51 protein-coding genes (2 of these 51 cut by a window edge) are annotated in these 55,779 nt (G+C 71.3%); 20 read left to right on the forward strand and 31 right to left on the reverse strand.

Going from position 1 to position 55,779, the window contains the following annotated elements; translation table 11 throughout:
* Both ABLE88_RS06810 and ABLE88_RS06815 read left to right on the forward strand, forming a co-directional pair.
* On the forward strand, positions 1-492 hold the 3' portion of the coding sequence (locus ABLE88_RS06810; RefSeq protein ID WP_348830678.1) for a complex I subunit 5 family protein. Its footprint begins 990 nt before the window's first position; the window shows 492 of its 1,482 coding nt (coding positions 991-1,482); its start codon lies off the left edge, out of view; its stop codon occupies positions 490-492.
* On the forward strand, positions 489-2,171 hold the full coding sequence (locus tag ABLE88_RS06815) for a proton-conducting transporter transmembrane domain-containing protein (protein ID WP_348830679.1): 1,683 nt from the start codon (positions 489-491) through the stop codon (positions 2,169-2,171). Before ABLE88_RS06810 ends, ABLE88_RS06815 begins: the two co-directional genes overlap by 4 nt.
* Before the next feature lie 21 nt (positions 2,172-2,192).
* Here ABLE88_RS06815 and ABLE88_RS06820 read toward each other — a convergent pair whose 3' ends face one another.
* The 4 genes from ABLE88_RS06820 to ABLE88_RS06835 all read right to left on the reverse strand — a co-directional run bounded on the left by ABLE88_RS06820 (position 2,193) and on the right by ABLE88_RS06835 (position 5,164).
* Entirely contained in the window at positions 2,193-3,023 is an 831-nt protein-coding gene (locus ABLE88_RS06820; protein ID WP_348830680.1) for an SAM-dependent methyltransferase, read from the reverse strand.
* Positions 3,024-3,138: 115 nt separating this feature from the next.
* Complete coding sequence (locus ABLE88_RS06825) at positions 3,139-3,780, reverse strand: VOC family protein (protein ID WP_348830681.1); 642 nt, start codon at positions 3,778-3,780, stop codon at positions 3,139-3,141.
* A gap of 60 nt (positions 3,781-3,840) precedes the next feature.
* Entirely contained in the window at positions 3,841-4,245 is a 405-nt protein-coding gene (locus ABLE88_RS06830) for a rhodanese-like domain-containing protein (RefSeq protein WP_348830682.1), read from the reverse strand.
* A 157-nt stretch (positions 4,246-4,402) separates the two neighbouring features.
* Entirely contained in the window at positions 4,403-5,164 is a 762-nt protein-coding gene (locus tag ABLE88_RS06835; RefSeq protein WP_348830683.1) for an IclR family transcriptional regulator, read from the reverse strand.
* A 224-nt stretch (positions 5,165-5,388) separates the two neighbouring features.
* Here ABLE88_RS06835 and ABLE88_RS06840 point away from each other — a divergent pair, with 224 nt between their 5' ends.
* Genes ABLE88_RS06840 through ABLE88_RS06850 form a run of 3 tightly spaced genes read left to right on the forward strand, consistent with a single transcriptional unit; the run spans position 5,389 to position 9,969 of the window.
* Positions 5,389-7,515 (forward strand): hydantoinase/oxoprolinase family protein, encoded by a 2,127-nt coding sequence (locus tag ABLE88_RS06840; protein ID WP_348830684.1) that lies wholly within the window; start codon positions 5,389-5,391, stop codon positions 7,513-7,515.
* Between the two features lie 3 nt (positions 7,516-7,518).
* On the forward strand, positions 7,519-9,165 hold the full coding sequence (locus tag ABLE88_RS06845; protein WP_348830685.1) for a hydantoinase B/oxoprolinase family protein: 1,647 nt from the start codon (positions 7,519-7,521) through the stop codon (positions 9,163-9,165).
* Between the two features lie 48 nt (positions 9,166-9,213).
* A complete protein-coding gene (locus tag ABLE88_RS06850) occupies positions 9,214-9,969 on the forward strand; it encodes an SDR family NAD(P)-dependent oxidoreductase (protein ID WP_348830686.1) in 756 nt (251 codons plus the stop codon).
* Positions 9,970-10,127: 158 nt separating this feature from the next.
* Here the strand turns inward: ABLE88_RS06850 and ABLE88_RS06855 are convergent, their stop codons facing one another.
* The 21 genes from ABLE88_RS06855 to ABLE88_RS06955 all read right to left on the reverse strand — a co-directional run bounded on the left by ABLE88_RS06855 (position 10,128) and on the right by ABLE88_RS06955 (position 33,019).
* Positions 10,128-10,415, reverse strand: coding sequence for a hypothetical protein (locus ABLE88_RS06855; protein ID WP_348830687.1), 288 nt, complete (start codon positions 10,413-10,415; stop codon positions 10,128-10,130).
* Between the two features lie 26 nt (positions 10,416-10,441).
* A complete protein-coding gene (locus ABLE88_RS06860; RefSeq protein WP_348830688.1) occupies positions 10,442-11,176 on the reverse strand; it encodes a maleate cis-trans isomerase family protein in 735 nt (244 codons plus the stop codon).
* 23 nt (positions 11,177-11,199) lie between these two features.
* On the reverse strand, positions 11,200-12,315 hold the full coding sequence (locus tag ABLE88_RS06865; RefSeq protein ID WP_348830689.1) for an LVIVD repeat-containing protein: 1,116 nt from the start codon (positions 12,313-12,315) through the stop codon (positions 11,200-11,202).
* Positions 12,316-12,367: 52 nt separating this feature from the next.
* A complete protein-coding gene (locus ABLE88_RS06870; protein ID WP_348830690.1) occupies positions 12,368-13,873 on the reverse strand; it encodes a tripartite tricarboxylate transporter permease in 1,506 nt (501 codons plus the stop codon).
* 37 nt (positions 13,874-13,910) lie between these two features.
* The gene (locus ABLE88_RS06875) at positions 13,911-14,345 is read right to left on the reverse strand and encodes a tripartite tricarboxylate transporter TctB family protein (RefSeq protein ID WP_348830691.1); all 435 of its coding nucleotides are present in this window, start codon (positions 14,343-14,345) and stop codon (positions 13,911-13,913) included.
* Between the two features lies 1 nt (position 14,346).
* A complete protein-coding gene (locus ABLE88_RS06880) occupies positions 14,347-15,303 on the reverse strand; it encodes a tripartite tricarboxylate transporter substrate binding protein (RefSeq protein ID WP_348830692.1) in 957 nt (318 codons plus the stop codon).
* 50 nt (positions 15,304-15,353) lie between these two features.
* On the reverse strand, positions 15,354-16,061 hold the full coding sequence (locus tag ABLE88_RS06885; protein ID WP_348830693.1) for a GntR family transcriptional regulator: 708 nt from the start codon (positions 16,059-16,061) through the stop codon (positions 15,354-15,356).
* Positions 16,062-16,309: 248 nt separating this feature from the next.
* Entirely contained in the window at positions 16,310-18,313 is a 2,004-nt protein-coding gene (locus ABLE88_RS06890) for a CaiB/BaiF CoA-transferase family protein (RefSeq protein ID WP_348830694.1), read from the reverse strand.
* A complete protein-coding gene (locus ABLE88_RS06895; RefSeq protein WP_348830695.1) occupies positions 18,310-19,692 on the reverse strand; it encodes an MmgE/PrpD family protein in 1,383 nt (460 codons plus the stop codon). Before ABLE88_RS06895 ends, ABLE88_RS06890 begins: the two co-directional genes overlap by 4 nt.
* Positions 19,693-19,702: 10 nt before the next feature.
* Positions 19,703-20,845, reverse strand: a complete 1,143-nt coding sequence (locus ABLE88_RS06900) for an NADH:flavin oxidoreductase/NADH oxidase (RefSeq protein WP_348830696.1) — start codon at positions 20,843-20,845, stop codon at positions 19,703-19,705.
* A 40-nt stretch (positions 20,846-20,885) separates the two neighbouring features.
* Positions 20,886-22,277, reverse strand: coding sequence for an MmgE/PrpD family protein (locus ABLE88_RS06905; protein WP_348830697.1), 1,392 nt, complete (start codon positions 22,275-22,277; stop codon positions 20,886-20,888).
* Positions 22,267-24,432 (reverse strand): acetate--CoA ligase family protein, encoded by a 2,166-nt coding sequence (locus tag ABLE88_RS06910; RefSeq protein WP_348830698.1) that lies wholly within the window; start codon positions 24,430-24,432, stop codon positions 22,267-22,269. Before ABLE88_RS06910 ends, ABLE88_RS06905 begins: the two co-directional genes overlap by 11 nt.
* The gene (locus ABLE88_RS06915; RefSeq protein ID WP_348830699.1) at positions 24,429-25,598 is read right to left on the reverse strand and encodes an acyl-CoA dehydrogenase family protein; all 1,170 of its coding nucleotides are present in this window, start codon (positions 25,596-25,598) and stop codon (positions 24,429-24,431) included. Before ABLE88_RS06915 ends, ABLE88_RS06910 begins: the two co-directional genes overlap by 4 nt.
* 9 nt (positions 25,599-25,607) lie before the next feature.
* Positions 25,608-26,771 carry a CaiB/BaiF CoA transferase family protein gene (locus tag ABLE88_RS06920; RefSeq protein WP_348830700.1) on the reverse strand — a complete coding sequence of 388 codons (1,164 nt, stop codon included), beginning with the start codon at positions 26,769-26,771 and terminating at the stop codon, positions 25,608-25,610.
* Between the two features lie 3 nt (positions 26,772-26,774).
* Positions 26,775-27,560, reverse strand: coding sequence for an enoyl-CoA hydratase/isomerase family protein (locus tag ABLE88_RS06925; protein WP_348830701.1), 786 nt, complete (start codon positions 27,558-27,560; stop codon positions 26,775-26,777).
* Complete coding sequence (locus tag ABLE88_RS06930; RefSeq protein WP_348830702.1) at positions 27,557-28,396, reverse strand: alpha/beta fold hydrolase; 840 nt, start codon at positions 28,394-28,396, stop codon at positions 27,557-27,559. Before ABLE88_RS06930 ends, ABLE88_RS06925 begins: the two co-directional genes overlap by 4 nt.
* Complete coding sequence (locus tag ABLE88_RS06935; RefSeq protein WP_348830703.1) at positions 28,393-29,127, reverse strand: ABC transporter ATP-binding protein; 735 nt, start codon at positions 29,125-29,127, stop codon at positions 28,393-28,395. The genes ABLE88_RS06930 and ABLE88_RS06935 overlap by 4 nt, the downstream gene beginning before the upstream one ends.
* A complete protein-coding gene (locus ABLE88_RS06940) occupies positions 29,120-29,872 on the reverse strand; it encodes an ABC transporter ATP-binding protein (protein WP_348831106.1) in 753 nt (250 codons plus the stop codon). Before ABLE88_RS06940 ends, ABLE88_RS06935 begins: the two co-directional genes overlap by 8 nt.
* A 5-nt stretch (positions 29,873-29,877) precedes the next feature.
* On the reverse strand, positions 29,878-30,864 hold the full coding sequence (locus ABLE88_RS06945; RefSeq protein ID WP_348830704.1) for a branched-chain amino acid ABC transporter permease: 987 nt from the start codon (positions 30,862-30,864) through the stop codon (positions 29,878-29,880).
* Positions 30,865-30,867: 3 nt separating this feature from the next.
* Positions 30,868-31,743 carry a branched-chain amino acid ABC transporter permease gene (locus ABLE88_RS06950; protein WP_348830705.1) on the reverse strand — a complete coding sequence of 292 codons (876 nt, stop codon included), beginning with the start codon at positions 31,741-31,743 and terminating at the stop codon, positions 30,868-30,870.
* Between the two features lie 58 nt (positions 31,744-31,801).
* On the reverse strand, positions 31,802-33,019 hold the full coding sequence (locus tag ABLE88_RS06955; RefSeq protein WP_348830706.1) for an ABC transporter substrate-binding protein: 1,218 nt from the start codon (positions 33,017-33,019) through the stop codon (positions 31,802-31,804).
* A gap of 116 nt (positions 33,020-33,135) precedes the next feature.
* Here ABLE88_RS06955 and ABLE88_RS06960 point away from each other — a divergent pair, with 116 nt between their 5' ends.
* From ABLE88_RS06960 to ABLE88_RS06985, 6 genes are all read left to right on the forward strand, one after another.
* Complete coding sequence (locus tag ABLE88_RS06960; RefSeq protein WP_348830707.1) at positions 33,136-33,930, forward strand: enoyl-CoA hydratase-related protein; 795 nt, start codon at positions 33,136-33,138, stop codon at positions 33,928-33,930.
* Positions 33,930-34,706: an SDR family NAD(P)-dependent oxidoreductase gene (locus ABLE88_RS06965; protein WP_348830708.1), complete on the forward strand. Its 777-nt coding sequence runs from the start codon at positions 33,930-33,932 to the stop codon at positions 34,704-34,706. Before ABLE88_RS06960 ends, ABLE88_RS06965 begins: the two co-directional genes overlap by 1 nt.
* 48 nt (positions 34,707-34,754) lie before the next feature.
* Positions 34,755-35,933 (forward strand): acyl-CoA dehydrogenase family protein, encoded by a 1,179-nt coding sequence (locus ABLE88_RS06970; RefSeq protein ID WP_348830709.1) that lies wholly within the window; start codon positions 34,755-34,757, stop codon positions 35,931-35,933.
* A 55-nt stretch (positions 35,934-35,988) separates the two neighbouring features.
* Positions 35,989-36,900 (forward strand): IclR family transcriptional regulator, encoded by a 912-nt coding sequence (locus ABLE88_RS06975; protein WP_348830710.1) that lies wholly within the window; start codon positions 35,989-35,991, stop codon positions 36,898-36,900.
* Positions 36,901-37,150: 250 nt separating this feature from the next.
* Entirely contained in the window at positions 37,151-39,331 is a 2,181-nt protein-coding gene (locus tag ABLE88_RS06980; RefSeq protein WP_348830711.1) for a protein-disulfide reductase DsbD family protein, read from the forward strand.
* 18 nt (positions 39,332-39,349) lie between these two features.
* A complete protein-coding gene (locus ABLE88_RS06985) occupies positions 39,350-40,018 on the forward strand; it encodes a redoxin domain-containing protein (RefSeq protein WP_348830712.1) in 669 nt (222 codons plus the stop codon).
* 73 nt (positions 40,019-40,091) lie between these two features.
* On the opposite strand, the gene ABLE88_RS06990 is transcribed toward ABLE88_RS06985, so the two are convergent.
* Positions 40,092-41,093 (reverse strand): HAD family hydrolase, encoded by a 1,002-nt coding sequence (locus tag ABLE88_RS06990; protein WP_348830713.1) that lies wholly within the window; start codon positions 41,091-41,093, stop codon positions 40,092-40,094.
* Positions 41,094-41,300: 207 nt separating this feature from the next.
* Positions 41,301-42,176, reverse strand: coding sequence for a bifunctional helix-turn-helix transcriptional regulator/GNAT family N-acetyltransferase (locus tag ABLE88_RS06995; protein ID WP_348830714.1), 876 nt, complete (start codon positions 42,174-42,176; stop codon positions 41,301-41,303).
* 366 nt (positions 42,177-42,542) lie between these two features.
* On the opposite strand from ABLE88_RS06995, the gene rpsF reads away from it, so the two are divergent.
* The 5 genes from rpsF (at position 42,543) to ABLE88_RS07020 (ending at position 46,732) form a co-directional block, all read left to right on the forward strand.
* A complete protein-coding gene (gene rpsF / locus ABLE88_RS07000) occupies positions 42,543-43,010 on the forward strand; it encodes a 30S ribosomal protein S6 (protein WP_348830715.1) in 468 nt (155 codons plus the stop codon).
* Positions 43,010-43,270 carry a 30S ribosomal protein S18 gene (gene rpsR, locus ABLE88_RS07005; protein WP_348830716.1) on the forward strand — a complete coding sequence of 87 codons (261 nt, stop codon included), beginning with the start codon at positions 43,010-43,012 and terminating at the stop codon, positions 43,268-43,270. The genes rpsF and rpsR overlap by 1 nt, the downstream gene beginning before the upstream one ends.
* Before the next feature lie 162 nt (positions 43,271-43,432).
* Positions 43,433-44,392, forward strand: coding sequence for a DUF2232 domain-containing protein (locus ABLE88_RS07010; protein ID WP_348830717.1), 960 nt, complete (start codon positions 43,433-43,435; stop codon positions 44,390-44,392).
* A 38-nt stretch (positions 44,393-44,430) separates the two neighbouring features.
* Positions 44,431-45,012, forward strand: coding sequence for a 50S ribosomal protein L9 (gene rplI / locus ABLE88_RS07015; RefSeq protein ID WP_348830718.1), 582 nt, complete (start codon positions 44,431-44,433; stop codon positions 45,010-45,012).
* 454 nt (positions 45,013-45,466) lie between these two features.
* Positions 45,467-46,732 carry a cyclopropane fatty acid synthase gene (locus ABLE88_RS07020; protein WP_348830719.1) on the forward strand — a complete coding sequence of 422 codons (1,266 nt, stop codon included), beginning with the start codon at positions 45,467-45,469 and terminating at the stop codon, positions 46,730-46,732.
* A 59-nt stretch (positions 46,733-46,791) separates the two neighbouring features.
* On the opposite strand, the gene ABLE88_RS07025 is transcribed toward ABLE88_RS07020, so the two are convergent.
* Positions 46,792-48,240, reverse strand: a complete 1,449-nt coding sequence (locus ABLE88_RS07025) for a sodium:proton antiporter (protein WP_348830720.1) — start codon at positions 48,238-48,240, stop codon at positions 46,792-46,794.
* A gap of 231 nt (positions 48,241-48,471) precedes the next feature.
* On the opposite strand from ABLE88_RS07025, the gene leuS reads away from it, so the two are divergent.
* The 4 genes from leuS to ABLE88_RS07045 all read left to right on the forward strand — a co-directional run bounded on the left by leuS (position 48,472) and on the right by ABLE88_RS07045 (position 53,266).
* Entirely contained in the window at positions 48,472-51,114 is a 2,643-nt protein-coding gene (leuS, locus tag ABLE88_RS07030) for a leucine--tRNA ligase (protein WP_348830721.1), read from the forward strand.
* Positions 51,101-51,766, forward strand: coding sequence for an LPS assembly lipoprotein LptE (gene lptE / locus ABLE88_RS07035; RefSeq protein ID WP_348830722.1), 666 nt, complete (start codon positions 51,101-51,103; stop codon positions 51,764-51,766). Before leuS ends, lptE begins: the two co-directional genes overlap by 14 nt.
* A gap of 3 nt (positions 51,767-51,769) precedes the next feature.
* On the forward strand, positions 51,770-52,807 hold the full coding sequence (holA, locus tag ABLE88_RS07040) for a DNA polymerase III subunit delta (protein WP_348830723.1): 1,038 nt from the start codon (positions 51,770-51,772) through the stop codon (positions 52,805-52,807).
* 201 nt (positions 52,808-53,008) lie between these two features.
* Complete coding sequence (locus ABLE88_RS07045; RefSeq protein WP_348830724.1) at positions 53,009-53,266, forward strand: DUF2798 domain-containing protein; 258 nt, start codon at positions 53,009-53,011, stop codon at positions 53,264-53,266.
* A gap of 76 nt (positions 53,267-53,342) precedes the next feature.
* Here ABLE88_RS07045 and ABLE88_RS07050 read toward each other — a convergent pair whose 3' ends face one another.
* The 3 genes from ABLE88_RS07050 to rpoD all read right to left on the reverse strand — a co-directional run.
* The gene (locus ABLE88_RS07050; RefSeq protein WP_348830725.1) at positions 53,343-53,906 is read right to left on the reverse strand and encodes a type 1 glutamine amidotransferase domain-containing protein; all 564 of its coding nucleotides are present in this window, start codon (positions 53,904-53,906) and stop codon (positions 53,343-53,345) included.
* Between the two features lie 133 nt (positions 53,907-54,039).
* Positions 54,040-55,329: a DUF2254 domain-containing protein gene (locus ABLE88_RS07055; protein ID WP_348830726.1), complete on the reverse strand. Its 1,290-nt coding sequence runs from the start codon at positions 55,327-55,329 to the stop codon at positions 54,040-54,042.
* A gap of 183 nt (positions 55,330-55,512) precedes the next feature.
* Positions 55,513-55,779 carry the end of an RNA polymerase sigma factor RpoD gene (rpoD, locus tag ABLE88_RS07060; RefSeq protein ID WP_348830727.1) on the reverse strand. The gene runs 1,734 nt beyond the window's last position, so 267 of the gene's 2,001 nt are visible here — the last part of the coding sequence; its start codon lies beyond the right edge, outside the window; the stop codon is at positions 55,513-55,515.

The following is a 55,779-nucleotide window of genomic DNA, read 5'->3' on the forward strand; positions in this document are numbered from 1 at the left end:
GCCTGGACCGGCGGCACGCTGCACCTGGCCTCGCATGCCTTCTCCAAGGCCGCCATGTTCATGGCCGCCGGCCTCCTCGCCGAGGTGATCGGCCACGACCGGCTGTCCGGGCTGCGGGGCGCCGCCCGCGTCGCGCCGCTCTCCATCGCCGCGTTCGGCATCGGCGGGCTCTCGCTCATGGGCCTGCCGCCGGCGGGCGGGTTCGTCGCCAAGGTGATGCTGCTCACCGCCGCGCTGCATCAGGGGGCGTGGTGGATCGCGCTCGTGGTGCTCGCCGGCGGGCTGCTCGCCGGCGCCTACGTGCTGCGCGTGGTGGTGCTGGCGCTGCAGCGCCCGGACGGCGACCTGCCGCCGCAGCGCGAATGCGGCTGGCGCGCCGGCATCGCCCTCGCCCTCGCCTGCGGCGCCGTGGCGCTCGGCTTCCTGCCGCTGGCGCCGCTCGGCTTCCTGTCCATCGGCCGGCCGATCGCCTGGGAGGGGCTCGCCCCGTGAACGAGGCCCTGCTGCCCCCGCCTGTGCCCCTCGTCACCGCGGTCGCCGGCGCGCCCGAGGCGCTGCTGCTCTTCGCCGTCGCGACGCCGCTGCTCGCCGCGCTCGCGCTGCTGGTGCCGGCGCTGCGCGCGCACGTGCCGCGCCTGCTGGTCTTCGCGCCGCTGCCGGCGCTGGTGGCGGCGGTGGCGGTGCCGCGCGGCCTGTCGGTGCTGGTGGCGCCCTACCCGTTCCGCCTCACCTTGGCGCTCGACGGTCCGGGCGCGCTGCTGCTGGGCGGGGCGGCGCTGCTGTGGATCGCCGCCGGCGCCTATGCCTGCGCCTACCTGCGCAAGGACAAGGCGCGCGGCGCCTTCGCCGCCTGGTGGGCGCTCACCATGGCGGGGTCGTTCGCCGTGTTCCTGGTGGCGGACGTGGCGAGCTTCTACCTCGCTTACGCCTTGGTGAGCTTCGCCGCCTTCGGCCTCGTCACCAACGACGACACCGCCGCGGCGCGCCGCGCCGGCAGCCTCTATCTCGCCTTGACGGTGCTCGGCGAGGCGTTCCTGATCGCCGCCTTCGTCATGCTCGCCTCCGGCGCGAGCGAGGCCAACCCGCTGATCCGCGACGCGGTGGCCGCGCTCCCCGCGTCGCCCTGGAAGACGCCGATCCTGCTGCTGCTGCTCGCCGGCTTCACCTTGAAGATGGGCCTGTTCCCGCTGCATGTGTGGATGCCGCTCGCCCATTCGGTGGCGCCGGTGCCGGGCTCGGCGGCGCTCTCCGGCGTGGTGGTGAAGGCGGGCGTGATCGGCCTCATGCGCTTCCTGCCCGAGGGCATCGCGCTGCCGGGCTGGGGCGAGGCGCTGACCGCCGCCGGGCTCTTCACCGCCTTCTACGGCGTCGCCATCGGCGTGACGCAGACCCACCCCAAGCGCGCGCTGGCCTATTCCACCGTGAGCCAGATGGGGGTGGTGGCGGCGGTGATCGGCGCGGCTCTGGCCGCGGGCGTGCCCGGCGCCTTCCCCATCGCCGCCGTCTACGCGGTCAACCACATGCTGCTGAAGGGCGCCATGTTCCTCGCCGCGGGCCTTGCCATGGCCGCGGCGCCGGCCCAGGCGCGGCGGGTGGCGCTGCTCGCCGGCCTGCTCGGCCTCAGCCTCGCGGGCCTGCCCTTCACCGGCGGCGCGCTCGCCAAATACGCCATCAAGCTCGTCGTGCCGGACGGGCTCGCCGGCATGCTGCTGACGCTCTCGGCCGCCGGCTCGGCGCTGCTCATGGCGCGCTACGCGCTGCTGGTGGCGGCGAGCGGCAAAGATGAGCAATCGCCGCCCGCCGGCCTCCTCCTGCCGACGCTGGCGCTCGCCGCGCTGGCGCTCGCCGGGCCGTTCGTGCTGTTCGGCACGGTGACGGGGCTGCCGCTCGCCGCCGCGGTCTCGGCCGATGCGCTGGCGAAGGGCGCCTGGCCGATCGCGCTCGGCCTCGGCATCGCCGTTCTCCTCGCCTGGCGCCGCTGGCCGCTGCCGGAGGTGCCGGCCGGCGACATCCTCATGGCCGCGCGCCCGCTGCTGGCGGGCGGACAAGCGGTGATGGGCCTCGCGGTGGCGACCGATGCGCAATTGCGCCGCTGGCCGGTGGCCGCCGTGGCGCTGATGGGGGTGGCCGCTGTCCTCGCCGCCGTGGCGGCGGCCGCGACGCTCCCCTGACGCGCCTGGAATGCGCGGCGGTCAGGCGGCGCAGACGAAGGTGACGGTGCGGATGCGCCGCTCGCGCAGGTTCGCCACCTGGTTGCGCGCCATCTGGGCGAAGTCGTCCCCCAGCAGCAGCGCCGGGGTGAGCGCCGGGCCGTCGGCCGCGGCGCGCCCGGAGCCGCGCGCCGCCAGGCGCTCGAACCAGAGCTGGCCCGCCGCGGTGGAATCGTGCGTCTCCAGCAGCGTGAACCCGGCCCCCTCGAGCAGCGCCGCCATCGCGCCTGGCGTCGCCAGATGGCTGATGGCGGCGGTGCGCGCCCAGGGCACGGGATAGAGCACCTCGCCGCCCTCCCCCTGGAGGATGTCGTAGGCCACGAACCGCCCGCCCGGCTTCAGCACCCGCCGCGCCTCGGCATACATGCGGTCCTTGGCGGCGATGTTCATGGCGACATGAATGGTCATGGCGGCGTCGAACGCGGCGTCGGCGAACGGCAGGGCCGTGGCGTCGCCGGCGCTGAAGTCCACACGGTCCGCGAGCCCCACCCAGGCGCTCAGCGCGGTCGCCGCCGCGCAATAGGCCGGCGTCAGGTCGATGCCGGTGACGTGGCAGCCGCAGGCCTCGGCCATGGCGCGCGCCGGGCCGCCGAGGCCGCTGCCGATGTCGAGCAGGCGGGAGCCGGCGTCGAGCCGCAGGAAACCGGCGAGCTCCAAAGTCGCCGCGCGCCCGCGCACGTGGAACTCGTCCACCCCGGCCAGGTCCGCAGCGGTGATCCGGGCAGGATCCTTGCCTGCCGTGCGCAGGGCGTCGGCGATGGCGCGGACGAGGTCCCCGCCGGTCTGGTAATGGCGCGCCACCGCGTCGGTCATGCCCGGTTCCTTCCGCTGGCCCTGCGGCCGACTTCGCGTTCCCGCCCGGTCGCCGTCAAGGGCCGCGCACGCGCCGCCGGCGCCCTGGGGCGCGGATCACCGCCGGCGCGCCGGCTCAGGCCAGCACGCGGCGGGTGCCGTCGGGCCTGCGCAGCACGAAGGCGAGGCCGGGGCTGGCCGCCGCCTCCACCGCCGCCAGCGCGGCGATGCCCGTCGCGGCGAGGAAGTCCGCCACCGCGGCGGGGTCGGGATGGCGCACGATCACCGCCTCCAGCACCAGGCCCGAGGGCGCCATGCCGGCCGAGGGATGGGGCGGGCCGTCCCACTGGATGAAGCCCGGCACGATGCCGCCCAGCGCGCCCACCCCGTCGTCGGGGACCGTGAGGCGCCAGGAGCGGGTGCCGCGCGCCATGGATTTCACCGGCCCGAGATCGACCGGGCTCAAAGCGACCACGCCGTCGAGGTCGTCGGTGCGCACCACCCAGCCCACCGGCGCCGGCCCCTGCGCGAGCCGCGCCCGGCGCGAAGGCACGTCGAGGCCGAACCAGCGCGGGCGGCCCGGCGCGGGCGCCTCGGGGTCGATGGCGAGCAGCTCCAGGAACTCGCCGTCCGTGGTGCGCATCAGCCGGTTGTGGGTGCCCATGTCGGCATGCTTGCCGCCGGCCGGCATGTCGATGCCGAGCAGGCGGCGCATGTCGGCGGCGCCGCTCTCGAGGTCGGCGGCGCCGACGGTGACGTGATCGATCTCGTTCCGCATAGTGTGTCCGTGCTTCGGTATCCGGCCGCTGTGTAGGGCAACGGTCGCCGAAGGGAAAGGTCAGCGCGGCGGGTCGATGGCGACCGGGCCGCCGGCCTCCTTCCAGGCCTTGAAGCCACCCTTGATGTGGGCGGTGTTCTCCACCCCCATGCGCTGGAGCGTGTGCACGGTGAGCGCCGAGCGCCAGTCGAGGGCGCAATGGAACAGCAGCTTCTTGCCGTCGCCGAACTCCTTCTTGAAATAGGGGCTCTCGGGGTCGATCCAGAATTCCACCATGCCGCGCGGCGCGTGGAAGGAGCCGGGGATGTAGCCCTCGCGCTGGCGCTCGCGCACGTCGCGGATGTCCACCACCAGCCACTGCGGATCGGCGGCGAGCGCGATCGCCTCTTGCGGCTCGATCTCGGTGATGGTCGCGCGCGCCTCCTCGAGCAGCTCCTTCACGCCCATCTTCAGCTTGCCGGTCATGGTGCGATCCTCCTTGCCGCGCGGCGACGCGCGATTGTGTTCCAATATGTGAAACCACTATTCGTCATGGTGGCACGCCCGCGCCGCACGCTCAAGCGCCCGCGCCCGCCGGCGGACTGATCATCCCCCGGCCCCGCTCGCCCGCCTCCCACCCCGTTCACAGGGGGCGCCCGGCGTCCACCGCCTCGGAGATGCGCTGACCGGCCTCCCTGACCGCCGGGCCGATCTTGCGGATCTGCTGTCGGGTGAAGCGCGCGAGCGGGCCGGAGACGCCCACCGCCGCGATCACGCGCCCCGCCGGATCGCGCACCGGAGCGGCGACGCCGGTGACGTCGTCGCGATACTCGGCGAGGTTGGTGGCGAGGCCGCGCACGCGCACCGTCTCCATCTCCTTGTCGAGCGCCTTCAGGGTGGTGATGGTGCGGGCGGTCTGGCGCGAGAGATTGCCCGACAGGCGCGGGCGCAGCAGTTCGTAATTGAACGCCAGCAGCACCTTGCCGGTGGCGACGCAGTGAAGCGGCGCCGAGCCGCCGCGCTCGGAATAGGCGCGCACCGAGCGCGCGCTGTCCACCTTCTCCACATAGAGCGCGTTGATGCCGTCGATGACGGAAAGGTGCACGGTCTCGCCCGAGAGCTGCGCCAATGCGTGCATGGCGGGAGCCGCGAGCGCGGGCAGGTTCATGTGGCCCATGACCGCGTTGCCGAGCTTCCACACCTTCAGCGTGCAGCGATAGGTGCGGTCCGGCTCCTGCTCCAGATATTCCAGCGCCTTCAGCGTGCGCACCAGCCGGTGGACGTTGGACTTGTTGAGCGCGAGCCGGGCGGCGAGGTCGGAGATGCCGAGCGGGTGCGGCGAGGAGGAGAGCGCCTCCAGAACCAGCATGCCCTTGGAGAGGGTCGCGTCCAGTCGTTCCGGCATCGGCGGCTCCTTGAGGCCCTCCGGGCGCGTCGTCATGCGATCCGTCGATTCCATATATCGGAATTCGTGCACATGACGCAACCGCGTGGGGCGCCGCCCGAAAGGTTCCCGACGCTTGCACCGCGGCGGGATCGATGCCAGAATTCAAAACACCTGTTCCAGATTTCGGAATTGAGAGTCCGAGATCGGGCGCACCGCAACCGTCCGTCACGCGAGGGGAAGAGATGACCAAGTCGGCTGCCGGGCGGATCGGGGTGGACATTGGCGGCACCTTCACCGACACCGCGTTCGAGCTTGGCGGAAGGCTCTATTCCAGCAAGGTCCTCACCACCTATGCCGCGCCCGAGCAGGCGATCCTCGACGGCATCCGCCTCGTGCTCGCCGCGGCCGGCGCCGGCCCACAGGCGGTGGGCGGCGTCATCCACGGCACCACCCTCGTCACCAACGCGCTGATCGCCCGGCGCGGCGCGCGCACCGCCCTCGTCACCACCGCGGGCTTCCGCGATGTGATCGAGATGCGCCGCGAGAACCGCTTCGAGCAGTACGACCTCAACCTGGTCCTGCCGGCCCCGCTCATCCCCCGCGCCGACCGCTTCACGCTTGCCGAGCGCATGGGCGCCCACGGCGAGGTGCTGAAGCCGCTCGACGACGCCGAGGTGGAGGCGCTCGCCGCCCGCCTCGGGGACGGCGGCTATGAGAGCGTCGCGGTCGGCTTCCTGCATTCCTACGCCAACGGCGCCCACGAGCGGCGCGCCGGCGAGATCCTGCGCGCCGCGCTGCCCGGCGCCGCGGTCTCGCTGTCGAGCGAGGTGTCGCCCCGCATGCGCGAGTTCGAGCGATTCAACACCGTGTGCGCCAACGCTTATGTGCAGCCCATGGTGGAGGGGTACCTCAAGCGCCTCGCCGGGCGCCTCGCCGGGATCGGGCTTTCCTGCCCGGTGTTCATGATGCACTCGGGCGGCGGCCTCATGTCGGTGGAGGACGCGGCGCGCTTCCCGGTGCGACTGCTGGAATCGGGGCCTGCGGGCGGCGCCATCTTCGCGGCCCGCTACGGCACGGCGCACGGACTCGACCGGGTCTTGTCCTTCGACATGGGCGGCACCACGGCGAAGATCTGCCTGATCGAGGACCAGCGCCCCAAGGCCGCCGACACCTTCGAGGTGGCGCGCACCTACCGCTTCAAGAAGGGCAGCGGCATGCCCATCTCCATCCCCGTGATCGAGATGGTGGAGATCGGCGCCGGCGGCGGCTCCATCGCCCATGTGGACGTGATGCGCCAGATCCGCGTCGGCCCCGAAAGCGCCGGCTCCGAGCCCGGCCCCGCCGCCTACGGGCGCGGCGGCACGAAGCCCACCGTCACCGACGCCAACCTCCTGCTCGGCCGGCTCGATCCCGAGGCGTTCGCCGGCGGCTCCATCGCTTTGTCCGTGCCGCGCGCCACGGAGGCCATGCGCGAACACGTCGCCGCGCCGCTCGCGCTGCCGCAGGACCAGGCGGCGGTGGGCATCTCCGAGGTGGTGGACGAGAACATGGCCAACGCCGCCCGCGCCCATGCGGTGGAGAACGGGCGCGACCTGTCCTCCTACACCATGATCGCCTTCGGCGGGGGCGCGCCCATCCACGCCTGCCGGGTGGCCGAGAAGCTGGGGGTCGACACGGTGCTGATCCCGCCCGGCGCGGGCGTCGGCTCGGCCATCGGCTTCCTGGCGACGCCGTTCGGCTACGAGACCGTGCGCTCCAGCCACCTGCCCCTGCAGAAGGCGGAGGCCGTGGCGCTCCAGGCGGTGGTGGCGGAGATGAAGCGCGAGGCCGCGGCCTTCGTCGCCCGCGGCGCGGGGGAGGAGGCACCGCAATTCTCCCTGCGCGCCTTCATGCGCTATGTGGGCCAGGGCTGGGAGATCCCCGTCGACCTTCCCGACGCGCCCTTCGGCGCCGATTGCGCGGGCCTCCTGCGCGCCCGCTTCGAGGAGGAATACGAGCGCCTGTTCGGCCGCGTCATCGCGGGCCAGGCGGTGGAGATCGTCTCCTGGTCGGTGCGCGCGGCGACGCCCGAGCCCGAAGTGCCGCGCGCGGCCGCCCCGCCGGCCGCCACGCCGGCCCCCGCCGAAGGCATGCGGCGCATCTTCGATGCCGGCGCGCGCGGCTTCGTCGAGGCGCAGGTGGTGGCCCGCGCCGCCATGGCGCCCGGCGCGGTCGCGGAAGGCCCGGTGGTGATCGTCGAGGCGGAGACCTCCACCGTCGTCACGTCCGCCTTCCGGGCGGTGATGCAGACCGACGGCACGCTCCGGCTCGACCGCCGCCCCAGAGCGGGCGACACTCCATTCCACCCCATTGCCCGGGAGGCGGTCTGAACCATGCACGCGCTGAGCGAGGTCGACTTCCAGATCCTGTGGAACCGCCTGATCGCGGTGGTGGAGGAGCAGGCGCAGACACTGGTGCGCACCGCCTTCTCCACCAGCGTGCGCGAGGCCGGGGACCTGTCCGCCGGCATCTTCGAGGCCGGCGGGCGCATGCTCGCCCAGGCGGTCACCGGCACGCCGGGCCATGTGAACGCCATGGCCGAGGCGGTGGGCCACTTCATCGCCGACATCGGCCGCGACAACATCTTCGAAGGCGACGTCTACATCACCAACGACCCCTGGAAGGGCACCGGCCACCTGCACGACATCACGGTGGTCACCCCCTCCTTCCGCGCCGGACGGCTCGTCGGCTTCTTCGCCTGTACCGCCCATGTGGTGGACATCGGCGGGCGCGGCTTCGGGCCGGACGGGCGCGAGGTGTTCGAGGAAGGCCTGCGCATCCCCATCATGAAGCTCGCCGCGCGCGGCACGGTGGACGAGGGGTTGATCCGCATCGTGCGCGCCAACGTGCGCACGCCGCAGCAGACGGTCGGCGACATCTTCTCGCTCGCCGCCTGCAACGAGGTGGGCCACCGCCGCCTCATGGACACCATGGACGAGTTCCGCCTCGACGATTTGGAGGCGCTCGCCGGCTTCATCTTTGCCCGCAGCCGCGCGGCCACCAGCGCCTGCCTGAAGAGCCTGCCGCGCGGACGGTTCGAGAACGAGATGCGCATCGACGGCTACGACGCGCCGGTGACGCTGAAGGTGGCGCTCGAAATGGGCGACGGGGCGATCCGCGCCGACTTCTCCGGCACCTCGGCGGAAAGCCCGTTCGGCGTGAACGTGCCGCTGGTCTATACCCGCGCTTATGCCTGCTACGGGCTGAAATGCGCGCTCGCTCCCATGGTGCCCAACAACGCCGCCTCGCTGGAGGCGTTCGAGGTCACCGCCCCGCCAGGCTCGATCCTGAACGCCCAGGACCCGGCGCCGGTGGCGATCCGCCACGTGATCGGCCACATGGTGCCGGATTTGGTGCTCGGCGCGCTCCACAAGTGCCTGCCGCAGCGCATCCCGGCGGAGGGCGCGGGCGCGCTCTGGAACATCCACATCAGCGCCCGGCGCCTCGCGGGGGCCAACGTGGAGGGGCCGGCGGGCGCCGAGATCCTCATGTTCAACAGCGGCGGCACCGGCGCGCGCGCCAGCCTCGACGGCATGAGCGCCACCGCCTTCCCGAGCGGGGTGCACACCATGTCGGTGGAGGCGACCGAGCAGGTCGGCCCGATCGTCGTCTGGCGCAAGGAGCTGCGCCCCGATTCCGGCGGCGCGGGAACCCGGCGCGGCGGGCTCGGCCAGACCATCGAGATCGCCGCGACGGAGGGCTACGACTTCCACTTCAACGCCATGTTCGACCGCGTGGACAACCCCGCCCGCGGCCGCGACGGCGGCGCCAATGGCGCGCCCGGCCGGGTGACGCTCGACGACGGCACGAAGCTGAAGGGCAAGGGCCGCCAGCACGTGCCCGCCGGCCGGCGCCTCAGGCTCGATCTGCCCGGCGGCGGCGGCTTCGGCCCGCCCGCCGGGCGCGACGGGGCGGCACTCGCCGGCGACGTGGAGGCGGGCTATGTCTCCCCCGACGCGGCCGAGCACGACTATCGCTGAAGCACCCATCGCCGCCGCCGCGCGGCGGCCCAGCACCGGAGCCGACCCATGACGCTTGAAGGACAATCCGCCCTCGTCACCGGCGGCGCGCAGGGCATCGGGCTTGCCTGCGTCGCCGCGCTGATCGCCGAGGGCGCGTGCGTCACCATCGCCGATGTGAAGCTGGAGGCGGCGACGGCCGCCGCCGCGCCCTTCGGTGGCAAGGCGCGGGCGGTGGCCTGCGACGTCTCAAAGCCGGAGGACGTGAAGGCGGCCGTTGACGCCGCCGAGGCCGCCTTCGGCACCGTGACGGTGCTGGTGAACAATGCCGGCATCACCCTTTCCGGCGACATCCTCACGCTGGAGCTGGAGGCGTTCCGCAAGGTGCTGGACGTGAACCTCGTCGGCACCTTCCTGATGAGCCAGGAGGTGGCGCGGCGCATGGTGGCGGCCAAGGAGCAGGGATCGATCGTGAACCTGTCGTCGATCAATTCGATCATGGCGATCCCGGCCATCACCGCCTATTGCGCCTCCAAGGGCGGCGTCGCGCAGGTGACGCGGGCGAGCGCGCTGGCGCTCGCGCCCCACGGCATCCGCGTGAACGCGGTGGCGCCGGGCTCGATCATGACCGACATGATGCGCGGGGTGGCCTCAGACGAGGCCGCCATGAAGCGCGTGCTCTCGCGCACTCCGCTGGGGCGCATCGGCGCGCCCAGCGAGATCGCCGACGCGGTGGCCTTCCTGGCCGGCAACAAGGCGAGCTACATCACCGGCGAGACCATCTTCATCGACGGCGGCCGCGCGGCGCTGAACTACACGGTGTGAGGACGGTGGCGCGGCCCTCGCCGCCGTCCCGCCGTCGCCCTCCGACTTGATCGGAGGGCCCATGGCCCCTTCGTCACCGTGTCACCCACCGGCGGAATGGATGCTCCGGTCAAGCCGGAGCATGACGGCAGTTAGGCGCGGCGCGCCGACGGCTCCCCTCACACCGCCACCGCCTTGAAGCCCGTCGGCGCGCGCAAAGGGCGGCGGGCGGGGGCGGTCATGGCGAGGAGGCCCACGGCCTTCTGCCGGGCCCGGAACATGCGCTCGAAATGGGCGAAGGGGATCGCCCCGCAGGTGGGGCTGAAGAACGCCTCCCAGGCGGCTTCCGGCACCGTCTCGCCCGGCATGCGCGCCTCCTCCGCCCGGGCGCGCGCGCGCACCACGTGGGAGGCGGGCACGAACGGGCGATACTTGTTGCCGTCCTCGTATTCATAGAAGCAGCACATGGCGGGGTCCCGGTGAGGGTTCAAGTCTATCGGCCGGCGAGACGGTCGAGCAAGCGCCCGCCGCCGCGCCCGCGGGCCTCCACCCCCATGTGATCGAGCGCCGCCCAGAGCGAGGCCTGGTTGGAGGAGACGACCGGCTTGCCGAGCCGCGCCTCCAGGTCGGCGATGCGGTCGCAGGACAGAAGCTGCGTGCAGCTGATGAACACCCCGTCGCAGGCGCCGATCTCGCCCGCGTGCCGCAGCACCATGTCAGCCACCGCGTCGGAGGAGATGCGCCTGATCTCCTCGCTCGAAGCGCAGCCGAACGTGTCGCAGCCCATTACCGTGACGCCGTGGAAGGCGAGGAACACCGTCTCCGCCCGGTTCAGTTCGTCGGGATAGGGCGTGACCATGTAGAGCGAGCGCACCTCCAAAGCCCGCAGCGCGCGGCGCACGGCGGTGGCGGTGGTGACCGCGGGAATGCCGGTCGCCTGCTCGATCTCGGCGGCGATCGCCTCGTCCTCGTCCTCGCCGCCGATGAAGCTGCCGCTGGTGCAGCCATAGACGATGATCTCGGGATAGGTCTGGGCGAGGTCGCGCGCCGCCCGCCCCACCGACTGCGCCATGGCGGCCAGCGAGGCGGACGAGAGCGAGGAATCCGGCCGCGACAGCCGGTTGCAGTGCATGGAGACCGCGGGCGGCAGCAGCGGCGGCAGCTCCCGTTCCATGGTCACGTTGCCGGGCGGGAACAGCACCCCGAACTTGCGCGGCGTCGGCTCCATCGCCCTCTCCTCGCGCTTCGGGCTCAGGCGCGCTGAAGGATGTGCATGCCGCGGTTGCGGTCGATGACGTACATCAGGCCCGCCTCGGTGAGGAAGACGTCGTTGGTGCCCGGCCGGTCGAAGCCCTCCGGCGGGTCCGGCACGAAAGAGGCCACCTCCTTCGGCGCGTGGGGATTTTTCACGTCCACCACGCGCAGGCCGTAGGCGAACCAGGCGACCGGGATCTCGGTGCCGTAGACCTGCTCGGCGGGCTGATGGCAGCCGGTGAATTCCGGCATGTTCACGTCCTGGAGCCCCTCGATCTGGTAGGTGGAGACGATGGTCGGGTATTCCTCCTCGGTGATGTCCACCAGCCACAAGAAGGGCGGCGGCGAGGGCCTGGTCTTGCGCACGTCCTCGTCCGCCACAAGCAGGATGTCGCGGCCGGCGACCTTGAACGGCAGAGGCAGCGCGGTGTGGGTCGGGTGGGTGAAGGGCGGGTTGTAGCGCAGGCGCGAGATCAGCTTCGGCTTCGCCATGTCCTCGATGTCGAGGATCGCCATCCCCGCGTGCCAGTAGGCCACGTAGAGCCGGTTGCCCCGGCGCAGCACCTGGTGGCACCAGGTCATGCGGTAGCCTTCGTCCGGCGTCTCGCCGCCCGCCACCCACTGGCCGGGCATCCACCAGCGGCCCACCTCCTTCGGGTTGGCCGGGTCTTCCAGGTCCAGGATCATCATGATGTTGAGGTGATAGCCCTCCACCTCCGGCGTGATGTAGGCGTAGCGCCCGTCGAAGTCGAAGCGGTGCACGCCGGTGCCGGCGGTCTTCCAGAAGGCGATCTGCTTCGGGCTGGTGGGATCCTTCACGTCGTAGATGGCGAGCCCGCCCTGGAAGTTCTCGTCGAGAATGTAAGGCGGCGGGCACTCCCAGTTCACCAGCATGATGTCGTTCTCCACCCGCACCTTGTGCGAGTGCACCCCCTTCGGGATGGAGATGTGGTGCACCTGGCGCGGATTGGTCGGGTCGGAGATGTCGACGACGGTGGTGCCGTGCGGCGCGTCCATGTGGGCGATGTAGCAGTAATTGCCCTTCACATAGACTTGGCCGCCGCCCGGGCAGTCGAAATAGGACAGAACCTTCAGACCGTTGATCTCAGCCATTTGAACGTCACTCCGGGCAGGTCTTGGTGTTGGTCGGAAACGATGAGGCGGCTCAGTCGAGCGCCGCCCCGACGGGCAGGCGCCGCCGCCATTTGAAGAAGGCGTTGCCGGCGAACAGCAGCGCCACCGCCGCCACCACGCCGACGCAGATCGGCCGTGTCACGATCAGCCCCCACTCGCCGTTGGCGAGGAACATGGTCTGGCGCAGGCTCTTCTCGATCATCGGCCCGAGCACCAAGGCGATGACCAGCGGCGAGGGATCGATCCTGAGCTTGCGCAGCCCGTAGCCGAAGGCGCCGGCGATCACCATGATCCAGATGTCGAGCAGGCTGTTGTTGAGCGAGTAGGTGCCCACCACGCACAGGATCATCACCACGGCCGCGAGCACGTTCTGCGGCAGCTTCAGCACCGAGACGAACAGGTGCACCAGCGGCAGGTTGAGGATCAGCAGCAGCAGGTTGCCGATATACATGCTGGCGATGACGCCCCAGAACACGTCCGGCGCGGTCACCATGAACAACGGCCCCGGCTGCACGCCATGGATCACCAGCGCGGCGAGCAGCATGGCGGTGGCGGGCGAGAAGGCGATGCCGAGCGAGAACATGGGCACCATGGCCCCCGCGGTGGCGGCGTTGTTGGCGCTCTCCGGCCCCGCCACGCCCTCGATGGCGCCGTGGCCGAACCGCTCCGGGGTGCGCGAGAGGCGCTTTTCCACGCGGTAGGACAGAAAGGAGGAGACCACGGTCGCCGGCCCCGGCACGAGGCCGATGAGGAAGCCGAGCCCGCTGCCGCGCAGGATCGGCCAGACGGAGAGCTTCGCCTCCAGCCAGGAGGGCACGAGGTCCTTGAAGCGCACCTTGGTGATGCGCGCCTTCTGCTCGCCCTCCTCGATCATGCTCAGCACCTCGGCGATGCCGTAGAGGCCCATGATCACCGGCACGAGGTCGATGCCCTGGGCGAGCTGGGTGTAGCCGAAGGTGAATCGCTGGGTGCCGGTGATGGGGTCGATGCCGACCGTGGAGATGGCGAGCCCCAGCCCCACCATGATGAAGGCGATGTGAAACGGATTGGGGGAGAGCCCGCACAGGAACACGAGGCCCGCCGCCGCGAGCACGAAATATTCCGGCGGGCCGAAGCGCAGCGCCACCTCGGCGAGCCACGGGCCCACCAGCATGATGCCGACGATGCCGAGCGTGCCGGCGACGAACGAACCGATGGCGGCGATGGCGAGCGCCGGACCGGGCCTGCCCTTCTTGGCCATCTGATAGCCGTCCACGGCGGTCATGATGGAGGCCGCCTCGCCCGGCACGTTGAGCAGGATCGCGGTGGTGGAGCCGCCATACATGGAGCCGTAATAGATGCCGGCCAGCATGATGATCGCGGCCTCCGGCGGCAGCGCGAAGGTGAGCGGGATCAGCAGCGCCATGCCCGCGTTCGGGCCGATGCCCGGCAGCACGCCCACGAGCGAGCCCAGCAGCACGCCGACGAAGCAGGCGAGCAGGTTCGGCGGCAGCGCCGCCACCGAGAAGCCGTGGGCGAGGCCGGTGATCATTTCCATGGCGGAGCGCCCTCGGTAGGAGGATGGGGGCCGGCGCTCATGAGAACAGGCTCCCGACCGGAAGCGAGAGGCCGAGCAGCGGCACGAAGATCGCCCAGGTGGCGGCCGCCAGCGCCGCGCCGACCATGAGGCTGGCGCGCCAGGAGGTGCCGAACAGGCGTAGCGCCGCCACCGCCAGCAGGAGGGCGGCGAGCAGATAGCCGAGATAAGGCAGCACGGCGCAGAAGGCGAACAGGCTCGCGAGCGCCGCCCCCACCTTGGCGAGGGCCTTGGGCGCGGTGGCTTCCACCGAGAGCTGCGCGCCGCGGGCGAAGACCGCGACGATGCCGCTCAGCAGCAGCAGTCCCGCCACGGCCAAAGGGAAGAAGCCGGCGCCCGGTCCTGCGAGCGTGTGCATCGGCAGCTGGATCGCGAACGCGAGATAGAGGGCGCCGAAGAGGACGATGCCGGCGCCGAGGAGCCGCGTAGCCATGCTACTTCTTCAAAAGGCCGAGCTTGTCGAGCAGCGCCGTGTGCTCCTTGAACTCCTTGTCGAAGAACGCCGCGAGCCGGGCGCTGTCCATGTAGTTGACCTCGATCTCGCGGGCCTTGGCGAAATCCTGGAACGCCTTGTCCTCGACCGCCGTGCGGATGGCCTTGGAATAGAAGTCGGTGACACCCGCCGGCAGGCCCTTGGGGCCGACGAAGGCGAAGGACAGGTTCACGCCGATGTCGTAGCCGAGCTCCTTGAAGGTCGGCACGTCCGGGTAATAGGGGCTGCGGGCGGGCTGGAACGCGGCGAGGACGCGGACGCGCCCGGCATTGGTGAGCTGGCGGCCCTCGCCGGGATTGATGATCAGCGTGTCCACATGGCCGCCGAGCAGCGCGGCCGATCCTTCGGCCCAGCCGGAGAACGGCACGTGCACCACATCGATGCCGGAGGCGGCGGTGAGTTGGGCGAGGTTGAGGTGGGAGGCGGTGCCGATGCCGGAGGAGCCGAAGCGCAGCTTGGCGGGCGCGGCCTTCGCCGCCGCCATCAGCTCCTTGATGTCCTTCCACGGCGCGTCGCCGCGCACTGCCAGCAGCTGGTAGTAGGTGACGGTATTGGCGATCGCCGTGTAGTCCTGCGGGCCCTTGTAGGGCAGCGCGTTCATCTGCGGCTGGTCGAGCAGCGCCGGGGTCGGCGAGAGGCCGATGACGGTGCCGTCCGGCTTGCCCTGGACGATCTCGGTGACGCCGATGGAGCCGCCCGCGCCGGTGCGGTTGACCACCGCGATGCCGCCGGGAAACTGGCCCTTGATCTTCTCCACCACCGAGCGGGCGGAGAGGTCGTTGAGCCCGCCCACGGTGAAGGGAACGATCACCGTGACCGCGCCCGCGGGCGCCTGCGCCGCGGCCGGGGCCGCGACGGCGACGAGCATCGCGAGGGTGGAAAGCAAGATCTTGCGCATGACGACCCCTCTGTCTGGAACATCTTGGTTCTGGAAAGGCTTAGCGGTTCTCAGTCTGCCGCCGAGATGCCGCTCAGATTGACGACGAACCGCGTGCGGTTCGCCGGATAGAAGGCGAGGCTCAGGATCACCGGACGGCCGGCCGCGTCCATGTAGGTGCGGTCGCCCTCGAGCACCGGTGCCCCGACCGCGATGCCGAGATGGGGGGCAAAGCGCGGATCGGCGAGGGTCGCGGCGATGGTCTGCACCACGCTCGCGATCTCGATGCCCGCCACCTCCTTCACCACCTCGCCGAGCGTGCGGCGCTCGAGCAAAGCGATGTTCTCCAGCACGATGTCGCCGACCCCCCGGGGCAGGTAGGCGGAGATGAAGATCACCGGCGCCCCGTCGGAGAAGCCGACGCGATCGATGGCCACCACCGGCGCGCCAGCCGGCACGCCGAGGGTCTGCGCGACCCGCGGGGTCGCCGGGGCGAGCCCGGCGAACGCGACCCTGGCGAAGCCCTTGGGCTGATCCCGCAGGAGGGATTGCAGCAGCTGGCTCGGCTTCGCATCGGTCCTCTGGACGCGCGGCCCCCGATAGAAGGTTCCGCGCCCCCGGTGCCTGCTGATGATCCCCTCGTCCGCCAGCAGCGACAGGGCTGTTCTTATGGTGATGACGCTGACGTTGAATTCCTTGCAGAATTCATCGTCGGTCGGAAGCTGGTCTCCCACCGCGTATTCGCGTTCGAGACGCTGCTCGATGACCGCTTTGATCATCGAGTACTTGGGAATGACGACATCCATCGCAAGCAGCGTATGAAAACGCATAAATTTATGTCAATAGGTTTTTATGCGCGTTTTACGTGCGATATAAAGTATCAACTCCGTGTCAAACCTTGAGTATTCAATGTTACGCGCGGCCGCGGGCGCCGCGCGCACAACCGATTTTCGTTTCACAAACAGGAACGGTGTTTTGCACGAGCCGTCCCGTGCCGGCGGCGCGCCCGCCTGGACGCGGCGGCGGCCTATTCGGCGGTCCCGCGGGTCCCGCCGCCTGCCGACCGGGCCGCAAGGCCCGCGTTTGCCTCGCCCAGCGGTCCGATGGCGGAGAGCGGCACCGGCGGCACGGCCGAGAAACGGAACGGCGAGCGGAACAGCGGCCAGGTCTTGCCGTCCGCCCCCTCATAGAGCGCCACCGCGCCGTCGCCCACGATCGCCGGATCGTTGCGGATCTCGGTGAGCGTGCGCACCGGCACGGCGGCGATCCCGCGCGCCGCCAGCGCCGCCACCAGCGCCGCGCGGGTGGTGCCGGCGGCGGTCGCGGCCGCATCGGCCAAGGTCGAAAGGTCCGCGCCCGCCACCACGTGGCCATCGGCGCAGGCGATCACGCAATGCGGTGGCTGCGCCGCGCCGTTCCAGGCGGTCTGGGTGAGGAACACCGCCACGTCCTGCATGGCGAGGTCGACGGCAGAGCCGCGCCCGGTGCGGCGGCGCTGCTCCAGGGCGCACAGGATGGCGAACAGGCCGGCGATGCCGCCGGTCACGTCGGCGACCGAGGTGCCGAGCTTCACCGGAACCTCGCCCGCGCGGGTCACGTCCATGAGGCCCGACATGGCCTGCACCACGGTGTCGAAGGCCGGCCGGCCGGGATAGGCGGAGGTGCGCCCGAAGCCGGAGATGGCGCAATAGACGAGCCGCGGATTGAGCGCCGCGAGCGCCGCCGGATCGAAGCCGAGCCGCGCCAGCGAGCCCGGCTTCAAATTCTCCACCAGCACGTCGGCGCGGGAGAGGAGCCCGGTGAAGGCGGCGCGGTCCGCCGCCGCGCGCAAATCGAGCCGGAGGCTGCGCTTGTTGGCGTTGTTGATGGTGAAGAAATAGCCCTGCCCGTCCTGGTGCGGCGGCCAGGCGCGCGAGGCTTCGCCGTCCGGCGGCTCGACCTTCAACACCTCGGCGCCGAGCAGGGCCAGCTGCTTGGCGGCGAGCGGGGCGGTGGTGTACTGGCCGATCTCCAGCACCAGCAGGCCGTCGAGCGGCCGCGCGCGGGGCAGCGCCGGTTCCGGCCGGCCGGCGGCGGGCGCGGAAAAGTCGGTGCGCACGAAGGACAAGGGCCAGGGCGAAGGGCCGCCCGAGAGCGCGCCGCGCAGGCGCAGGTTCTCGTCCGCCTTCAGCCCCTCGACGGAGAGGATCGGCCCGGCTGCGAGGCCGGCGCCGTTGAGCGCGGCGACGCAGTCCTTCACCGACAGCGTGGCGGTCCAGGCCTCCACCTCCCGGTCGACGGCATCGCACAGCGCGATGCGGTCGGCGAGCTTCTCGTAAGGCGCGCCGGCGAGCTCCGGGCGTCCCATCAGCGCGGCGAGCTTCACCCAGTGCTCGTCCGTGGCCGAGCACAGGAGGATCCAGCCGTCCGCCGCGCGGTAGCTGTTCCACGGCACCGCCATCGGGTGGCGGTTGCCCGAGCGGCCTGGGGTGCGGCCGGCGAACACCAGCGGCAGGAAGGTGGACTGGCCGTTGAGCCCGCAATCGAGGAGGCGCAGGCCGAGGTCCTGCCCGGCGCCGGTGGCGGCCCGCATGCGCCAGGCGGCAAGGATGCCGGAGGCGGCGAACATGCCGGTCTGGATCTCGATCACCGCCGCGCCGCAGATCACCGGCGGCCCGCCGGCAATGCCGGTGATGTCGGCGATGCCGGTCGCCGCCTGGAGGAACGGCTCGATCCAGTCGCCGTGCGCGGGATCGCCGTCCACCGTGATGTCGACCACGATCTGGTCCGGGCGCCGCGGCGGCGGCGCCGGCGCGTCCGCCCGGTCGGAGGTGACCAGCACCACGTTGGCGCGCGCAAAGGCGGCCTCCCGCGCCTGCGGCGTGTCGGCGATCCCCTCCTTGAACGCGCTGAAGCCGTCCGCCGCGCCGGTGCCCGAGGGCGCGATCACCCGCGCGCCCACCTGGGCAAGCAGGCTGCCGCAGGCGCGCACCGCCGTCCGGCGCCCCCATTCCAGCACCACGAGGTCGGCGAACGGCGTGGTGATGGTCATGCCGCCACCGCCGCCTGGAGCGCACCGACGCCGGCCGCGCCCCTGAGCGCCGCGACCTCCTGGGCGAGGCGTTCGAACCCGGCCGCGTCCAGCCGTTCGCCGATCAGGCCGCGGGCCTTCAGGCGCAGCGCCTGCGTGGTCATGGGATTGACCGGCGTGCCGAGGCTGTCGAGCACGCGCTCGGTGCGGCGCGAGCCGTCAGCGAAGGTCACCTCCACCTCGGTGCCGAAATGCTCCGGATAGGCCGCCTCCATCGCCGCGTCGTGGGCCACCTCCACCCGGTCGGCAAAGGCGAGGATCCGGGGGTCGGCCAGGTTGTCCGGCTCGTAGGCGTCGTAGCGCTCCGGACCGAAGGCGAGCGCCGCGCCCACCGTGAAGGGCAGGCTGTATTGCGCCGCCATGGGCGTGTCGGGCCGGCGCACCATGTGCTGCTCGGCGAGCTTGCGCGGCCCGCGCACCAGGATGGCGCGGATGTCGGCGTCCGCCGCCTTGAAGCCGCCGGTGGTGGTGCGCAGGCCGTCGATCATCGAATGCAGCAGCTTGCAGCAGGCATAGGGCTTGAAGCTCATGTCATGGATGGCGAGGCCGCGCGCGCCGATCCGCGTCAGCGCCTCGGGGATCGCCTCATGGCCGTAGAGCGCGAGGAAGCCGTAGCGTCCGTCGAGGCCGCGGGTCGGACCGGGAATGCCCGCCTCCACCACCTCGGCGGCGAGCACGCCGGCGCGCGCCGCATAGCCGGCATGCAGGCGCTTCACCTCGGCGCCACTCACCTCCTGCGAAAACTGCATGGAGCCGGCCGAGAGCGACAGCGCGTGGCCCCAGGCGGCGGCGATCTGCTCGGGCGCGAAGCCCTTGAGCTTGCCGGCCGCGACCGCCGCGCCGAACACGCCGAACACGGCGGTGGGGTGATGGCCGGCGGCGATCACCCGTTCGGCGCGGGCGGCGATGCCGATGCGCGCCATGGCCTCGTAGCCGGCGGCGACGGCCGCGAGCACGTCGCGCCCCGCGGCACCGGTCTCGGCCGCCACCGCGAGCGCGGCGGGGATCACCACCGCGCCGGGATGGCTCATGGAGGCTTCGTGGGTGTCGTCGAGCTCGAAGGAATGGCCGGCGGCGCCGTTCACGAACGCCGCCACCTCGGGCGTGGTCTCCAGCTCGCTGGCGACGATGCGCGCCGGCCCGGTGCCGCGATAGCGCTCCGCCCAGCGGTGCAGCGCCGCGATCCACGGCCGCGCCGCGCCGCCATAGGCGACGCCGCAATAGTCGAACACCAGCAGATCGAGCTGGGCGAGGTCGCGCTCCGTGAGCGTGGCCGGCGTGATCGCGGCCAGCTCCTCGGCGAAGGCGAGAGTGAGGTTGGCGTCCGTGCGGTTCGTCATGGCGGCGCCCTCAGCTCGCCTGCGCCTGCGGCTCGGCCATGCGCTCGCGGAACGGCTTCAGGAAGTCGCCGGGGCGCATGGAGGGGTGGGAGCGCTCGTACTGGGGCGGGAAATAGACCTCCTCGCCGAAATGCTCGGCCGCGTGCCAGGCCCAGCGCGGCTCGTAGAGCATGCCGCGGCCGAGGGCGACGAAGTCCGCCTGCCCCGCGCTCAGGATGTCCTCGGCCTGCTGCGGCTTGGTGATGAGCCCGACCGCCATGGTGGGAAGGTCCGCTTCGCGGCGCACCAGTTCTGCGAACGGCACCTGATAGCCGGGGCCGATGGGGATCTTCTGGTCCGGCGAGGAGCCGCCGCTGGAGGCGCAGATATAGTCGCAGCCGCGCGCCTTCAGTTCGCGGGCGAAGGCCACCGTGTCCTTCGGCTGCCAGCCGTCCGGCGTCCAGTCGGTGGAGGAGACCCGCACGCCGAGCGGCTTCCGCTCCGGCCAGGCGGCGCGCACCGCCTCGAACACCTCCAGCGGGAAGCGCATGCGGTTCTCGCGGCTGCCGCCATAGGCGTCGGTGCGCGCATTGGCATGGGGCGAGAGGAAGGAGTGCAGCAGATAGCCGTGGGCGTTGTGGATCTCGATCACGTCGAAGCCCACCGCATCGGCGCGCCGGGCGGCTTGGGCGAAGGCGTCGCGCACCTGGGCAAGGCCCGCTTCGTCGAGCGCCTCGGGCACCGGGCGGCCGGGATAGGGGACCGCGGAGGGGCTCGCCATGAGCCAGCCGCCCTCCCCGTCCTCCATGCCCTGCTGCTTCTCCCACGGCACGGTCACCGAGCCCTTGCGGCCGGAATGGGCGAGCTGCATGCCGAGCTTGGCGCCGCCGTGCCGGCGGCAGAAGCCCACCACCTCCTCCAGGCCGGCCACATGCGCGTCCGACCAGATGCCGAGGCAGCGCCCGCTCACCCGCCCGCGCGGCTCCACCGCCGTCGCCTCGGTGAAGACGAGGCCGGCCCCCGACACGGCGAGATGGCCGAGATGCATGGTGTGCCAGGCGGTGGCGAAGCCGTTCTCGTCCGCCGAATACTGGCCCATGGGCGAGACGACGATGCGGTTGTCGAAGCTGACGTCGCGCAGCGTGAAGGGGGAGAACAGCGTGGTCTTGGGCATTTCCTCGTCCTTCCGGATTCTTGCAGATCTTTTTTGGGGTTCAGCTTCCCGTGCGTTCCAGCCCGTGGGAGGCACCGAGCAGCGCGTCGACGTCCTCGAGGGTGGCAAGGCCGGCGACCTGCGCGCGCAGCCGCGCCGCCGCGCGGGCGCCGAGCACCGGCGCGGCCAGCGCGTCGAACTTGGCGAACAGGGCGTCGTCCGAGAGCGGATGGCGGGCCGAGCCCAGCGGCTCGTCCACATAGCGCTCATGGGCGCTGCCGGCCTTGGTGCGCACGGTGACGCGCGCCGACCTGAGGCGCGGATATTCCGCCTCGCAGTCCGCATCGACGCCGACCTGGACCCGCGCCGCGAGGTCCGCGATGGCGGGATCGGACAGGTTCGCCGCGTCGAAGGCGGCGATGTCCACCTGCGCCTTGCGGGCGGCGAGCGCCACGCAGAAGCGGTAGTTCATCTGCGCCGCGGCCATGTCCTGCCAGCCGCCATGCGCGTGGCCGGCGGCGATGGCATAGGTGCCGATCTCGACGGCGGCGATGTCGTCCGCGCCGATGCCGTCTTCGGCCAGGGCCGCGCGCACCGCGTCCATGCCCGGATGCAGGTGACGGCAGCAGGCATAGGGCTTGATGTAGCAGCGTGTCACGTTGAGGCCAGCGCCGAGCCCGGCCACCAGCTTCTGCGGGTCCGCTTGGCCGCTGAAGGCCTGGAGGAAGCCGTCCTCGATCTCCAGGATGCCCACGGGGCCGGTCATGCCGTTGCGCGCGAGCAGGGCGGCATAAAGGCCCTCGCGCGCGGCGAAGCCCGGATGCAGGCGCTTGATCTCGCCGCCGCCGTGCAGGAAGGCGAACAGGCCGGCCGCGGAACTGGCGGCGATGCCGAGCGCGTGCGCGGTGCGCGCCGCGTCGAGCCCGAGCACGGAGGAGGCCGCCGCCGCCGCGCCCAGCACGCCGGTGATGGAGGTGTTGTGGAAGCCGCGCCGGCGCGAGGCGGGGTGCACCGTCTCGGCGACCCGCGTCACCACCTCGTAGCCCACCGCGATGGCGGCGGCGGCGCGCGCGCCGCTCACCTTGCCGCCCCAGGCGGCACCGAGCACGGCCGGGATGACCGGCGCGCCGGGATGGACCGAGCCGGCGCGGTAGCCGTCGTCCACCTCCAGCCCGTGGGCGCTCGCGCCCATCAGATAGGCGGCGGCGAGGCGGTTCCAGCGTCCCTCCATGCCGGGCACCGGCATGGGGCCGTCCGAGCCCACCTCGGCGAGGGTGCGCGCGGCGATGCGCGCGGGCGATCCCTGCGATCCGGCGACCGCCGCGCCCAAGGTATCGAGCAGATGGCGGCCGACCGCCCGGCGCGCGGCGGCGTCGAGGTCGGAAAAGCCGAGCCCGGCGCAGAATTCGGCGAGCCGCCGGGTGATGTCGCCGCGCGCGGCCTCAGTGCGCATCCCCGCCTCCCTTCACGATCAGCGCGTCGAGGGCGACCACGCCCTCGCCCTCCCCGCGCACCAGAACCGGGTTTGCCTCCGCCTCCGATACGTCGAGGGCGGCGAGCCGCGAGAAGCCGGCGACCGCCGCGGCCAGCGCGTCGAGATCGCCGCGCGGCAGGCCGCGATAGCCGCGCAGCGGCGCGAAGGCCTTCACCTCGGCGATCATGGCGCGGGCCGATGCCTCGTCCACCGGCGCCATGCGCACGCTCACGTCGCGATAGATCTCGGCGAGCACGCCGCCGGCGCCGAGCGTCACCACGGGACCCACCGCCGGGTCGCGGCGGAAGCCGACCAGCGCTTCGCCGAGGCCGCGCAGCATGGGCTGCACCTGGATGCCGAGCAGCCGCGCGCCGGGCGCATGCCGCGCAGCGCCGGCGAGGATGCGCCGGCAGGCGTCCTTCAGCGCGCCGGACGAGGCGATGGCGAGCACCACCCCGTCCGCCTCGGTCTTGTGGGCGATGTCGGGCGACAGGATCTTGGCGACCACCGGATAGATGAGGTCGTCGAGCGCGAGGCGCTCGATGGCGCCGGCATCGGCGGGCAGCACCCGCCCGGGCGCCACCGGCATGCCGAGGGCGGCGAAGACGCGCGCCGCCGCCTCCGCGTCGAGCGCGGGACCTTGGGCGGCGGCCAGTGCGGCCGCCGCGGCCGCAGGCGCCGACCCCGGAAGCAGGGCCCGCGGGGCACGCCAGTCGAAGAAGGCGCGCACCGCGTCTGCGCACGATTCCGGCGTGCGGAAGGCGGCGACGCCCGCCTGCGCCAGGAGGCCGAGCGAGGTGGCCGCGTGGGGCGTGAGGAAGGCCGCCACCGGCGTGTCGGGATTGTCCCGCGTCGCCGAGACGATGGGCAGCACCGCGCGGTCCGGGCGGAACTGGGAGGACGAGCCCACCACCGAGACCACGAGGTCGCAGTCGTCCGAGGCCATCAGCGCGCTCAGCACCGGGCCGTAGGTCTTCGCGTTGGTGCCGGCGAGCGTGAGATCGACCAGGGGCGCGCGGGCGATGGCGATGCCCTGCGCGACGAGGCTGTCGACGCAGGCCTGGGACGGCGGGGCGATGACGATGCCGTGGCGCGACAGCGCGTCGACCACCAGCGTGCCGCCGCCGCCGGTGGTGGTGACCACCGAGACGCGCCGGCCCGGCGCCGGGCGGTGGCCCTTCACCAGCGGCGCGACCTCTAGGAACGAATCCATGGACTCGACCCGCACCACGCCGATGTCGGCGAGGAAGGCGTCGATGGCCGCCCCGCTGCCCACCAGAGCGCCGGTGTGGGAGGCGGCGAGCGTCTCGCCCACCTCCGAGCGGCCGACGCGGAAGGCGATCACCGGCTTGCCGGCCGCGAACGCCCGGCGCGCAGTGGCGGCGAGGCCGACCGGATCACGCACCGTCTCGAGGAACAGAAGGATGGCGTCGGTGCCGGGGTCGTCCACCAGCAGGTCGCCGGTCTCGGCGACGCCGAGGTCGGCCTCGTTGCCCACCGAAATCATCTTGGAAAAGCCGATGCCGCGCTCGATGCCGCGCGAGAGCACGGCGCCGATCAGGCTGCCGCTCTGGGACACGAGGCTGTAGCGGCCCGGCCTCAGCTCCGGCAGCGAGAGGATCTCGTTGGCCGAGAGCGCCACGTGATCGGGCAGGTTGATGATGCCGAGGCTGTTGGGGCCGAGCAGGCGCAGGCCCGCCGCGCGCGCCATCGCCACCAGCTCGTCCTGGCGCCGGCGGCCGGGCTCGCCGCTCTCGGCGAAGCCGTTGCTGAGGATGGTGGCGCAGCGCACCCCGGCGCGGCAGCAGTCGGCGACCGCGTCCCGCACCGCCTCGGTGGGCAGCATGATGAAGGCGTGGTCCACCGGCCGGCCGATGTCGGCGAGGCGGGGAAAGGCGCGCTCGCCGAACACCTGGTCGCGATGGGCGTTGATGGGGAAGATCTCGCCGCCATAGCCGTGGCGCCGCAGATACTGGTGCGGCAGCGAGGCGTGCTTGTTCTGGTCGCCCGAGGCGCCCACCAGCGCGATGCTGCGCGGGCGGAACAGAGCGTCGGCCAGCGCGGGCGCGGCCGCCGCCACGGCCGGCGCAGGAGCGGGCGCCGCGGCGGGCGCGGCGATGGGGGCGGCGCTCATACGGCCTCCTTCGCCCGGCTGTCCGCGCGCTGCGGGAAGCTGCGGTCGAACACGTGCTCCGCCACGCGGTTGAGCAGGATCTCGATGGCGCCGCCGGCGATCATCCAGCCGCGGGTGCGGCGGAAGCAGTATTCCACCAGCGAGTCCTGGCTGTAGCCGGCCCCGCCCATCACCTGCATGGCCTCGTTGGCGACGTTGAAGCCGGCGCGGTTGCAGGCGATCTTGGCGATCGCCGTCTCCTCGGCCGAGGGAAAGCCGCGGTCGGCGCTGGCGGCGGCGCGATAGAGCAGCAGCTGGGCCGCGTCGAGCTGGATCTTCATCTCCGCGAACTTCCACTGCAGGCCCTGGAACTCGGCGAGCGCGCGGCCGAACTGGCGTCGGGTGAGGGCATGCTCGCGCGCCACCTCGAAGGCGTAGCGGCCGAGCGCGAGCGCGCGCGAGGAATTGCCGATGCGCTCCACGTTGAAGCCGGCGATCTGCTTCTTGAAGCCGCCGGGCCCGAGCAGCACGTTCTCGGGCGGGATGTAGACGTTGTCGAAGAACAGCGGGTTCCACTCCTCGCCCGACAGGAACGGCACCTGTCCGCCGAAGGTGAAGCCCTCCATGCCGCGCTCCACCAGCACCGAGCCGATATTGCCCGTGCCCGGCCCGAAGCGGACATAGACCAGGAACACGGTGGCGTGGGTGCCGTGGGTGGTGAAGATCTTGGAGCCGTTGAGGCGGAAGCCCTTGCCGTCGGGCGTCATCGAAGCCTGGAGCTCGGTGACGGCCGAGCCCGCGCCGGGCTCGGTCATGGCCACCGAGATCAGGCCCTGGCCGGCGAACAGCGGCTTCAGATAGCGCTCGCGCTGCTCGAGGCTCGCATATTGGGCGAGCACCCGGATGGCGCCGAAATTGCCGGCCTGCACCACGTCGGCGGAGCGCGGGCAGGCGCGCGCCACCTCCTGGATGGCGATGACCGCGTCCATCAGCGTGCCGCCGATGCCGCCATTCTCCTCGCTGGCGGTGATGCCGATGAGGCCCTGGCCCGCCATCAGCGCGGCGACGTCCCAGGGATAGGCGTTGGCGTGGGCGCGCGCCAGCGCGCCGGCCGCCAGGTGCCGTTCGGCGAACGCGCGCACGGCGTCGCGGAAGAGGGTCTGTTCCTCGGTGAGGCTGAAATCCATGGCCGTGTCCTAGACCGCGCGCGAGGAGGCGCGGATGCATGAGGCAAGCGGCGCGTCCTCGGCGTCGCCGATGGTCGGGGCGTGGCGGCGGGCGGCGCGCACGAGGCCGGCGCCGCGCAGTCCGCTGCGCAGGGTGTAGGTGGTGCCCTCGGTCGGGTGCTCCACGGTCTCGACCACGCCGCGGCTCGCCGCATGCGCGCTCGCCACCGCCTCGTCCGGGGTGAGCACCGGCATCACCGGCAGCGCATGGGCGACCATCAAAGCGCCGATCTCGTCGCGGTCGTGGGCAAGGCAGAATTCGCCGATGGCGGCGCGGAACAGCTCGGCGCGCGGCCCGTGGTTGGAGAGCCGGTCGGTGGGCGTCTCGTCGGCGAAGGCGAGGTCGTGCCGGCCGATCACGGCGCAGAAGCGCCGCCAGATCTTGGCCTCCAGCAGGCAGACGGCGACCCGCCTGCGGTCGCGGGTCGGATAGGTGGTGTAGCGCGGGCTGCCGCCGAACACCTCCATCGCCGGGGTGCCGGTGCCCCCCGCGAGGCGGCCGAGGGCGCTCGCCAGGGCGATGTTGCCCATGCCCATCAGGGCGTCGAACATGGCGACGTCGAGGAACGCGCCCTGCCCGTCCCGGTCGCGGTTGCGCAGCGCGCCGAGGATGCCGATCACCGCCATCGCCGCGGCGGAATAGTCGCCGGCCTGGAAATAGGGCGCCGCGTCCGCGGTCTGGGCGAGCAGGCCGGTGCTCGCCTGGATCGCGAGGTCGTGCCCGGCGATCTCGGAGAGCGCGCCGTCGTGGCCGAAGCCGGTGATGCTGCAATAGATGAGCCGCGGGTTGAGGGTGCGCGCCCGCTCGTAGTGCACGTCGAGCTTCTCCGCGCCGCCGCGCCCGAAGCTCTCCACCAGCACGTCCGCCTCGCCGATCAGCCGGTGCGCCGCGGCCCGGCCCTCGGGAGTGGTGAGGTCCACGGCGAGCGAGCGCTTGCCGCCGTTCACGGAGCAGAAATAGACGCTCTCGTTTGCGTAGAGCGGGGCGTTGTGGCGGCTCGGATCGCCGTCCGGCCGCTCGACCTTCACCACCTCGGCGCCGAGGTCGGCGAGCATCTGCGCGCACCAGGGGCCGGGCAGAAGCCGGCTGAAGTCCGCCACCTTGATGCCGGTAAGAGGAAGCACCTCGGCCATGGCTCAGGCTCCGGTGAAGGTGGCGGGCCGCTTCTCGAGGAAGGCGGTGATGCCCTCCTGCTTGTCGCGGGTGCCGTAGACGGTGGTGACGAGGAAGGTCTCGAACTCGATCGCCGAGGCGAGGTCCATCTGCATTCCGCGATGCACCGCGCGCTTGACGAAGGCGAGGCTCAGCGGGGCGCGGGTGGCGTAGAGCGCGGCCATCTCCAGCGCCTTGTCCAAGGCGCCGCCGCGCGCGGTGACGCGGTTGACGAGGCCGATGCGCAGCGCCTCGGCGGCGTCGATCGGCTCGGCGGCGAACAGCATGTCGAGGGCGTTGGACGGGCCCACCACGCGCGGCAGGCGCTGGGTGCCGCCGGCGCCGGCCACTGTGCCGATGCGGGCGCTGGTGATGGCGAAGCTCGCCCCCTCTCCCGCCACCCTGAGGTCGGCGGCGAGCGCGAGCTCGAGCCCGCCGGTCATGCAGAAGCCCTCGATGGCGGCGATCACGGGCTTCGCGGAATTCTCGAGCGCGGCGTTCAGCGCGTGCCACTGCTTGAAGTAGCGGGTGCCGTCGGTGGCGGTCTTGATCTTCACCGCCTCGGTGAGGTCGGCGCCGGCGGAGAAATAGTCGGCGCCGCCATAGAGAATGATGGCGCGGGCCGCGGCATCGTCCTCGGCCGCCTCGGTGGCGGCGATGATCTCGGCCATCATCTTTAGGCTGACGGCGTTGCGTCGCTCGGGGCGGGCGAGATGGAAGATCAGCGCCGGCCCCCGGCGCTCCACGCGAATGGTCTCGAAGCTGCTCATGAAGGCACCCGGTTGGAAAAAGCCTGGTCGTGAAAGGTCTCGATCGGCGCGCAGACCGCCTGCGGCGCCTCGTACTGCACCCAGTGGCCGGCGCCCGGCACGAGGTGGACCTCGGCGTCGGGCCGCACCGCGCGCACCACGCCGGCGCGGTGGGCGACCGAGGGCACGCACAATTGGTCCTTCTCGCCCCAGATCGCCTGCAGCGGGCAGGCGACGCGCACGAGGTCGGCCACCAGGCGGTCGGCGAGGCTGATGGTGCGGCTGTCGAAGCGCTGGCGGGCGATGTTGGCGCTGTGGAGGTCGACCGCCGGATCGTCCGCCTCGGGGATGCGCGACATCATGAAGGCGCCGAGATTGCGCGCCACGGCGGCGCGATGGCCTGCGGGGTCCACGCTCGCGGCGGGGGTGGGCACCATGTCGAGCTTGCGCCCCTCGGGCGCGCCGAAGCCGCCCGGCCCGATGAGCGTCAGCCCCGTCACCGCGCCCGGCGGCAGGCGCCCCGCGAGCGCGGCGGCGAGCGTGCCGCCGAAGCTGAAGCCCACGAGGCCGAACGGTCCCTCGTGCGCCATGGCGGCGGCAAGGTCCCGCGCGAGGTTCGCGATATAGGCCTCGGGTTCGCGCGCGGGCGGCCGCGGCGCGTCGCCATAGCCGGGCAGATCGAGCGCGACCACCGCGAAGCGCTGGGCGAAATGGTCGATGTTGGCGGTCCAGTGGGTGAACGATCCGGCGCCGCCGTGCAGCAGCACCAGCGGCCGGCCGGCGCCGAAGCGGCGCACGGCGAGCGCGCCGACGATGGTCGGCGCCGGAGCGGCGGACGGGCGCAGCGGCGCGTTCATGCGGCGTCCGCCTCGAGCGGCTTGCCGAGATAGGATTCGATCACCGCCGGGTGCTCCACCACCTCGGCCGGCGCGCCCTCGAACAGCTTCTGGCCGAAATTGAGCACCACCACGCGCTGGCTCAGCTCCATGATGACCTCCACCAGATGCTCGATCATGACGATGGTGACGCCGGCGGCGTGGATGCGGCGCAGCACCTCCATGAGGTCGCCCACCTCGCCGCGGGTCACGCCGCCCATCACCTCGTCGAGCAGCAAAAGGCGCGGGCTGGTGGCGAGCGCGCGGGCGAGCTCCAGCTTCTTCTTCTCGCCCAGGGTCAGCGCGCCGGCCGGCAGATGGCGCTTGGCGGAAAGCCCGGTCAGCTCCATGGGCTGCTGCGCCGCCTGGCGCGCGACCTTCAGGCTGTTGGTGCGGGCGCCGGAGAACAGCGCCCCGGTCATGACGTTGTCCTCCACCGACATCTCGGCGAACGGACGCACCACCTGGAAGGTGCGCCCCACGCCGCGATGGGAGATGCGGTAGGGCGGCAGGCCGACGATGGAGCGCCCCTCGAACAGCACGTCGCCCGAAGTGGGCCGCATGTAGCCGGTGACGAGGTTCATCAGCGTGGTCTTGCCGGCGCCGTTGGGGCCGATCACGCCCACGAACTCGCCCTGGCCGACGGTGAGGTCGACCTCGCTCACCGCCTTGAGGCCGCCGAACGATTTGCACAGATTGCGCACCTCAAGCATCGAGAGCCTCCCCCTTGCGGGCGGACTTGTCACGGGCGGACTTGCCGCCGATGAACGCGTCGCGCAATTCCGGCGACTGGCGCAGCGCCGCGGCATCGCCGGAATAGACGATCCGCCCGGCCGCCATCACGTAGCCGCGCCCGGCGACGCTGAGCGCCGCATGGGTGTTCTGCTCCACCAGGAGGATGGAGATGTTGGTTGCGGCGATGGTGCGGATCGCCCCGAACACGGCCTGCACCACCAGCGGGGCGAGGCCGAGCGAGGGCTCGTCCAGCAGCAGCATGCGCGGGTTGGACATCAGCGCCCGGCCGAGCGCGAGCATTTGCTGCTCACCGCCGGACATGAGGCCGGCGCTCTGGGTGCGCCGCTCGGCGAGGCGCGGGAACAGCGCATAGACCTCGTCGAGCTTGCGCGCCCTGTGGGCGCGGGCGTTGCGGTTGAACGAGCCGAGATAGAGGTTCTCCTCCACCGTGAGGTTGGGGAACACCTTGCGCCCCTCGGGCGACAGCGCGAGCCCCGCCTTCACGCGCTCGTGGGAGGGCAGAGCGAGCAGGTCCGCGCCGTCGTAGCGCACGCGGCCCTCGCTCGCCGGAACGAGGCCGGAGAGCACGCCCATGGTGGTGGTCTTGCCGACGCCGTTGGCGCCGAGCAGGCACACCACCTCGCCCGCGCCGACGTCGAAGTCGAGGCCCTGAAGCACCTCGGAATCGCCGTAGCCGGCATGCAGGCCGCTGACCTGGAGCAGCGCGCTCATGGCTTGGCTCCCCGCACGGAGGCCAGCGGCAGCGGCGGCGCCGGGCGCGCGGTCCTGCGGCCGGCGCGGCCCTGGATCAGCCCGATCAGGCCCTTGGGCAGGAACAGGATGCACACCACCAGGATCAGGCCGAACGTGAGCTGGCTGATGCCCTCCATGGTGCCGAGCCAGATGCGCGTGCCCTCCGACAAAGCGACGATCGCCACCGCCCCGATCACCGGCCCGGCAATGGTGTGGATGCCGCCGAGGATGGGCGCGATCTGGGACAGGATGGTGTTGTGCAGAGTGAAGGCGACGTCGGGGTCGAGATAGCCGCCATACCAGGCGTTGATCGCCCCCGCCCCGGAGGCCATGGCGCCGGAGATCGCGACCACGATCAGCCGCTGGCGGCGCGGGGCGATGCCGAGCATCTGCGCCGCCGCCTCGTTGTCGCGCATGGCGCGGGAGGCGAACTGGAGCTTGGAGCCGGCGACCACGGTCGCCACCACCACGCTGCCGACCGCCGCGAGCGCGGCGAAGAGATAGAGCGTGTGCTGGCTCGGGCGCAGCTCCTGCTTCAGGAACAGGCCCACCGCGCCGCCGGTCACCTCCGGCAGCATCAGGGCGCAGATGCGCAGCCCCTCCGACAGCGCCAAGGTGACGATGGCGAAGAAGATGCCCTTCAGCGTGCCGGTGACGAGGGCGAGCAACGCCCCCATCGCCGCGCCCATCAGCAGAGCCAGCGCGAAGGTGACGACCACCGAGCCGCCGAGGCCGTTGGCGGCCAGCACCGCGGTGTAGCTGCCGACGCCCCAGAAGGCGGAGTGGCCGAGCGAGACCAGGCCCGCATTGGCCATCAGGTTCCAGCTCGTCGCCAGGATCACCAGGGTCGAGATGCGGAACAGCCAGTTGTTGATCTGCGGCTCGTCCCAGAAGCTGGAGGCGACCAGGAGCGCGGCCGCCACCAGCCCGAGGCCGACCATGAAATGGGAGGATCGGATCATGGGTCAGTCCGCCACGGCTTGCCCGATGATGCCGCGCGGGCGCAGCACCAGGACCAGGAACAGGGTGAGGAAGGCCACCGCCTCGGCCCAGCCGGTGCCGTTCGGCACGTAGTAGCTGACCGCGGTCTCGGCGAAGGCGAGCAGGAACGCGCCCATCACGGCGCCGACGATGCTGCCGAGCCCGCCCAAAACGATGATGGCGAAGCCCTTGACGAGGATGTGGAAGCCCATGAAGGGCGAGACCGCGCCGAGGAAGCTCAGGATCACGCCGGTGGCGACGCCCAGCGCCACCGAGAGCCCGAACGCCAAGGCGTACATCTGGTTGACGTTGATGCCCATGAGCACCGCCGCCTCGTGCTGCTCGGCGAGCGCGCGGGTGGCGCGGCCGAACTCCGTGCGCTTCAGCCAGAAGAACAGCGCCAGCACCAGAGCGAGCGCGACGCCGAAGCCGATCAGCCGGCCGCCGGAGACCACCACGTCGCCGAACTCGAACGAGGAATAGGCATAGGCCGGCACCACCGAGCGCTCGTCCGCGCTCCAGACCACGAGGGCGATGTTCTGCAGCACCAGGCCGATGCCGAAGGTGAGCAGGATCTGGTTGACGTGCGGCGCCTTCAGCACCGGCGCGATGGCGACCCGGAACAGCAGCATGCCGAGGAGGCAGCCCGCCACCATGAGCACCGGCATGGCGAGGAGCGGGTCGACGCCGAGGGCGGCGAAGATCGTGAACGCCCCGTAGGCGCCCAGCATCACCGCCTCGCCGTGCGCGAAGTTGATGACCCGCGTGACGCCGAAGCTCAAGGCGAGCCCGATCACCATCAGCGTGTAGATGCCGCCGAGCAGCAGCGCGTCGACGATGAGTTGGGGAATGAAATCCATCAGCTGGCCTCCGCTCGCGGCGGCCGGGGCGCGGGGCCGCCGGCCGCCGGAACCGCCCTCAGTAGGTCACGGCCTTGATCTTCCCGGTCTCCGGGCCGGGCGGGAACAGCATCACGTTCTTGCCGTTCTCGCGCTGGAACACGACCATGTCGGTGAAGGCCTGCTGCTTGGTGCCGGAAGGGGTGGATACGAACTTGGCGCGCCCGAGCAGGGTGTTCGGGATGTCCATCTTGCGCAGCTCCGCTGCGACCTTCTCCTTGTCGTCACCGCCGGCGCGCTCGATGGCGAGGAACAGCAGCATGGCCGAGACATAGCAGCCGGCATCCTCGAAATCGGGCTCCTGGCCGTACTTCTTGACGAACATCGCCTCCCACTCGCTGCTCGGCGGGAACAGCTTGGGGAATTCCTTGTTGCCCGGCCGGTCCAGGCCCGGCAGGTAGGTGGTCACGCCCACCCAGCCCTCCTGGGCGGCGCCGACCGCCTTCTGCCACTCGTCGAGCTGCGTCGCCGCGGTGCCGATCAGATACGGCACCGGCAGCTTGCGGGTGTAGATCTGCTTGGCGAGGGTGACGGCGTCGGTGGTCTGCACCAGGCCGAGCAGCACGTCCGGCTTCACCCGCGCGATCTTGGTGAGCAGCGGGTTCATGTCCGCCGCGTTGGTACGCACGATCTCCTCGAGGACGATCTCGAAGCCGGCGTCCGTCAGGTACTTCTTGGCGTAGGGCTGGTGGGTGCGGCCGTAATTGTCGTCGGTATAGATCATCGCCACCTTCTGCCCTGCGGGCAGCTGCTTCTTCAGCGCGGCGGCGATGCTCTCATGATAGTTGTAGGCGTAAGGGAAGGTGTGGAAGAATTCCAAGTCTCCGCCGATCTCTTCTTCGAGCTTGGTGCTGGAGGAGCCGGGCACGATCCAGATCGGCTTGCCCTGGCGCCAGGCGGGGATCGCCGCGGCGACCGTCGGGCTGCCGATCGGGCCGATGATGTAGTTCACCTTCTCCTTGCTCACGAGCTCGTTGAACACCGAGATGGTGGCCTGGGATTCCGACTGGATGTCGCGCACCAGGAGCTCGATCTTCTTGCCGGCGACCTTGCCGCCATAGACCTCGGTGGCGAATTCCACGCCGCGCTTGCCGGAGGCGCCATAGGCGACGAAGCGCCCGCTGAGCTCCATCGGCACGCCGATCTTGATGGTTTCCTGAGCGATGGCGGGGGCGGCGGCGAGCGTGGTCGCCAGGGCCAGAATGGGCAGGACTCCGCCCGAGGACAGACGATGCATGCGTGTCTCCCTTAGCGCCGATCTTTGGTTGCTCGTCGGCATGCCCGGGAGTATAGATTTTTGAAACCGGATCCGTCTAGCGGAATCTAAGGATCAAAAAAGGCAGGGAGAAGCAGGTGCCCTACGAGGACGTTCTCTATGAGCAGCAAGGCGGAATCGCCCGCATCACCATCGATCGCCCCGAGGTCCGCAACGCGGTGCGCCCGCGGACCTACGAGGAATTGACCGACGCCATGGCGCGGGCCGCGGACGACCCGGAAGTGGGCGTCGTGGTGCTCTCGGGGACGGGCGAGAAGGCGTTCTGCGCCGGCGGCGACATCCGCGACCAGTCGAAGCGCGTGCCGCCGGTGGGACGCAAGCACATGCGCCGCCTGTTCAACCTGTCCACCGTGATGCGCATGATGGACAAGCCCATCATCGCCAAGGTGCGCGGCTTCTGCGTCGGCGGCGGCAACGAGATCAACCTGTTCTGCGACATGACGGTGGCGAGCGAGGACGCCAAGTTCGGCCAGACCGGCCCGCGCGTCGGCTCGATCCCGATCTGGGGCGCCTGCCAGTTGCTCGCGCGCTATGTGGGCGAGCGCAAGGCGCGCGAGATGGTGTTCACCTGCCGCCTGTATTCGGCGCAGGAGGCGCTCGCCATGGGCCTCATCAACCAGGTGGTGCCGGGCGAGGCGCTCGACGCGACGGTGGACGCCTTGTGCTCCGACATCCTCGACAAGAGCCCGCAGAGCATCCGCATCGCCAAGCTCGCCCTCAATGCCGGCTCCGACCGCGACTTCTATTCGGCCTTCTTCCCGAGCGCGGAGATGCTCGCCTCGATCTACGGCAATGAGGAGAATCTCGAAGGCATCTCCGCTTTCCTCGAGAAGCGCCCGGCGAACTTCCGCCGCTTCCGGAAGGCGATCTGATGACGACGGAACGCTTCAAGGACCGCGTCGCGCTCATCACCGGCGGGGCGCGCGGCATCGGCTTCGCCGCCGCCGAGCGCATCGCCGCCGAAGGCGGCCGCCTCGCCCTGGCCGACATCGACGCCAAGGCGGCCGAGGCCGCCGCCGCCAAGCTGCCCGGCGCCATCGGCATCGGCTGCGACATCACCCAGGCGGAGGACGTCGCCGCCATGGTGGCGAAAGCGGAGGCGGCGCTCGGCCCGCTCTCCATCTTCGTCAACAGCGCGGCGGTGCTCGACGACAAGCTGTTCCTGGACTCCACGCCGGCCGACTGGAAAAGGATGCTCGGCGTGTGCCTCGACGGGCCCATGCTCGGCCTGCACGCGGTGCTGCCGGGCATGGTGGCGCGCGGCTATGGGCGCGTGGTGTGCCTCGCCTCCGATTCGGCGCGCATCGGCCAGGCGCGCCTGTCCTATTATGCGGCGGCGAAGGCGGGGGTGATCGCGCTCGTCAAGTCGGTCGCCCAGGAGGTGGGCGGCAAGGGTGTGACCCTCAACGTGGTCTCGCCCGGCGCCACCAACACGCCGCTGCGCCAGGCGCGCGAGGCGCAGATGCTGGAGCAGATGGGCGAGGAGAAATATGCCCGCCGGCAGAAGAGCGTGCTCAAGCTGTACCCCACGGGGCGGATCGGCGAGCCTGACGACATCGGCGCCGCCATCGCCTTCCTCGCCAGCGACGAGGCGGGCTGGATCACCGGCCAGGTGCTGAGCGTGAACGGCGGCTTCGTGATGCCGTAAGCCTCCACAAGAACACTGCGGGATGAAGCGTTCAAGGATCATCGGACCATGGATTTCAAGCTCAGCGAGGAGCAGGAGCTGCTCCAGGACCAGGTGCGCCGCATGGTGCGCGCCGAGATCGAGCCGCGGCTCGCCGCCAACGCCCCGGACAGGCCGCTGCCCAAGGCGGTGATGCTGGAGATTTTCGCCGCCCTCGCCCGCATGGGCCTCACCGCCCCGCGCCTGCCGGCCGCCGCCGGCGGCGGCGAGATGCGCATGCTCGACTACGGCCTGTGCTTCGAGCAGCTGCCGCCGGTGATCGCGATCGCGCTGATCTCCCACGAATGCACCATCGCCCGGCTCCATGCGGAGGGCGGCGCCGAGCACGCGGCGCACGTGCTGCCGGAGCTGATCGCCGGTCGGAAGATCGGCTGCACCGGGTCCACCGAGCCCAATACCGGCTCCGACCCGCGCGGCATCGCCACCCGCCTCACGCCGAGCGGCGACGGCTATGTCGTCTCCGGCACCAAGATGTGGATCACCAACGGCACCATCAGCGACCTGATGATCGCCACCTGCATCGCCGGCGGCGGCCGCGGCGGCGGCGTGATGCAGCGGGTGCTGATCGAGCGCGAGGCCTCGCCCTATGAGGCGCGCGAGATCCCGGTGCTGGGGCTCAAGCAGGGCCACCTCTCCGAGGTGGTGCTGGCCGATTGCCGGGTGCCGGCGCGCAACGTGCTCGGCCGGAGTGGCGATGCGGCGCGCATCCTCCAGGGCACCTGGGTCGGCAACCGCCCGCTGCTCGGCCTCAGCGCGGTGCACCTGGCGCAGAAGGCGCTCGACCTCGCGCTCGCTTATGCGGGCGTGCGGCGCCAGTTCGGCGAGGCGATCGGCCGCAAGCAGCTGGTGCAGGGCCGGCTCGCCGACATCGCCACCGCCGTGACCACCAGCCGCCTGCTGTGCTATCGCGCTTTGGCGCTGATCGACGACGGCGGGCAGGCCGACGGCGCCTCGGCGATGGCCAAGCGATACGCCACCACCGCTTGCGCGGAGGCGATTTCTCTGGCCATGCAGGTGCACGGCGCCATGGGCGTCGCGGAGGAGACCGGGCTCGAGCGCCTCTACCGCGACGTGCGCATGCTGCCGATTCCGGACGGCACCAACGAGATCCTCACTTTGATCCTCGGCCGCGAGCTCACCGGGCTCAACGCCCTGAGGCCCGAGGCCCGCCAGCAGGCGGCGGAGTGAGGCGGCGGCGGAGTTGACGGGCTGGAGCGGCGGGGAAGGACGGCAGGGGAACCACATGATCCGAGCGGTTGGACGGGCGCTGGCCATCTTCGATGCGTTCGACGCCCAGCATCAGAGCCTCTCTCTGCAGGAGATCGGTGAGCGCATCGGCATGCCCAAGGCCACCACCTTCCGGCTGGTGAACACCCTGGTGCGCGGCGGCTTCCTGGTGCGGCTCGAGAACCAGCGCTACTGCCTGTCGCTCAAGATCCTGCGCCTTGCCGGCCTGGTGAAGAGCACGCTCGGCATCCGCGAGGCGGCCCGGCCCACCATGGCGGAAGTCTGCCGCCTCACCGGCGAGACGGTGACGCTCAACATCCGCTCCGGGGCGGAACGCATCTGCGTCGACGTGGTGGACACCCCCTCCCCGCTCATGACCATCGTGCGGCCGGGCGAGCATGTGAGCCTGCTCTACGGCGCGACGGCGCGGCTGCTTCTGGCCTATGCGGGGGAGAAGGAGATCGACGCCGTGATCGCCCACGCCCAGGCGCAGGCCAAGGCCCAGGCGAAGGAGCAGGTGGACGCCGAGGCCCTCAAGGCGGCGCTCGCGGAGATCCGGCGGCTCGGCTATTCCTGCACCTCCGGCCAGCGCATTCCCGGCGTGACCGCCATCTCGGTGCCGATCTTCGACATCAATGACGAGGTGCACTATTCGCTGTCGGTCACCGGGCCGAGCGTGCGCATGGATCCGCGCCTCGACGAGTTCAAGCAGATCATGCGCACCGCCGGGGCCTCCATCTCGGCCATGATGGGCACCTCCAAGGTGGCGCCCGTGGCGGCCGAGGACGCGCTCGCGGCGCAGGAGGAGGCGCCGGCGCCGCGCCAGCGGCGGGTCAAGGCGCCCGCCCCCGCTCCGGTCGCCGATGGCGGCAAGACACCCCGCGCGGCGGGCGGGCGCAAGACCGCGAAGCTGACCGCGGAAGGCTGACCGCGCACGGCGGCGCCGCAGCATCGCCTCACGCCATTGTGCATGCACGCGACCCGGCCGTCCCCTTCTGAATCAAACCATTGTAAAGACGATATTTTTTTCGATCGGCGGGCCCTTCCACCGGGCCCGGCGGCGCGCCGCGCGCGACATTGCGCGCTGCGGCGAAGGGGGACTTTCCGTAAGGTTCGCGCCGCACAGCGCGCCGTCGGCGGGCGGCGCGAAGCGGGATGGCTCGGGGAGAGGCGGACCCATGCGGACCGGCGCGAGGCAAGCGGGGCAGTCCCGGGGCCGGGGCCAAGGCGCACCGGCGGGCAGGCGCGCCTTCGCCGGCGCCGGCCTTCTCGCCGCCTTCGTCCTCGCGGCCGCCTGCGGCCCGGCCAAGGCGCAGGAGAGCGCCGCGGTCACGAGCCCGCGCGCCGGCGTCACCCTCGTCGCCGACGCCGCCCAGGTGGTGCCCGGCCAGCAGGTGCGCATCGGCCTGCGCCAGAAGCTCGCGCCCGGCTGGCACACCTATTGGACGAATCCCGGCGATGCCGGCACGCCGCCGGAGATCGCCCTCACTTTGCCCGAGGGCGCAAACGCGGGCGAGATCGCCTGGCCGGGGCCGGACCGCTTCGCCGTCGGGCCGGTGATGAGCTTCGGCTATGCGCGGGAGGTGGTGTTCCCGATCGCCGTGACCGTGCCCGGGCGCCTGCGCCCCGGCGACACGTTCACGGTCGAAGCCGACGCCAGCTGGCTGGTATGCGAGAAGGAGTGCATTCCCGAGGCGGGACGCTTCACCCTCGCTCTGCCGGTGGCGGCGCAGGCGGCGCCACCCGCGCCCGGCATCGCCGCGGCCTTCGCCGCGACGGACGCGCGGCGTCCGATCATCCTCGACTGGCGCGCGCGGCTCGCGGCCGAGGGCGGCAGCATCACGCTCACGGTGGAAGGCGACGGCATCACGCCGGAGCGCATCGCAGACGCCTTCTTCTATCCGCAGGCCTGGGGCGTCATCACCCACGCGGCGCCGCAGGCGCTGGAGGTCACGCCCGGTCGGCTCACCCTGGTCGCCGAGAAGGGCCAGACCTTCGACCCCACGGCGGCCCATGGCGGCCTCATCGCCGTCACCGACCCGGCCGGCGCCACGCGCTGGATCGAGGTCGCCCCCGCCGCCGCCTCGGCAGCCGCAAGGCCCGCCGGGTTCGCCGATCCCGCCGGCGCGGCGGCGGAACGGCTGCCGCTGGCGCGGGCGATCCTGTTCGCCTTCCTGGGCGGGCTCATCCTCAACCTCATGCCGTGCGTGTTCCCGGTGCTCGCCATCAAGGCGACGGCGCTGGCGCGCCTGTCGGGGCAGGACCTGAAGGCGGTGCGGCTCTCGGGCATGTTCTACACCGTCGGCGTGCTCGCGGCCTTCCTGGCGCTGGCCGGCGCGCTGCTCGCCATGCGCGCGGCCGGGGCGGCGGTGGGCTGGGGCTTCCAGTTCCAGTCGCCGGTGTTCGTCGCCGCCACCGCGTGGCTCATGCTCGCCATCGGCCTCAACCTCTCGGGCGTGTTCGAGGTCGGCACCTCGCTCACCGGCGCCGGCCATCACCTCGCCCATGCGCCGAGCCACAAGGGCAGCTTCTTCACCGGGCTCCTCGCCGTGGTGGTGGCGACGCCCTGCACCGCGCCCTTCATGGGGGCGGCCATCGGCTCCGCGCTCGCCGCACCGGTGCCGGTGGCGCTCTGCGTGTTCGCGGCCATGGGCCTCGGGCTCGCCGCGCCGTATGCCCTCATCGCCTTCGCGCCGCGCCTCGCGCGGCTGCTGCCGCGTCCGGGTCTGTGGATGGTGCGCCTGCGCCAGGGGCTCGCTTTCCCCATGTACGCCACCGCCGCCTGGCTGGTCTGGGTTCTGACGCGGCAAGCCGGGGAGCTCGGGGTGATGATCGCGCTCGCGGGCGGCGTCCTGGTGGCGCTCGCCGCCTGGATCTACGGCGTGGCCCAGCACGGGCGCGGGCGCGGCCTCGTGCCGCGCGCTCTGGCGCTCGCGGCGGTGGCGGGGACGATCGCGCTTTTGCCGCAGCTGCGCGCGGCGGCAGCGCCCGGCGCCGCTCCCGAGGCGACGGCGGGCACCGAGCGCTTCTCCGCCGCCCGGCTCGCCGACCTGCGGCGCGAGGGCCGGCCGGTGTTCGTCAACATGACCGCGGCCTGGTGCATCACCTGCCTCGTCAACGAGCGCACCGCGCTTTCCACCGGCGCGGCCAAGGCCGCCTTCAGGGACAAGGGCGTCGTCTATCTCAAGGGCGACTGGACCAACCAGGACCCGGAGATCACCGCCTTCCTGCGCGCCTTCGGGCGCGACGGCCTGCCCTTCTACGCGCTCTACCCCAAAGGCGGCGGCGACCCCGTGGTGCTGCCGCCCGTCCTCACCGAGGCGCGCCTCGTGGAGGCGCTCTCGCGTGCCGCACACTGACCAAACCGGAGACCACGCATGACGACCAGCTCTCCTTCAGACCGTCCGGCCGGCTTCGGCCGCCGCGCTTTCCTGATGGCGGGGGCCGCGACCTTCGCCGCCGGCCCGGCGCTTCTCGCCGCGGCGCCGGCGCTGGCCGCGCCGCAGATCGGCCAGCCGGCCCCCGCCTTCACGGCGCGCGACAGCAACGGCCAGACCCAGAGCCTGTCCGCCCTCAAGGGCAAGGTGGTGGTGCTGGAATGGACCAATCATGACTGCCCGTTCGTGCGCAAGCACTACGGCGCCGGCAACATGCAGAAGCTGCAGGCCGAGGCGAAGAGCCAAGGCGTGGTCTGGCTGACCGTCGCCTCCTCCGCGCCGGGCGAGCAGGGCGCGGTGGACGGCGCCACCGCCAACGGCCTCACCGCCTCCCGCAAGGCGATGCCGGCGGCCGTGCTGCTCGACCCGGACGGCAAGATCGGCCGCGCCTATGGCGCCCAGGTGACGCCGCACATGTACGTCATCGGCAAGGACGGCACGCTGCTCTACATGGGCGGCATCGATTCCATCGCCTCCACCCGCGCCGACGACATCGAGAAGGCGCAGCCATACCTGCGCGACGCCATGCTGGCGGCGGTGAAGGGCGAGCCGGTGAAGACCGCCGTCACCCGGCCCTATGGCTGCACCATCAAGTATATGGGCACCTGAGGCCCCGCGTGGGCGCGCGACCCGGCGCGCCGACCGACCGCAGGGGCGGCCGTGAACGCGGAAGGCGCGGCCGTCACGGCGCCGGCGGGAAGATGGTCTTCCAGTCGGCCTTCATGTCGACCACCGTCCAGTTCTGGGCGGCGGCGGCATCCAGCGCCGTGTCGAGATGGCCGAAGGACGAGGTGCGGTCATAGGCGTATTCGCGGGCGGCATCGGTATGATGGACGATGAGGCCGAAGCGGGCGCCGGCGCCAGCGGTGGTCCATTGCAGCATCTCGAGGTCGCCGTCGGAATTGCCGAAGGCGGCGATCGGACGCTGGCCGATGTGCTGGTTGATGCCGACCGGCTTGCCGGCGCCGTCGTCGATGAAGTTGACGGCCGGCAGCCGCACCAGCGTCGGCGTGCCGTCCACCATCTCGAACTTGGTCTTGATGCTCGAGCCGACCACCTGCGCGGGAAGGATGCCGTAGACCTTCTCCGTCCAGGGCCGCATGAATTCGATGCCGCCACCGGAGACGATGTAGGTGGTGAAGCCGTTCGCGCGCAGATAGGCCAGAAGCTCCAGCATCGGCTGGTAGACGAGATCGGTGTATTTCCTTTTGAAACGCGGGTGCTCGGCGGTGGCGAGCCAGTCGGTGACGATCTTGTGGAACGCGGCCGGCGTCATGCCGGCGTGGGTCACCATCACCAGTTCCGCCAGCCCCTCGGCGCCGGCCGCGGCGAGGGTTTTCAGATCGCCCTCGATGGCCGCCCTCAGGATCGGGGTCCCGCGCCATTCCGGATGCTGCGGCGCCAGCTCCCGCACCCGGTCCAGCGCAAAGGCAAGCTGGGTGTACATGGGCTGCTCGACCCACAGCGTGCCGTCATTGTCGAACACGGCGATCCGCTGGGCGGGCGCAACGAAATCCGTGCTGCCGGGATCGCTGACGCGCTTGACGAAGGCCTGGATCGCCGCCTTCGCCGGCCCCTCGTTCCACGAGGCGAGCGGGTCCGCCGCGGCGCCCGGGGACGACAGGAGGCCGAGGGACGAAACGAGCAGTGCGGCGATGGCCGAGGCGCGCGCGAGAAATCCCATGGCTGTTTCCCCCTTTTTGCTTTCGCGACGGGAAGATGCGGCCCGGGCCGACCCAGCGTCAACGGTCCATGACCGCAGCGCGATGAACACCCCCACCGCGGTACGGCGAGCACGCGATCGGGCGCACGAGCGCGACGCGCGGCGCCCTCGCCAAGGCCGGACGTCGCGCAGCCCTTGCCGGCCCCGCATCGAGGGACGGCGGGATGCTCAAAGATCCTTCTCGAAGAAGGCGTCCGGATAGGGGTCGTCGTTGAAGCGGGCGATCTCGCGCCAGCCGGAGCCGCGATAGAGCGCGAGCGCCTCGGTCAGGGCGTGGTTGGTATCGAGCCGCAGCGTCGTGATGGCAAGGCCGCGCGCCGCCGCCTCGATTTCCGCCATGAGGCGCCGGCCGAGCCCGAGCCCCCGGGCGGCGGGCGCGATCCACAGGCGCTTGACCTCCGCCAGCGCCCCGCCCGAACCCTTCAGGCCGACGCAGCCCACGGGCAAGCCATCCGACATCGCCAGCAGGAACGTGCCCCGCGGGCGCATCATCGCCTGGGCCTCCGGATCGCGCGAGCGCGCCACGTCGAAGCCGGTCGGGAAGCGGCGCGCCAGCTCGGCGTAGTATTCGTTGAGGCACCAGGTGGCGTCCGGCCCGCGCGGATCCGCCTCCTCGATGGGGATGCGCGCCCGCCCGAGCGTCGCGGCGACAAGGTCCATGGCGGCGAGCACCGCCTCCACCTGCGCGGCGCGGGCGAGGAAGGCCTCGGCCTGCGCGTTCGAGAGCGCCTCATAGGCGCGGAACTCGCGCCGGCCGGCGGCGGTGAGCGTGGCGATGCGGCGGCGCGCGTCCTCGGGATGGGCCTCGGTCTCGATCAGCCCCTCCTCCTCGAGGCTCCGCAGCAGCCGGCTCATGAGGCCGGAATCGAGGCCGAGGCGGGCGCGGATCTGGGCCACGTCGGCACAGCCCTGGCCGATGGCGTTCACCACCCGCGCCGCGCCCAAGGGGCGCCCGCGCCCGAGGAACGAGCTGTCGAGCGCCCCCACCTCGGCGGTGACCACACGGTTGAAGCGGCGCACGCGCGCAACGGGATCGGGACGCATATTATCTGACTTAAGTCAGATATCTGGGCAGGTCAATGGCGGAGCAGGCAAGGGCGCGCGCAGCAGGCGGCGGACCGTGCCTCGGGCCGATCCCAGGCGCCGGCGGCCGGCGCTTTGCCGCCCCTCCGGCCCGCTCCGGCCTTGCCTTTGGCGCGGAACCTGCTATACGCGCCGCTTCCGTCGCACCCGGCCGGGGGCTGAACGGACGCTCTTTCTTTGCCTGAGGCTTGAGCCGCGGGGGGAGGAAGGGAGGGCAGAGCGCCCGCCGTCCCGTGTCCCCGCCTTCCGAGCTTCGCGCCTTTCCGAAAGGGCAAGAAGGGCTTGGCGCCGGTGGGGCGGAGACGAGAAACGAAAGGCAGAGAACACATGCCGCTCTACGAGCACGTGTTCCTCGCGCGCCAGGACGTGACGGCGCAGCAGGTCGAGGAACTCACCACCCGGTTCAAGGGTGTCATCGAGGCGAATGGCGGCTCGGTCGGCAAGACCGAGTATTGGGGCGTGAAGTCCCTCACCTATCGCATCAACAAGAACCGCAAGGCCCACTTCACGCTCATGAACATCACCGCCCCCGCGGCGGCGGTGCAGGAGCTGGAGCGGCAGCAGCGCATCGACGAGGACGTTCTGCGCATCCTCACCTTGCGCGTCGACGAGCACGAGGAAGCCCCCTCGGCCATGCTCCAGAAGCGCGACCGCGACGATCGCGGCGAGCGGGGCGAGCGCGGTGAGCGCGGCTTCGGCGGCGACCGTGGCGAACGCGGCGGGTTCGGTGGACGCGAGGATCGCCCGCGCCGTCCGCGTCCCGCCGAGGAGACCCAGAGCGAGGAGGAAGTCTGATGGCGTTCGCTCAGTCCGGTGGCGCCGGCGGCGGCCAGCGCCGTCCCTTCTTCCGCCGTCGCAAGACCTGCCCGTTCTCCGGCCCCAACGCGCCGAAGATCGACTACAAGGATGTGCGGCTGCTGCAGCGCTACATCTCCGAGCGCGGCAAGATCGTGCCCTCGCGCATCACGGCGGTCTCCGCCAAGAAGCAGCGCGAGCTCGCCGCCTCCATCAAGCGCGCCCGCTTCCTGGGTCTGCTGCCGTTCGTGATCCGCTGAGGATCACGACAAAGGCAACGGATCCGCTGAGGGTCCCGCGCCTCCGGCCCGCCGGGGGCGCATTTAAGATCGAAACGACAGGCCGCAGGGAATGAGCCCTCCGGCTTCAGCTGGGGCGGCCCTGCGCCGCCTCTAACCGCCCTCAAGCGGGACAGCTCGTCCATGGGTCCGCTGATCGTCATCGCCATCGCCGCGGGCGCCGCGTCCGCCCTTCTCGCTGCGGGCGTCGCGGCGGGATCGCTCGTGGCCGTGCCGCTGTTCTACCTTGCGCCCCTGCCGGTGATGATCGCCGGCATCGCCTTCTCCCCCTTTGCCGCGCTCGGCGCCGCCATCGTCGCCGCCGGCAGTCTCGGCTTGGTGTTCGGGCGCGCGCTGCTGCTGGCCTATGCCTTGGGCATGGGCGGACCGGCCTTCGCCTTGTCTTATGCCGGCATGCTGGCCCGCGAGGAGCCGGCGGCGCGCGACGGCGTGCTCTGGTTCCCGGTGGGCGGCCTCGTCGCCATGGCGGCCGGGCTCGCGACGCTGGCGGTGCTGGTGGCGCTGTTCTCCATGGCCTGGAGCTTCGAGGCCTATGAGGCCTCGGTGATCGCCGCCTTCGAGGCCCTCGTCGGCGCCCAGGGGCCGCAATCGCCGCTGGCCGGCGGCACCGATCCGGCGGCCATGGGGGCGCTGCTCGCCCGCCTGTTGCCCCCCATGGCCGGCGTGCTGAGCATGGTCTCGCAATTGGTCTGCCTCTATCTCGCGGCCAAGGCGGCGCAGATCTCCCAGCGCCTCACCCGGCCCTGGCCCGATCTGTCGGCATTCCGCCTGCCGTCCGGCACCGCGCTCGCGCTCGCGGCGGCGCTCGCTTTGACCCTGACGCCGGACATGGCGGGCCTCGCCGGCTCGGTGGCCGCGGCGACGCTGATCCTCGCTTATGCCTTGGCGGGTTTCGCCCTCGTCCACGCCCTCACCCGCGGCCACAGCGCCCGCATCCTGGTGCTGAGCGGCGTGTGGTTCACCAGCCTGGTGCTCGGCTGGCCGATCATCGCCATGGCGGTCCTCGGCTTCGTCGACGCCCTGTTCGACCTGCGCGCGCGGCTCGCCACGGCCCAGGGGCCGCCGGCCGCCAACGATCGCTGACAATTCCGAAATATCCGAAGAATCAAGGAGACACGAAAATGGACGTCATTCTTCTCGAGCGCGTCGCCAAGCTCGGCCAGATGGGCGACGTGGTGAAGGTGCGCGACGGCTACGCCCGCAACTTCCTGCTGCCGAACGGCAAGGCCCTGCGCGCCACCAAGGCCAACAAGGACCGCTTCCAGACCATGAAGGTCGAGCTCGAGGCGCACAATCTGGAGCGCCGCAAGGAGGCCGAGGCGGTGGCGGAGAAGCTCGCCGGCCAGAAGGTCACCATGATCCGCCAGGCGGGCGAGAGCGGCCAGCTCTACGGCTCGGTCTCCACCCGCGACATCGCCGAGGGCCTGACCGCCGCCGGCTTCCACGTGGACCGCGCGCAGGTGGTGCTGAACCACCCCATCAAGACGCTCGGCGTCCACACCGTGCCGGTCACCCTCCATCCGGAGGTGGAGGTCACGGTCCAGGTGAACGTCGCCCGCAATCCGGAGGAGGCCGAGCGCCAGGCCCGCGGCGAGGACGTGCGCACCGCGCGCGACGAGGACGCCGAGATCGAGGCCGAGCTCGCCGTGGAGCGGGCCGAGGTGGCCGCGGAGCTCGCGGCCGAGGAAGACGTGGAGAGCTGAGGCCTTCCCTGCCCCCGGCCGAGCCGGCGGGCGATGCGTTCTGGCGGCGCCCCGGTCCCAGGCCGGCGGCGCCGCGCGCGCATCGGGACGGGCACGATGCGCGCGCCCGGGATCCGGCGGGCCGCGGCCCTGCGCGGCGGCGGCGAGGCATGTCCCCAGGCGGGTACCACACCGATCCGGCCCGCATCGCGAGCGCGGGAAAAAGCCGGCGATCTGGACAGGCGACATATTGCCGGCTGCGAAGGTTGATGGTTTCATCACACCCGTTGCGGCCGAACCCGGCGGCCGGACGCTTCCCGAGCCCGCGTGACGCCACGCCGGGCGAAGGCGGGCCCGATGAAACGAGGGCGGTCGGGGTAAGTTTTGAAAAGGCGCCGCCTGCGGGTGGATCCGGCACCGGGCGAGGGAAGGAGACGGAGCGCGCGTCGCAGACGCGCAGGTGTGGAGGCGGCCGATGGAACGGTTGCTGGAGAAGGTTCTGGGCCGCGTGGTCGAGCGCGGCGCCCTTGCGGTCACGTCGGCCTCCGGCCGGCGCTATGTGGTGGGCGAGGCGAGCGCCGGCCCGCCCCGGGTGATGGTGCGTTTCACCACCGCGGCAGCCGAGCGCGGCGCGCTGCTCGATCCCGAGCTCCGGCTGGGCGAGGCCTATATGGACGGCACGCTGGTGCTGGAGAAGGGCGCGCTGGCCGACCTGCTCGACCTGCTGATGTCGCAGCCCCAGGCGGTGAACCCCACCCTGCCGGCGCGCGCGCTCTACCGGATTCGGCTGGCCCTGCGGCGGATCGCGCAGTTCAATCCGCGCGGGCGCTCGCAGCGCAACATCGCCCACCATTACGACATCGACGGGCGGCTCTATTCGCTCTTTCTCGACGCCGACCGGCAATATTCCTGCGCCTATTTCGAGACGCCGGAGCAGCGGCTCGACGATGCCCAGCTGGCCAAGAAACGCCACATCGCCGCCAAGCTGGTGATGGACCGCCCCGACCTGTCGGTGCTCGACATCGGCTCGGGCTGGGGCGGGCTCGGCCTCTATCTCGCGGAGATGACGGGCGCCCAGGTCACCGGCGTCACGCTGTCACGGGAGCAGCTGGAGCTGGCGCGCAACCGGGCGCGCGAACGCGGCCTCGCCGAGCGCGTGGACTTCCGCATGCAGGACTACCGGGACATCCCGGAGCGCTTCGACCGCATCGTCTCGGTGGGCATGTTCGAGCATGTGGGGGTGGACCACTTCGCCACCTTCTTCCGCAAAGCGCGGGCGCTGCTGAAGCCGGACGGGGTGATGCTGCTGCATTCCATCGGCCGTTCGGACCCGCCGGGCGTCACCAACCCCTTCATCGCCAAGTACATCTTCCCCGGCGGCTACATTCCGGCTCTGTCCGAGGTGCTGCCGCACATCGAGCGCGTGGGGCTGGTCGTCACCGACGTGGAGCTGCTGCGCCTGCACTATGCGGAGACGCTGAAGGCCTGGCGGGAGCGATTCCGCGCCCGCTGGGAGGAAGCGGTGCGCCTCACCGACGAGCGCTTCTGCCGGATGTGGGAATTCTACCTCACGGCGAGCGAGATGGCGTTCCGCCACCAGGGGCTCGACGTGTTCCAGATCCAGCTCGCCCGCCGCCAGGAGGCGGTGCCGCTCACCCGCGGCTACATCGCCGAGGCCGAGGCCGCGCTGCGCCGGCGCGAGGCCGAGGTCAGCCCGCCGCTGCGGCTCGCGGGCGAGTAGCGCCAGACCCGCTCCGCGGCGGACGGACGGTCCCCTCCAGGCCGCCCGCCGCGCCCGCCTCAGAGGAAATAGAGGAACGTCAAAAGGATGAAGCCCGGCACCAGGAAGCCGACGGACCAGACCATGTAGCCGAAGAAGCTCGGCATCTTGACGCCGCGATGGCGGGCGATGGAGAGCACCATGAAGTTCGGCGCGTTGCCGATATAGGTGATGGCGCCCATGAACACGGCGCCGGCCGAGATCGCCTCCAGCGTCACCGCGAGCGGCCCCATCAGCTGGTGCGGATCGCCGCCGGCGAGATTGAAGAACACCAGATAGGTGGGGGCGTTGTCGAGGAAGGCCGAGAGCGCGCCGGTCAGCCAGAAGTACCACACGTTCACCGGCTGGCCGTCGGGTCCGGTCACCAGCGCCACCAGAGGCGAGAAGGCGCCGCGCTCGCCGGCCTTGAGGATGGCGATCACCGGGATGATGGTGAGGAAGATCGCGGCGAACAGCTTGGCGACCTCGCGGATCGGCTCCCAGTCGAAGCCGTTGCGCTCGCGCACGAGCCGCGGGGTGATGGCGAGCGAGGCCAGAGCGATGACGACGAGCAGCAGATCGCGCGCCACCCACTGCAGTTCCACATGGGTGCCGTACACGTCGAAGCTGATGCCCGGCTTCCACAGCGCCGACAGCAGGATGGCGCCGATGACGCCGCCGAGCAGCGCGAGGTTCTGCGCCCCGCGCAGGCCGACCCCCTCGGTATCGGGCGTCGGATCGCGGCGCAGCTTCAGGCCCTCTTCCTTGCGGTAGTAGAAATTGTCCAGCAGGAAGAAAGCGCCGAGCAGCAGCAGCACCATCACCGCCGTGTCGTGGAACAGATGGGTGGTGGTCCAGAAGAAGTTCACGCCCTTCAGGAAGCCGAGAAACAAGGGCGGGTCGCCGAGCGGGGTGAGCGAGCCGCCGATGTTGGAGACCAGGAAGATGAAGAACACCACGGTGTGCACGTTGTAGCGCCGCTCGTCATTGGCGCGCAGCAGCGGGCGGATCAGCACCATCGAGGCGCCGGTGGTGCCGATCAGGCTCGCCAGCACCGTGCCCACGGCGAGGATCGCCGTGTTGGTCACCGGGCTGCCGTGCAGGTTGCCGGTCACCAGGATGCCGCCCGAGACGGTGAACAGCGCGAACAGCAGGATGATGAAGGGGATGTATTCCAGCAGCGCGGTGTGCACCACCTCGTGCGCGGTGGCGGAAGCGCCGTAGCTGAGCGCGAACGGGATGGCGAAGGCGAGGCCCCAGAACAGCGCCACCTTGCCGTAATGATGGTGCCAGAAATGCCCCGCCAGCAGCGGGAACAGGGCGATGGACAGCAGCATGCCGGCGAACGGCAGCGCCCAGAGCGGCGACAGCGTCGCCCCGTCGAGGGCGGGCAGGCCGGCGGCGAGGGCGCCCGAAGTTCCGCCGATGAGGAGGACAGCCGCGCCGGCAAGCCCGAGACAAGACCTGGCACACCGCCGCACCGCTGTCATTTGCCAACCTCTGTGATTTCCGAGCGTTGCCATGTGATGGACGATAGGGCCGCCGGTGGCAAGGGCGGCCGGCCGGGAACCGGCGCGCCGGCGCGCCGGTGCCAGCCTTGCCCCCGCCGCCGGGACCGCGCCTCCCGCGTCCGAACGCCACCGCACCGCGACCGCGGCACCATTGACCGCGGCGCCGGTTTCTGTCCAAGTGCCGCCGCGTTTCGATCCCAGCACAAGATGATGAGCCAAGAACCCACACCGGAGCGGGCAAGCGACCGCTACAACGCCCGCGAGATAGAGCCCCGCTGGCAGAAGATCTGGAAGGAGCGCGGCGTCTTCCGCACGCGCAACGACGATCCGCGCCCGAAATTCTACGTGCTCGAGATGTTCCCCTATCCGTCGGGGCGCATCCATATCGGCCACGGGCGCAACTACGTCATGGGCGACGTGCTGGCGCGCTACAAGCGCATGGCCGGCTTCAACGTGCTGCACCCCATGGGCTGGGACGCCTTCGGCCTGCCGGCCGAGAACGCCGCCATCGAGCGCGGCATCCATCCGAAGGCCTGGACCTACGAGAACATCGCCGCCATGCGCGAGCAGCTCCAGCTGCTCGGCCTCTCGCTCGACTGGGACCGCGAGATCGCCACCTGCGATCCCTCCTATTACGTGGAGCAGCAGCGCATCTTCCTCGACTTCCTCGAGGCCGGCCTTGCCTATCGCAAGGAGAGCGAGGTCAATTGGGACCCGGTGGACAACACCGTGCTCGCCAACGAGCAGGTGATCGACGGCCGCGGCTGGCGCTCTGGCGCCGTGGTGGAGCGGCGCAAGCTCTCCCAGTGGTTCTTCCGCATCACCCATTTCGCCCAGGAGCTGCTGGACGCCATCGACACCCTCGACCGCTGGCCCGAGAAGGTGCGCCTCATGCAGCGCAACTGGATCGGCCGCTCGGAAGGGCTCGAGGTGCTGTTCGAGTTCGCGAAGGGATCGCCGGGCGTGGACCCCGCCGTGAAGGTCTACACCACCCGCCCGGACACGCTCTACGGCGCCGCCTTCCTCGCGCTCTCGCCCGATCATCCGCTGGCCCGGCGCCTCGCCGCCGGCAACACCGCGCTCGCCGACTTCATCGCCCTGTGCAAAAAGGGCGGCACCTCGGCCGAGGAGGTCGAGACCCAGGAGAAGATGGGCTTCGACACCGGGCTCAAGGTGGTGCACCCGCTGGACGACAAGCGCACCGTGCCGGTCTATGTCGCCAACTTCGTGCTCATGGACTACGGCACCGGCGCCATCTTCGGCTGCCCGGCCCACGACCAGCGCGACCTCGACTTCGCCCGCAAATACGGCCTGCCGGTGGTGCCCGTGGTGCTGCCGCCGGACGCGGACGCCGGCGCGTTCGCCATCGGCGACGTGGCCTATGACGGCGACGGCACGCTGATCAATTCCGGCTTCCTGGACGGCATGAGCGTTCCCGACGCCAAGGAGGCGGTGGCGCGGCGCCTGGAGCGATTCCGCGTCGGCCACGAGCCCCAGGGCACGCGCAAGGTGAATTTCCGCCTGCGCGACTGGGGCATATCGCGCCAGCGCTATTGGGGCTGCCCGATCCCGGTGATCCATTGCGAGAGCTGCGGGCCGGTGGGCGTGCCGCGCGAGGAGCTGCCGGTGCGGCTGCCGGAGGACGTCGCCTTCGACCGCCCCGGCAACCCGCTCGACCGCGCCAAGGCCTGGCGCGACGTCGCCTGCCCCAAATGCGGTAAGCCGGCCCGGCGCGAGACCGACACCATGGACACGTTCGTGGATTCGTCCTGGTACTTCCTGCGCTACGCCTCCGACAACGCCCAGCAGCCGCTGGACAAGGCCGCGGTCGGCCACTGGCTGCCGGTGGACCAGTATATCGGCGGCATCGAGCACGCGATCCTGCATTTGCTCTATTCGCGCTTCTTCACGCGGGCGCTGAAGGCGTGCGGACGGGTGGACCTGGAGGAGCCGTTCGCCGGCCTCTTCACCCAGGGCATGATCGTCCACGAGACCTACAAGGACCAGGACGGCAAGTGGCTGTTCCCGGAAGAGGTGAAGGTGCTCGGCAACGGCAAGGCGGTGAAGATCGCGGACGGCAGCACCGTCGCCGTCGCGCCGCCGGAGAAGATGTCCAAGTCGAAGCGCAACGTGGTGGCCCCCGAGGCCGTGGCGGACACCTACGGCGTCGACTGCGCCCGCTGGTTCATGCTCTCCGACACCCCGCCCGAGCGCGACAGCGAGTGGACCCAAGGCGGCATCGAGGGCGCCTGGCGCTTCGTGCAGCGCATCTGGCGCCTGGTGAACGAGGCGATCGAGCTCGGCGCCCCGGCGGCGACCAGCCGCCCCGACGCGTTCGGCGATCCGGCGCTGGCGCTGCGCCGTGCCGCCCACGGCCTCGCCGCCCAGGTGGCGGACGATGTGGAGCGCCTGCGCTTCAACGTGGCGGTGGCCCATGTCTACGAGTTCGCCAACGCCTTCGCTTCGGCGGTCGCGGCCGCGCGTGGATCCGCGCCGGTGCCGGCGGACCTCGCTTACGCCCTGCGCGAGGCGGCGGAGATCGCGGTTCTGGTGATCGCCCCCATGACCCCGCACCTCGCCGAGGAATGCTGGGCCGCGCTCGGCCATGACGGTCTGGTGGCCGAGGCCGGATGGCCGCGGGTGGATGCGGCGCTGCTGCGCCGGGATACCGTCACCTTGCCGATTCAGATCAATGGCAAGAAGCGCGACGACATCGTCGTGCCGCGCGAGGCCACCACCGCCGAGGTGGAGGAAGCCGTGCTGAAACTCGAAAGTGTGCGCAGGGCCCTCGACGGGCGCGCGCCGAAGCGTATCATTGTGGTGCCGCAGAGGATCGTGAATGTGGTCGCCTGACACCAAGCACGGCGGAGACCGGATGGCGCGCCATCCGCGCTCCGCGACAGCGAAGGACCAAGCCGGCCGCGCCGATCCCGGTGCGCGCGGGCCTGCGGGGCTGATTGCGCGCCTCGCCGTGGTGGGCCTGCTCTCGGGCGCGCTCGCCGGATGCTTCCAGCCGCTCTATGCGGAGAGCAACACCACCGCCGGTCCTTCGCTCATGGACAACATGCGCGAGGTCGAGATCGTCCAGATCCAGGGCCGGATCGGCAACGAGCTGCGCAACGATCTGATCTTCGCCCTCACCGGCGGGGAGGGCAATCCCAAGCACGTGCCCTACCAGATGATCATCTCGGTGCAGTCCTCGGTCGCCTCGGCGATCGTGAACTCGGGCTCCGGCCTGCCGGAGAACCAGATCGTCCGCGTCACCGGCAACTGGAAGCTGGTGAAGAGCGGCGACGAGAAGAAGACGCCGGTGGTGGAAGGCTCGGCGTCCGGCAGCGGCACCATCGACGTGAGCGACCAGCGCTACGCCAATTATGCCGCCACGCGCGACGCCGAGAACCGCGCCGCCCGCGTGGTCGCGGACCAGATCAAGGCGCAGATCGCCGCCTATTTCATCCGCAAGAAGGCCAATCCCGGGGCCGAAACCAAGGCCCAGGGCAGCTAGCCCATGGTCGCCGTGCGGCCGGGCGACGCGGACACGGCGCTCGCCCGGCGGGACCCCGCAAAGCAGGTGGTCCTCATCTTCGGGCCCGACATGGGGCTGGTGCGCGAGCGCGCCGCCGCCTTGGTGCGCCGCGCCATCCCCGACACCGCCGACCCGTTCGCTTTGGTGCGCCTCGACGGCGACGAGCTCGCCGCCGATCCGCGGCGGCTCGTGGACGAGACCCGCACCATCGGTTTGTTCGGCGGCGAGCGGGTGATCTGGGTGCGCGCCGGCACCCGCAACATCGTGCCCGCCCTCGCCCCGGTCCTGGCGGAGCCGGCCGGCGCCCTGGTGGTGGTGGAGGCCGGCGACCTCAAGCGCGGCGCGCCGCTGCGGGCCGCCTGCGAGACCTCGCCCCATGCCCTCGCCATCGCCTGCTACGCCGACGGCGAGCGCGACCTCGCGCGCCTCGTGGACACCATGCTGGGCGAAGCCGGCCTTGCCATCGACCCGGACGCGCGCGAGCTTCTGGTTTCGCTCATCGGCGGCGACCGCCTCGCCTCGCGTGGCGAGATCGCCAAGCTGGCGCTCTACGCCCAGGGCGCCAAGCGGGTGAGCGCGGCGGACGTGCGCGCCATCGTCGGCGACGCCTCCGCCCTCGCTTTGGACGACGTGGTGGACGCGGCTCTGGCGGGCGAGACGAGGGACGCGGTCGCGGCGCTCGCCAAGGCGTTCGGCGCGGCGACCCGGCCGGACGCGGTGCTGGGGGCCCTGCTGCGGGCGCTCGCGAGCCTGCACCAGATGGCGCTCCAGGTGGAGGCGGGCTCCACCGTGGAACGGGTGATCGAGGGCGCGCGGCCGCAGGTTCATTTCTCCCGCAAGCCCAAGCTCATGGCGGCGCTCCGCGCGCTGCCCGCCGGGCGCATCCTCAAGGCCATGCTGGCGGTGGACGAGGCGGTGCTCGCGGCGCGGCGCAATGCGAGCCTTGCCGAGGCCCTGTGCGAGCGCACCGTGCTCCAGGTGGCGCAGCAGGCGGCGGCGGGACGCCGGCGGGGACGGTAGGAAGAGCCGCGCCATCCCCCGCGCCCCGGGCGACGGCTCCCTTGACGCCGCCGGGCGGATATGCGTTAAGCGGCGCGCATGGCCTTCGGGCCGCGCCGTAAGCGTCCGACGTCAGGCAACGCATCCAACCCGGTCCCAGGCCGGCCGGATGCGTCAGACGATCCGGACCCGCCGGGACCATCCGTGACAAGGATGGCCCTCATGGCCCCTTCCAAATTTTCCCGCAAGCTGCCGGCGCGCTATGCCGGCATCGTCATGCCGCTCGTGCTGTCGGTGCTGATGACCTTCGTGGTCTCGGCCATTGCCACCGCGCGCAGCCTGGGGCTCGGCCCCGATTTCATGAGCACCTGGCCCACCGCCTGGGGCCTCAGCTGGGTCGTCGCCTTTCCAACCCTGCTGCTGGTGCTGCCGGTGGTGCGCCGCATCGTCGGCTTCCTGGTGGAGGCGCCGGCGCGCTGACCCAACGGGAAAGGCGGTCGCAGACCGCCTTTCGCCGCGCGGGAGCACGGTGCTCATCCCCACCATCGCCCGGCGCTCACGCCGTGCGGCCCTGGTGCCGGCCTTCGCGGACTTCCTCGACGATTATGGCGCAGAAGGCCTCCAGATCGTCCGGCTTGCGGGCGGTGACGAGGCCATTGTCGGTCACCACCGCGGCGTCCTCCCATTGCGCGCCGGCATTGACCGCGTCGGTGCGGATCGAATGATAGGAGGTCATGCGCCGACCCTTGGCGATGCCGGCTTCCACCAGCAGCCGCGGCCCGTGGCACACCGCCGCCACGGTCTTGCCGACGTCATGGAAGGCCTTCACCAGCTTCACCGCCGCGGGCTCCGCGCGCAGCAGGTCGGGATTGATCTGGCCGCCCGGTACGACGATGGCGTCGTAGTCGGCCTCGCGCGCCTCCGCGAGCGGCCGGTCGACCTTCACCGGGCGGCCCCAGTCCTTCTTGTCCCAGCCATTGATCTCGCCGCGTTCCGGCGACACCACCTCCACCACGGCTCTCGCCTGTTTCAGGCGCTCGCGCGGCACTTCGAGTTCGGACTGCTCGAAGCCGTTGGTGGCGAGAATGAGAATGCGCTTGCCATCCAAGGGACCGGGCATGTCTGGCTCCGTGATCTGGGGTGTGCCAGATCAATGACGACACGCCGGGATCGTTCCCGGCAAATCTCGCGCGAGCGTCCACCCCGCGCGCCTTCGCTACGCTCCGGCGGATGCCTGCGGCACCAGATGCCGCTCAGCCGACGTCGAGCCCGCCCCACCCCGCTTCCACCGTCGCGCGCAGGCGGACCCGGTCGGCCTCGATCGGCAGCGCGGCATCGGCCCGGAGCAGGGCCAGCTCCGCCTGCCGGCGCGCCGCCGCGCGAAAGTCGGCGTCGCCGACACGGCAGAGGGCGGCGAGCACCTTCTGAATGCGCAGCTGCACCTCGATCATCGCCGCCCCGTCGCGGGCGATGAGCATGAAGGCGTCCTCGAACAGGTCGTCGGAGCGGAGCGGCGAAACCCGCACCCCGGGAAACCGGATGTCGTCATCGGAGGGGGGCGTGCTTCCCTGCGCCCACAGGCTCAGAAGCCGGGTGGCGCGGCCGATGACGTCGATCGCCGTGCCGTAGTCGTTGACGGCCGGCGAGAGCGCCCGGCACGCAATCTCGCTCAGCACCGCCAGACCGAAGCGCGGGTCCTGGTCGAAATTGCGTTCGCTGCCCAGGGAGAAGGCGCGTCGGACGGCCTCGGTCGCGTGCTCGATCTCCCCTGCGTCGGAGAACCGCGAATCGATGAAGGCCACGGGCGTGCGGGCGGCGACGAAGGAGCCGGGAAGGGCCGCCACATGGATGCAGCCGTCGCGCCGCTCGCTGCAACCTTGCAGCGCCCCCATGTCCACGTGCTGAACATAGCCTATGACTTCGGCGAAGACCGGCACCGCCCGCGCCGGCGGCTCGAACGGCGGAGCGGCGGCCGGCCGGCCGCCCAGATAGGGCGCGGCGAGCCGTGCCTCGATCGCCGCGCGGGTCGCGCATTCGACCCGCTCGGTGGTCTCGCCCACGCGGCCGAGGCGGGTCAGGTGGTCGATCCAGCGCAGGAGCGTCACGACGATGAGAATGATGACGCCGATGGTGACCACGAACAGCACGACGCGGCCGCGCTCCCCGTATACCCCGGTCTTGAGGACGACGATGCCGACGATGCTGAACAGGAACGAGCCGATGAAGGTGGACAGCACGTTCTGGGTGACGCGGTCCTCCATCAGCAGGCGGGTGGCGCGGGGCGTCACGTTGCTGGTGGCCGAGCCGTAGGCGGACGTCATCACGCTGAGGGAGAAGGTGGTCACCGCCAGCATTGAGGAGGCGATGATGTTGAGGATGCCGTCCACCGCATCCGAACCGATGGAGCCCGGCAGCTGCCAGGGAATGTAAGTTTCCGCCACCGCTGCCACCATGGCCGCGGCCACGCCCAGCAAGCCGATGAGGCTGGCGCGCACCCACAGGCGCCGCGCCAGGTTCTTGAAGATCCATTCCCACCGAGACATCGATCTCGCCCTCAGCGCGCCGCCGCGGCCGTCTCGGCCAGGGTGCAGCTTGCCTTCAGAGCCCAAACGCCCGCGCGGGCGATTGGTTCGAGACCGCGGCGCGGCGGCTCGCCCCTGCGGCGGCGGCGGCAAAAAGAAAAGGCGGCCCTGGGGCCGCCTTTCCGGTCTGCCTCGCGCCGGGCTTCAGTTGTCGAGGAAGCTCCGCAGCTTGCGGCTGCGGCTCGGATGCTTGAGCTTGCGGAGCGCCTTGGCCTCGATCTGGCGGATGCGCTCGCGCGTCACCGAGAATTGCTGGCCCACTTCTTCCAGCGTGTGGTCGGTGTTCATGCCGATGCCGAAGCGCATGCGCAGCACCCGCTCCTCGCGCGGGGTCAGCGAGGCCAGCACCCGCGTGGTGGTCTCGCGCAGGTTGGACTGGATCGCCGCGTCGATGGGCAGGATGGCATTCTT

The organism is Xanthobacter luteus, assembly GCF_040049235.1.
In the GTDB taxonomy this organism is placed as follows: Bacteria; Pseudomonadota; Alphaproteobacteria; order Rhizobiales; family Xanthobacteraceae; genus Xanthobacter.

Bases quoted from the DNA above. Each gene is read 5' to 3' on its own strand.
- ABLE88_RS06930 (WP_348830702.1), bottom strand. From the start codon at position 28,396: ATGAACGCGCCGCTGCGCCCGTCCGCCGCTCCGGCGCCGACCATCGTC.
- rpsF (WP_348830715.1), top strand. From the start codon at position 42,543: ATGCCGCTCTACGAGCACGTGTTCCTCGCGCGCCAGGACGTGACGGCG.
- ABLE88_RS06860 (WP_348830688.1), bottom strand. From the start codon at position 11,176: ATGGAGCCGACGCCGCGCAAGTTCGGGGTGCTGTTCCCGCCCGGCAAC.
- ABLE88_RS06995 (WP_348830714.1), bottom strand. From the start codon at position 42,176: ATGCGTCCCGATCCCGTTGCGCGCGTGCGCCGCTTCAACCGTGTGGTC.
- ABLE88_RS06880 (WP_348830692.1), bottom strand. From the start codon at position 15,303: ATGCGCAAGATCTTGCTTTCCACCCTCGCGATGCTCGTCGCCGTCGCG.
- ABLE88_RS06845 (WP_348830685.1), top strand. From the start codon at position 7,519: ATGCACGCGCTGAGCGAGGTCGACTTCCAGATCCTGTGGAACCGCCTG.
- ABLE88_RS07010 (WP_348830717.1), top strand. From the start codon at position 43,433: ATGGGTCCGCTGATCGTCATCGCCATCGCCGCGGGCGCCGCGTCCGCC.
- ABLE88_RS06840 (WP_348830684.1), top strand. From the start codon at position 5,389: ATGACCAAGTCGGCTGCCGGGCGGATCGGGGTGGACATTGGCGGCACC.
- ABLE88_RS06850 (WP_348830686.1), top strand. From the start codon at position 9,214: ATGACGCTTGAAGGACAATCCGCCCTCGTCACCGGCGGCGCGCAGGGC.
- ABLE88_RS06870 (WP_348830690.1), bottom strand. From the start codon at position 13,873: ATGGAAATGATCACCGGCCTCGCCCACGGCTTCTCGGTGGCGGCGCTG.
- ABLE88_RS06985 (WP_348830712.1), top strand. From the start codon at position 39,350: ATGACGACCAGCTCTCCTTCAGACCGTCCGGCCGGCTTCGGCCGCCGC.
- holA (WP_348830723.1), top strand. From the start codon at position 51,770: ATGGTCGCCGTGCGGCCGGGCGACGCGGACACGGCGCTCGCCCGGCGG.
- ABLE88_RS07050 (WP_348830725.1), bottom strand. From the start codon at position 53,906: ATGCCCGGTCCCTTGGATGGCAAGCGCATTCTCATTCTCGCCACCAAC.
- ABLE88_RS06905 (WP_348830697.1), bottom strand. From the start codon at position 22,277: ATGCGCACTGAGGCCGCGCGCGGCGACATCACCCGGCGGCTCGCCGAA.
- rpsR (WP_348830716.1), top strand. From the start codon at position 43,010: ATGGCGTTCGCTCAGTCCGGTGGCGCCGGCGGCGGCCAGCGCCGTCCC.
- ABLE88_RS06910 (WP_348830698.1), bottom strand. From the start codon at position 24,432: ATGAGCGCCGCCCCCATCGCCGCGCCCGCCGCGGCGCCCGCTCCTGCG.
- ABLE88_RS06980 (WP_348830711.1), top strand. From the start codon at position 37,151: ATGCGGACCGGCGCGAGGCAAGCGGGGCAGTCCCGGGGCCGGGGCCAA.
- ABLE88_RS07045 (WP_348830724.1), top strand. From the start codon at position 53,009: ATGGCCCCTTCCAAATTTTCCCGCAAGCTGCCGGCGCGCTATGCCGGC.
- ABLE88_RS06895 (WP_348830695.1), bottom strand. From the start codon at position 19,692: ATGACGAACCGCACGGACGCCAACCTCACTCTCGCCTTCGCCGAGGAG.
- ABLE88_RS06950 (WP_348830705.1), bottom strand. From the start codon at position 31,743: ATGGATTTCATTCCCCAACTCATCGTCGACGCGCTGCTGCTCGGCGGC.
- ABLE88_RS06965 (WP_348830708.1), top strand. From the start codon at position 33,930: ATGACGACGGAACGCTTCAAGGACCGCGTCGCGCTCATCACCGGCGGG.
- ABLE88_RS06945 (WP_348830704.1), bottom strand. From the start codon at position 30,864: ATGATCCGATCCTCCCATTTCATGGTCGGCCTCGGGCTGGTGGCGGCC.
- rplI (WP_348830718.1), top strand. From the start codon at position 44,431: ATGGACGTCATTCTTCTCGAGCGCGTCGCCAAGCTCGGCCAGATGGGC.
- ABLE88_RS06955 (WP_348830706.1), bottom strand. From the start codon at position 33,019: ATGCATCGTCTGTCCTCGGGCGGAGTCCTGCCCATTCTGGCCCTGGCG.
- ABLE88_RS06970 (WP_348830709.1), top strand. From the start codon at position 34,755: ATGGATTTCAAGCTCAGCGAGGAGCAGGAGCTGCTCCAGGACCAGGTG.
- ABLE88_RS06875 (WP_348830691.1), bottom strand. From the start codon at position 14,345: ATGGCTACGCGGCTCCTCGGCGCCGGCATCGTCCTCTTCGGCGCCCTC.
- ABLE88_RS06990 (WP_348830713.1), bottom strand. From the start codon at position 41,093: ATGGGATTTCTCGCGCGCGCCTCGGCCATCGCCGCACTGCTCGTTTCG.
- ABLE88_RS06925 (WP_348830701.1), bottom strand. From the start codon at position 27,560: ATGAGCAGCTTCGAGACCATTCGCGTGGAGCGCCGGGGGCCGGCGCTG.
- ABLE88_RS06890 (WP_348830694.1), bottom strand. From the start codon at position 18,313: ATGACCATCACCACGCCGTTCGCCGACCTCGTGGTGCTGGAATGGGGG.
- ABLE88_RS06830 (WP_348830682.1), bottom strand. From the start codon at position 4,245: ATGACCGGCAAGCTGAAGATGGGCGTGAAGGAGCTGCTCGAGGAGGCG.
- leuS (WP_348830721.1), top strand. From the start codon at position 48,472: ATGAGCCAAGAACCCACACCGGAGCGGGCAAGCGACCGCTACAACGCC.
- ABLE88_RS06835 (WP_348830683.1), bottom strand. From the start codon at position 5,164: ATGCCGGAACGACTGGACGCGACCCTCTCCAAGGGCATGCTGGTTCTG.
- ABLE88_RS07020 (WP_348830719.1), top strand. From the start codon at position 45,467: ATGGAACGGTTGCTGGAGAAGGTTCTGGGCCGCGTGGTCGAGCGCGGC.
- ABLE88_RS06900 (WP_348830696.1), bottom strand. From the start codon at position 20,845: ATGCCCAAGACCACGCTGTTCTCCCCCTTCACGCTGCGCGACGTCAGC.
- ABLE88_RS06825 (WP_348830681.1), bottom strand. From the start codon at position 3,780: ATGCGGAACGAGATCGATCACGTCACCGTCGGCGCCGCCGACCTCGAG.
- ABLE88_RS06935 (WP_348830703.1), bottom strand. From the start codon at position 29,127: ATGCTTGAGGTGCGCAATCTGTGCAAATCGTTCGGCGGCCTCAAGGCG.
- ABLE88_RS06915 (WP_348830699.1), bottom strand. From the start codon at position 25,598: ATGGATTTCAGCCTCACCGAGGAACAGACCCTCTTCCGCGACGCCGTG.
- ABLE88_RS06855 (WP_348830687.1), bottom strand. From the start codon at position 10,415: ATGTGCTGCTTCTATGAATACGAGGACGGCAACAAGTATCGCCCGTTC.
- ABLE88_RS06865 (WP_348830689.1), bottom strand. From the start codon at position 12,315: ATGGCTGAGATCAACGGTCTGAAGGTTCTGTCCTATTTCGACTGCCCG.
- lptE (WP_348830722.1), top strand. From the start codon at position 51,101: ATGTGGTCGCCTGACACCAAGCACGGCGGAGACCGGATGGCGCGCCAT.
- ABLE88_RS07055 (WP_348830726.1), bottom strand. From the start codon at position 55,329: ATGTCTCGGTGGGAATGGATCTTCAAGAACCTGGCGCGGCGCCTGTGG.
- ABLE88_RS06885 (WP_348830693.1), bottom strand. From the start codon at position 16,061: ATGATCAAAGCGGTCATCGAGCAGCGTCTCGAACGCGAATACGCGGTG.
- ABLE88_RS06820 (WP_348830680.1), bottom strand. From the start codon at position 3,023: ATGACCGACGCGGTGGCGCGCCATTACCAGACCGGCGGGGACCTCGTC.
- ABLE88_RS06920 (WP_348830700.1), bottom strand. From the start codon at position 26,771: ATGGCCGAGGTGCTTCCTCTTACCGGCATCAAGGTGGCGGACTTCAGC.
- ABLE88_RS07025 (WP_348830720.1), bottom strand. From the start codon at position 48,240: ATGACAGCGGTGCGGCGGTGTGCCAGGTCTTGTCTCGGGCTTGCCGGC.
- ABLE88_RS06975 (WP_348830710.1), top strand. From the start codon at position 35,989: ATGATCCGAGCGGTTGGACGGGCGCTGGCCATCTTCGATGCGTTCGAC.